A 55,515-nucleotide genomic window follows, 5' to 3' on the forward strand; every position below is an offset into this window, starting at 1 on the left:
CGTGCGGGAGACCGAGGTGTCCGTGAGGCCGCCCTCCACGAAGCTGCGGACCTCGTTCATGCGGAAGTCAGGCTGCACGAAGTCGGGGTGCTCGTCGTAGAGCTTGAGCAGGCGGTCCTGGAAGGCGGAGAGCTTGAAGAAGTAGGACTCCTCCTGGACGCGCTCGAGCGGGCGGCCGCAGTCCGGGCAGAGGTGCTCGCCCTTGGTGCCGCGCTCCTCGTCGGCCTTCTCGACCTGAGTCTCGGTGAAGTAGGTCTCCTCCGGCACGCAGTACCAGCCGTCGTAGGAGCCCTTGTAGAGGTAGCCGCTCTCCAGCATGCGGTCCCACAGGTACTGGACCGCGTGGTGCTGGCGGGGCTCGGTGGTGCGGATGAAGTCGTCGTTGGAGACCTCGAGCTCGCGCCAGAGGTCCTGGAAGAGCGGGGCCTGGGAGTCGCACCACTCCTGCGGGGTCATGCCGTGCTCGGAGGCGGCCTCGGCGACCTTCTCGCCGTGCTCGTCCATGCCGGTCAGGAACTTGACGTCGTAGCCAGCGGCGCGACGGAAACGCGCCTGGACGTCGGCAAGCAGGGTGCAGTAGGCGGTGCCCAGGTGCGGCGCGGCGTTGACGTAGTAGATGGGGGTGGTGACAAAGTAGGACGGCTTCTCTGCCATTGGCTGCTCCTCATGACGGACGGGATGGCATATGCGCGCGGCGCGGGCCGCAAGCCCTCTGATTGTACTCTTTGCGTGCTGATGGGGCAGCTTCTCGTTGGCTGTTCTTACAAGACAGCCGGCACAAGGTCTTGTCTCGTTGTACTTTGCCCAGACACGGGCAGAAAGTCTATTGAACGCAGACTTTCTTGCGCTTTGGGCAACGAGAGTATTCGTCAACAGAACGGAGACTCTCATGCCAAAGAAGCACAAGACGGCGCTCGCCCAGATTCGTCGCACAGCGGGACTCACGCAGGTCCAGGTTGCGGGTCAGCTTGGTGTGAGCAAGGCCACCTATAGCGCATGGGAGACCGGTCGTGCCGAGCTGGGCGCCGAGAGGCTCTACGCGCTCAGCGAGCTTTTCCGCTGCACGCCCAACGACATCCTCGGGTACACCCACTCGGGCAGGCGCTTCGCGGCGATCTCCAAGGAGGACGAGCGGGTGCTCGACCTCTTCAACGCTCAGCCGCCCAGCATCCGGGAGCACTTCATCGGCCTCATGGCATACAACGCCAAGGGCCGCCGCTGGCGCTAATCGCGTCCCGAAAAGTGGTGTAAGGCCGCCCCCTGTTGCCCGCACCCTAGCGTGAGGCAGCCACCACGGCATCGTAAACCTCGGCACGCGGCCGCGAGAAGGACTTGGCCAGCCGCTTGGCGAGCGCGCTCTTGGGCTCTCCCGCCGCAAGCCCCGCGGCGATCTCGTCCTCCAGGGTGCGCTCCGGACCAGACGCGGCAGCCCGACGCTGCGAGAGCTCATCGTCGCTGGGCTCCGCGATCACGATGACGCACTCCCCGCGCACCTCCTCGCGCGCGGCCACGGTCGCCGCGAGCTCCGACGCCTCGCCACGCACGACCTCCTCGTGCAGCTTGGTGAGCTCGCGCGCGAGGGCAACGCGGCGCCCCGGCATCACGGCGGCGACGTTGGCGAGCGTGTCCGCCACGCGGCGCGGGCTCTCGTAGATCACGAGCGTGCCGGGCACAGAGGCGAGCTCCTCCAGACGCGAGCGCTGCGCGCCGGCACGACGCGGCAGGAAGCCCTCAAAGAAGAAGTGCTCGCTCGCAAGCCCGGAGGCGGCAAGCGCACAGGTGACGGCACTCGGCCCGGGAATCACCTCAACGCGCAGACCGGCGTCGAGCGCGGCGTCCACGAGCCTCTGCCCGGGATCGGAGACGCCAGGCATGCCCGCGTCCGAGACGAAGGCAACCCGCTCCCCCAGCGCAATGCGCTCGAGCACGCCCTCGACCTTCTCGGCCATGACGTTCTCGTCGCAGCGCTCGAGGCGGACGTGCAGCCCAAAGGCGGACACGAGCTTGGCGGTGACGCGCGTGTCCTCGCAGAGCACCACATCGGCCGAGGAGAGGGTGTCGATCACGCGCGGGGACGCGTCGCGAAGGTTGCCGATGGGCGTCCCCACGATGGAGAGCGTGCCGGAAGGCCCCATCAGACGATCATCCCGCGCTCAAAGGTCGCCAGAGCCACGCGCGCGTCCCAGCCGCCGAGCATCCCGGAGGTCTTCCAGGTGTTGAAGAACCACGCCGGGCAGCTCTCGTAGGCGGCGATCTGCTCAGAGGTGTAGACGCGCTCGAGCGCGATGCGGCCCTCGGGCGTCATCTGGGCGTCCGCCACCGGCAGCGACGACGACCACTTGCCCACCATGACGGGCATGCCGGAGCGGCGCGCCTCGCGGATCGCGCGGTCGTGAGCGGCCACGAGCTTGCGCACGCCGGAGGGTCCGGCGACGTCCGTGCGCGTGGTGACGCGATCGAGGTGGCAGTCAAGCCAGACGTTGCGGTAGTGGCGCTGCGCCATGAAGCGGCCCCAGCCGCCCGGGATGCCGCCGTCCGGCAGGATGACGACGGGGTCCTCCCCCGCGGCGCTCCGCACGAGCTCGTAGGCCTCGCGATAGTAGTTGCGCAGGCGGTGGATGGGGGTGCCGTCCGTGAGCGCGAGGCCGCGGCGCACCTGGGAGACCACGTCGTCCGCAAGCTCGAGGCCGAAGAACCCCACGCGGGAGGCGTAGCGCTTGGAGAGGGCAAAGACCACGTCGAGCATCTCGTCGCGCGTGACGTGGCAGTCCGCGTTATCCGGCGCGATGCCGTTGTCCGTGTGCGGCGCGCCCAGGTTTATCGCCAGCGCAAAGACGACCTTGAGGTCAATCTCCTCGGCCCAGTTGAGCGCCTCGTCCACGAGCTCGATGCAGCCCAGGTACGGGCCGGGCTCCGGGCCCTGCTCGCCATAGACGTACCAGGGGATGGGCAGGCGCACGGCATTGAAGCCGCGGGCCGCGATCTTGACGAAGTCCTCGCGCGTGATGAAGCTCTCCCGGTGGCGGCGGACGCACTCCGCATAGCGCTTCGGGCCAAGGGCGAGGGCGAGCGCCTCCTCGTCAAGGGCACCTGCCTCGGCAAAGAGCTCGGGCGTGACCCACGACTCGAGCGTCAGCCACCCCGTCAGGTTGACCCCGTGCAGGGAATGTCCGCCCATGACGCACCTCCGTCTCTCCCCGGCCAGCATTCTCCCCCTCCCGCAAGTATAGCGAGACAACGGGCGGCGCGGCGCATGCTTGCAGAACTGGGGGCAGGCGGCGGGCGCTATCTGGCGGGCGGCTCCTCCGCCACGTAGGTGGCGCAGTTGAGCGGCGTCTCGTAGACGTCAACCTGCGAGCAGGGCATGCCGCGCCCCCGCAGGCGCTCGCAGAAGTGGCGGGCGAGGTTCTCTGCCGTGGTGCGGAAGGGCAGCATCGTGAGGGAGAACCCCTCGGAGGTCAGGGCCTCGATCGTGGCCGGCGCGAGGGTGCCCTCCTCCACGAGGAAGGTGTGGTCGAGCTCCTCCGCGAGGGCGCGGACCTCGCGCTTGAAGACGCCGAAGTCACAGACCATGTCGCGCTGCGTGCCCGTGGCGCCCAGCTCGTCCGCGCGCAGATAGGCCACCACGCGCCAGCGGTGGCCGTGAAGGTTCTCGCACTTGCCGTAGTAGTCCGCAAGAAAGTGCGCGGAGTCAAAGCTGGCCTCGGTCTTGAGTCCGTACATGGGGGTCCTTTCGGTTGGGGGCTCCATCGTAGCGCTTGCGCGATGGGGCGAGAAGGGCGGCGATGGGGTACCATGTCCGGGCACGCACCCGTGACCAAGGAGCAGCCATGTCGCTCTCAGCCGAGCTCATCGCCTACGCAGCCGCCCGCCACGACGCCCGACGCCCCCTTCTGGGCGAGAAGGACCGCGAGGTGGAGGCGCTTCTCGCCCCGCTCTCTGCGGACGAGGCCGCGCTCATGCGCTACCTCGTGGCAACGCTGCCGCTCACGGACGTGTTTGACACGCCGCTCGAGGTGCTTCTCGCCCACGTGCGCCACGCGCTCATGCTGCGCGAGGGGCCGGCGGCCGGGCTCCCCGAGGACGTCTTTGTGCACTACGTGGCGTGCCCGCGCGTGAACAACGAGCCGCTCGACCGCTGTCGCGAGGCCCTCTGGGAGGAGCTCGCGCCGCGTGTGGCCGGCCTTGACGCCGAGCACGCCGTGATAGAGGTCAACTACTGGTGCGCCGAGATGGCCACCTACCAGATCACAGACGGTCGCACGCTCGGCGCCCTTGGCGTGGTGGCCGGCGCCGCGGGCCGCTGCGGCGAGGAGTCCACGCTGCTCGTCTCGGCGCTGCGCTCGGTGGGCATCCCCGCCCGCCAGCTCTACGTGCCCTGGTGGGCGCACTGCGACGACAACCACGCCTGGGTTGAGGCATATGCAAACGGTGCCTGGCACTACCTCGGCGCCTGCGAGCCCGAGGAGGCGCTCGACCGCGGCTGGTTCACGGCGGCCTCCGGGCGCGCCCCGATGGTGGCCACGCGGCTCTTCTCGGACTTTGGCTGCAGCGAGAAGGACGTGGTGGGGCGCATTGGCTGCACGGTGCTCGTCAACGTGACGCAGAGCTACGCCGCAACGACGCACCTCTGCGTGCGGGTGACGCTGCCGGACGGCACGCCCGCCGCAGGAGCCGCGGTGGCGTTTGAGGTGCTCAACATGGCGGGGTGGCGCCCGCTCTGCGTCCTTTGCGCCGACGCCAAGGGGCGCTGCGAGGTTGAGCTGGGTCACGGCAGCGTTCGCGCTCACGCCTCGCTGGGCGACCTCGTGGCCGAGATGGACGTGGACGCCGCTGGGGTCGCTGATTCCGAGGTGGAGCTGCGGCTTGCCCCTGCAGCCACGGACGGCGCCTGGCACGACCTTGACGTGCGCGCGCCCGAGGACCACCCCGCCCCCACGCAGGCGCTCTCCCCGGAGCAGGCCGCGCGCGGGCGCGTGCGCAAGGCCGTGGCGGACGAGTCGCGCGCCATGCGCGTGGCCGCCATGCGCTCGCACGCCGCGCAGCTCGCACGCCAGGCGGCGCTCGTTCGCCCGGACGACGACGCCGAGCTCGTGGCGCAGATTCTCGACGCCGCGCGCGGCAACGCCGACGCGATCTACGACTTCCTCACCGCCGGCGCCGAGCCGGAGCGCCTGGCGCTTCTCTCCGGCCTTGCCGAGAAGGACTACCTGGACGCCCGGCCCGAGCTGCTGGAGGGACACCTCCGCGCGGCGCTCGCCGCTCCGCGGCGCCACGACCTTGACGCCAAGACCTGGGAGCGCTTTGCGCTCTGCCCGCGCATCGGCCTCGAGCACCTGAGCGCCTGGCGCCCCGCGCTGCCGGGGGCGCTGCCCGAGGAGCTCTCCGAGCTCGTGCGCACGAGCCCCGCCGCTGCCTGGGCGTGGCTGCGCGAGCACCTGTCCTTCTCGCCTGCCGAGCACCTGGCCAAGCTTGCCGGGACGCCCATCGGCGCGCTCGCGTCCGGGGAGGCCTCCGACGTCACGCTGCGCACGCTCTTCGTGGCCGCCTGCCGCAGCCTGGGCGTGCCGGCGCGCCTGGCGCCCGCGGACGGGCGGGCAGAGGTCCTTCTCGATGGGCGCTGGTCCTGCATGGAGGGAGCGCTTGCCGCCGAGAAGACCTTTGAGCTGCGGCTCGTTGCCCCCGAGGGGCGCGCGCTCGTCTATGGGACGGACTGGGGACTCGCTCGTCTGGGCGCCGAGATGCAGGTGGGGGGCCAGGTGCTCTACGGCTTCCACCAGCTCGAGCTTTGGGGGTGCGATCCGGCGGAGCTTGAGGTTCCGGCCGGGACGTACCGCCTCACCACCACGGTGCGCCTGCCCAACGGAAACCAGCAGGCCTCTGAGCTGGTCTTCTCTGTTAGTGAATCCACAGAGGTGGAGCTGCGCCTGCGCGAGCCGAAGCCCGAGGACATGCTTCAGCGCATCGCCCTGCCGGATGCCGCGCCGCTGGTTGGGGGAGCGGGCGGCCTTGCCCTGGTCGCGTTCCTGGAGCCCGCCGAGGAGCCCACCGAGCACCTGCTCAACGAGCTCGTCGAACGCGCCGATGACGTTGCCGCCGCGGGGCTTAGCGTCACCCTCCTTACACGAAGGGAAGATTCGGACGATAATACCCTCTCGCGCGCCCTTGGTGTAATGATGGCCGCGGGAGCCGACGCCAAGGTTGCCCACGACGACTTCTCCGAGCTACCCGAGCGCCTTGCCCGGCGCATGTTCGCCAACCCGGAGCTGCTGCCGCTCGCGATTCTGCTCGATCTGCGCGGCGAGGGGGCGCCCGTTGGCCTCTTTGCCCGCGGGGGCTACGCCGTGGGCACCGTCGACCTCGTCCTGAGGCTCGCGGCCCTGGCCTAGGGGCAACTTCCGGACGCTCTGCGGCCCCAAACCGTCCGCACCGCGCCCCTACGGGACCTACGCCCCCGCCGGCGCCGCCACGCTCGTGCCCACCACGAGCTCGGGCGCCACGATGCTCAGCCCCGGCTCGCGCGCGCTGCCGTTGATTCTGTCCATGAGCAGCTCAAACGCACGCGCGGCGAGCTGGCCCACGTCCTGGCGCACGGAGGTGATCCCCGGCAGGAAGAGCGCCGAGGCCTCGTTGCGGTCAAAGCTCACCACCGAGACGTCCTCCGGCACGCGCACGCCCAGCTCGGTCAGGCGGCTCATCACGCCCACCGTCATGAGGTCGCTCGTGGAGAAGATCGCCGTCACGCCCGTGGCGAGAAGCCCCTCCACCTCACGGTAGCCGCTCTCGCTGTGGTAGTCGCACTCGCGCACCCACTCGGGCCGCAGCTCAATCCCGTGCTCGGCAAGGGCGTTCTCGTAGCCACGCAGGCGCAGGCGGCCGTCTCGGGATCGGTTGCCACGTTGAACTCGGAGAGCACGCCCTTGTTGCCGCGCGCGGCGGTGCCGCCCATGAGGACGATGCGCTCGATGTGGCTCTTGACCTCGGGATACGCCTTCAGCGTGAGGGCCACGTTGGTGAGCGGCGCCAAGGCGACGATGGTCACGGGCTCCTCGGAGGAGAGCAGGGCGTCGCGCATGGCGTCCACCGCGTTCTTCTCGAGGAGGAGCGAGCGGTCGGGCTCGTCGAACTCCCAGCCCTCCATGCCGCTCGCGCCGTGGACGTTGCTCGCGTCCACGAGCTCTCGGACAAGCGGCTCGGCGGCGCCCGCCGCGACCGGCACGCGCTTGCCGAAGAAGCTCACGAGCTTGAGGGCGTTGTCGGTGGTGTGCTCGATGCCCACGTTGCCGCCGACGGTGGTGATGAGCCGCACGTCGAGCTCCTCGGCGAAGAGGGCGATGGCAATGGCGACGGCGTCGTCGATGCCGGGGTCGGTGTCAATGATCACGGGCTTCTTACTCATGACCCGCCTCCTTGAGATACTCGTCTACCTCCAGTGCCGTTGGAATCGCCTGCTGGGCGCCCACGCGAGACGCGGTGATGCCCGCCGCGCACGACGCCCACCGCATCCCCTCCTCGAGCGGAAGGCCCGAGACCATGGACGCCGCAACGACGCCGATGAACGTGTCGCCCGCTGCCGTGGTGTCAACGGCGCGCACGCGCAGGGCCTCCTGCCGGATGAGCCGGCCGTCGCTCAGCGCAACGGAGCCGCGCCCGCCGAGCGTCACGATCGCGGTGCTCGGGCCCTTGGCGGCAAGGGCCGCGAGGGCGCGCTTGAGCGAGTCCTCGTCGTCGGGGAAGATGCCGCAGACCGCGTCGCACTCCGTCTCGTTGACGCAGACGACGTCGATGTTCGCCCACGCCTCGTCGGGCAGGTCGCGCGGCGGCGCCACGTTCACGATGGTGCGCATGCCACGGGCCTTGGCGCTCGCGAGGGCGGCGACGGTCGTCTCGAAGTCGCACTCGAGCTGGGCGAGAAACACGTCCCCCCTGCGCGCCACGTAGTCGAGCGCGGAATCCACGTCGGCAATCTTGAGCGCGTGGTTTGCGCTGGGACTGAGGACGATGCGGTTGTCCCCCTGAGACCTGAGCACAACGGCCACGCCCGTCTCCACGTCCTTGGTGCGAGCGAGCTCGTCGCAGCGCACGCCGTGGCCCACGAGGCCGGAGACGAGCTGGTCGCCAAAGAGGTCCTGCCCCACCGCGCCAATGAGATAGGTGGGCACGCCGGACTTTGCGGCGGCGACGGCCTGGTTGGCGCCCTTGCCGCCCGGGTTGGTGAAGAACCCCTTGCCGGGAATGGTCTCTCCCTGCAGCGGCATGCGCTCGCTCTCGATGGTGAGGTCCATGTTCAGGCTTCCAAACACAACAACGCTGTTCATTCGATTTCTCCTCCTTTCTGCGGGTAGCTCGATTCCGTTCGTTTGTGCTAAAGCGCTTTAGCGTACGAGCGGGCGAACGGTGCGCTTGGCTCCGCGAGCGGTGGTGAGGCCTTCTCGCCTCGGCGTCCTCCTCGCCGCCTCCCTGCCGAGAAAACCCTGGGACTGCACCCCACCTGGCCACGATGTGCGCACTAAATGCGCCCTCTGTGCCAAGGACAGGCCCCTAGGTGCATTCACGCTGGTACAGAGTCAGGTTTTTCTCGGCGCGTGTTCTGGATTTTGGTACAGAGACAGCATTCTCTCGGCACGAAGGGCATGACGCGCGCCAGACCCCGATTGGTTAAGTCTTTTTGCACCTGTTGGGGTGGTTTTGGGTTTGGCGGCCACGCGCGCTTCCCGGGCACCGTTCCAGAGACCATAACGGGAGGTTTTGGGCAACACCTTTTATGTCCGGAGGCGACTCGGGGCCCCTTGAGGTCCTTCTCAGCAGATTTGAGATGCATTTTCCCAGATAAACGTGCTCCTCGCGACCAAAGAAACCGCGAGGAGCACACGTTGCATCAAACTTGTTGCCCAAAACCGGGGAAACCGGACGGGGGCCGAGAAACGCAGGGGGTATGAAGCGCAAGGGGCCGAGAAGCGCCTCCGCCCGCTACTCGCCGGCGGGCGCTCCGCCCTCGGCAGAGCCGCCCTTGCCGCGACCGCCACGACGACGGCGCCGGCGCTTGGCCGCGCCCTCCGCGCCCGACCGCGGCTTCGTCTCCGAAGACGGCTGGCCTCCCTGGGCCGCGGCCTGCTGCGCGCGCTTCTTGCGCGACGGCTGCATCCCGCGCGGCTGCGTGCCCTTCTCGGCCGCGAGCTGTCCGCCCTTGTCGCCCGGACGGCGCGTGCGGCGCACGCCCTGGGCCGCGGCCTGCTGAGATCCGGCGTCACCCGAGGCGTCCTCGCCTGCCTGGTGGTGCCGGCGACGGCGCGTCGTGGCGGCGCCCGGCTGCGCCGCGGCAACGTCCTCGGCAGCGCCCGCCCCGCCGTCGCCCGGACGGCGCTTGCGACGGCGGCGAGTTGCGCCGGCGCCCTCCTCGCCCATCGCCGCAGCGGCATCGGCACGCTCGCCCGTCGGCGCGCCACTCGAGGCGCGGCGACGCTTGCGCTTGGGCTCCACGAAGATGTCGGACGCGTCCACCTCGGGTTCCGCGAGCACGCCGTTCTTGCGGTCGAGCTCGGCAAGGGCCATCTGCACGTCCGGGGACTCCAGGCGGTCGAGCACCTCGCGCGTCACGGTGTCCGGGCGGCACGGGCAGCCCAGCTCCTCGCTCTTCTTGTGCGCGGCCTCGGAGGCGGTCATGTCCGCAAGCGCCACGCGAATCTGCTTGCCGTTCTCAAGGCGCAGGACGATCTGCTCCTTGGGCGTGTCGTACTCCACGATCTTGCCCTTGCCGAGCGGCGTGTCGATGACGGCGTTGCGCTTGGGCGCGCGCGTCTTGAAGTCGCGGTACGCCTCAAACTCGTAGCGCAGGCAGCACATGAGGCGGCCGCACGCGCCGGAGATCTTGGTCGAGTTGAGGGGGAGGTCCTGTTCCTTGGCCATGCGGATGGAGACCGGGTCAAAGCCGGTGGCAAAGCGGCGGCAGCAGAGCTCCTGGCCGCAGTGACCGTAGCCGCCCACGATGGCGGCCTCCTCGCGCACGCCGATCTGGCGCATGTCGATGCGCACGTGAAACTCGCGGGCAAGGTCGCGCACGAGCTGGCGAAAGTCCACGCGCTCCTCGGCGGCAAAGTAGCACACGGCCTTCTCGCCGTCGAAGAGGTACTCAACGCCCACGGGCTTCATGTCCAGGCCGGACTCCGCCACGTGACGGCGGAAGGCGGGCATGGCGTCCTCGCCGCGGCGGGCGAGCTCCTCGGCGCGCTCGAGGTCGGCATCGGTGGCAATGCGGTCCACGGCGCGCAGCTGGGCGCCGCCAATCGTGGCCTCGAGCTCCTCGGGCGTAACCTCGCGCGCATCCGCGGTGGCAAGGCCAATCTCGCGCCCGCGCTCGGTGGTGCAGATGACGTGGTCGCCCTCCTGGGCGCCCGTGTCCGCCGGATCGAACCAGAGGTCGCGGGCGGCATAGGTGAACTTCACCGGAATGACGGTGGGCATGCGAGTGCCTCCTTGATGCGAAGCAGCATGACCTCGAGGGTCAGCTGGGGCGATACGTTATGCGAGAGGTCGTCTGCCGCGCGCGCCACGGCGTCGAGCGCGCGCAGGGCCCCTGCCGTGGTGCAGCCGGCGGCGATGCGGTCGACCGTTGCCGCGGCGTCCTCGTTGACGATGGCCTCGTCGACGGCCTCACAGCGAACGAGCACGTCGCGCAGCACGGACTCGGCCGCTGCCAGGGCCTCCATCATACCCGAACGCTCCCGCGCGGTGAGGGCGCGCTTGTTGGCGTCCTCGACCTGCTTGAGCGCGGCGGAGGTGAGAAAGTCCTGCGTCTCTCGCAGGGCGTCCTCCTGGGCCTGCTTCACGTCCGCGAGCGGCACGGCCACGGCGGCGACGATCTCGCGCGCGGCGAGAAGGACGTCCCAGGAGTCATCGCGGGCGAGGGCGTCAAGCGTGCCCACCACGAGGCGCCGCACCTGACGGCGGGCCGTGGACTGCAGAAACTCCGTCGCCCGGGCGGGGGCGCCCGCCACCGCGAGCGCGATCCGCGCCTCCCGCTCGTCCGTGGCGCAGGAGCGCATCACGGCGTCGAGGCCGGCGCGCGGCGAGGTGGCGCGGAAGGGCACCTGCTGGCAGCGCGAGACGATGGTGGGCAGCATCGAGGCCGTCGTGCGGGCGCAGAGGATGAACATCACGCCAGAGGGCGGCTCCTCGAGGGTCTTGAGCAGGGCGTTTGCCGCCGTGCCACGGAGAAGCTCGGCACGCTCGAGCACGTAGACCTTGGAGCGGGCGCGTGTGGGCGCAAGGCTCGCGTCCTCGATGAGCTCGCGGATCTGCGCCACGAGGTAGCCCGTCGCGCTGCCGGGCATGAGCCAGCGGACGTCCGGGTGGGTGCGATGCGCCACGCGGCGGCACTCGTCGCAGGTGGCGTCCCCGCCGTTCGGGCACACCACGCACTTGGCGAGCGCCTCGGCGGCCTCGTGCTTGCCCGAGCCCGGCGCGCCCACAAAGAGGTAGGCGTGCGAGAGGCGCTTCTCGGCAACGGCCGTGGCAAGAAAGTCGCACACGCGAGCCTGGTCGGAGAAGGTGTCGAGCGCGGCGGGCGTCATGGGCGGCCCACGTCCACAAGGTCCGCCAGGGCATCGAGCGCGCGGGCGAGAACCGCGCTCTTCTCGCCCGATGCGTCAACGACGCGCACACGTGCGGGCTCCTCCTGGGCAAGGCGCAGGTACGCCGCGCGGACGCGCTCCTGAAACGCGAGGCCCTCCGCCTCCATGCGGTCGGCGCCACCTGCCGTGGCGCGCGCGTAGGCCGTCGCCGGGTCGAGGTCAAAGACGAGCGTGCGGTCCGGCGTGCGGCCGCAGCTGCCGAGCGCGTTGGCGCGGCGCACGAGCTCGTCGGAGAGGCCGCGGCCCCCGGCCTGATAGGCGTAGGTGGAGTCGTAGTAGCGGTCGCACAGCACCACGGCGCCTCGGGCGAGGGCGGGCTCGATGACCTCGCGCGTGAGCTGGGCGCGGCTGGCCTCGTAGAGCATGAGCTCGCACTGGTCGCACATCTCGGCGTTTGCGGGGTCGAGCAGGATGGCGCGGATCTTCTCGGAGATGGGGGTGCCGCCCGGCTCGCGCAGGCGCACGACCTCGCGGCCGGCGACCTCGAGCGCAGGGGCGATGAGCTCCGCCTGCGTGGACTTTCCGCAGCCGTCCGCCCCCTCGAGCGTGATGAAGACACCGTCAGCGCGCATGGACCCTCCCTTGGTTTCGTAACCCTTCCATGGTAGCGCCAAGTGCCTCGCCCCGCGAGAAAACCATCTGTCGGGACCAGCGACGCGCTTCTCGCCGCAACGCCCTTCTCGCCCCGGGCGCGGACGGCGACCCGGCCCCGTCACCGTCCCGAGCCAAACCCCCGCTCCGCCGTAGACCCCGCCCCGAGCCAAACTCCCGGTTTTGGGCAAAAGATTTGATGCGTAGCGGCCCCCAGCATCAATTGTTTTGCCCAAAACCAGGAGAAACAGCGCACGACCGAGAAAACCCGCAGGTCGCAATTACGCACAAGCTCAATCGGGCCCATGCGATATAAAAGGTTTTGCCCAAAACCACCGTAAAACGCCAAAATCAGCGACTTCGCAAGGACCGAGAAAGGTCAAAACCCAAAACTAGTGTGTTTTGGACACAGGGATGACGAGAGAAGGGCGGCGAGAAGAACGATGGGCAGCGAGCGGGCAGGCGACGGCTATCCGGGCAGGGCGTCTCCCAGCTTGCAGACGCGCCGGTCGTAGGTGAGAAGACCGTTGCTCTCGGCCTCAACGTCGCTGAGCTGGGTGTACACAAAGCCCGTGAGGCCCTCCGGCTCCAGCGCGTCCGCGGCGGCCAGCTGCGCGCGGACCTTCTCGGCAAACTCGCCCGCGTCCGCGGCGGCGTCGTAGCCATACGAGCCCGCGATGCAGCCATGGTCCGGGACCACCCAGTTCACGCCGCCAAACTCGGAGATCACAAACGCGCGCGGCGGCCGTGCCGGGTCGCGCCAGACCGCGAGCGGGCGGAAGTAGTTGTGCACGCTGAAGAAGTCCCCGCAGCGGCGGTCGTACCAGCCGCTCGTGGCGTCGATCGGCCGCGTGGGGTCGAGCCTGCGCACGGCGTCGGCCGCCTCGCACGCGTCAAACTGCCCCCAGCCCTCGTTGAAGAGCACCCAGCCCACGACGCACGGGTGCTCACGCAGCAGCTTGACCGTGTCCACGCAGGTCCGCCGCCACTCGTGGCGATACGGCCTGTCATCCGAGGAGAGCCGCCGGTGCGCGCGCTCGCCCTCGTCGGTGCCGCGCGTCCAGCTCGCACGAAGCAGCGTGGGCACGTAGCTCGTGTGCACCGCGCTGTAGGTGCCGCCGCCGGAGACCATGTCCTGCCAGACGAGCATGCCCAGCCGGTCGCAGATCGCGTAGAAGCGTCCCTGCTCCACCTTGATGTGCTTGCGCAGCAGGTTGAAGCCCAGCTCGCGCATGGTGCGGACATCGTGCTCCAGAGCCTCCTCCGAGGGCGCCGTCATGAGCCCGTCCGGCCAATAGCCCTGGTCGAGCACGCCGCGCAGGAAGACGGGCTCGCCGTTGAGAAGAACGCGCGGCGTGCCGTGCGCGTCCGGGCGCACCTCAACGGTGCGGAAGGCGCAGTAGCTCCGCACGCGGTCCGTGCCAAACGAGACCTCAACGTCATAGAGGCGCGGGTCGTCCGGGCTCCAGAGCCGCGGGTTGGAGACGGGCAGCTCAAGGCGGACGTCGCCCTTCTCGGCAACGACCTTGATGACGCGGGCGATCTCTCGGCCCTCGTCCAGCAGGCGCACGTCAAGGGTCCCGCTCCCCTCAACGCGGGCGAGAAGCACCATGCGCCGCTCGTCCGGCTGCGGCTCATAGGAGAGCCCGACCACGTGCGCCGCGGGCACGACCTCGTACCACGCATCCAGCCAGATGCCGCTCTGCGCCGTGTACCAGATGCCGCCGCGCGCCAGGCGCTGCTTGCCGCGCAGCTGGGTGCCCGTCTCGGACGGGTCGTGCACGCAGAGCCCCAGGCGGTTCTCCCCCGGCCGGAGCGCGTCGGTGATGTCAAACGAGAAGGGCAGGTAGCCACCCACGTGCTCGCCCACGCGCTGGTCGTTCACGTAGACGGAGCACGCCCAGTCCACCGCGTCGAGGTGCAGGACGAGCCGCTCCCCCGCCGCGAGCTCGGGCGCCTCAAACGAGCGGCGATACCACAGCAGCTCATCGGGCCTGAGCTGGCGGCGAACCCCCGAGAGCGGCGCCTCGGGCGAGAAGGGCACGAGGATGGGCTGCCACGCCGCACCGTCCGCCGGCGGCTCCGCGCTGCGCCAGGCGTCGGCTGCGTCCGGGGCGTCCACGAAGGCGCACTCCCAGGTACCGTTGAGCGAGGCCCACGTGGCGCGCGCGAGTAGCGGGCGCGGATGGGAGCACGAGGCCACGTCCTTCTCGCCCGCCGCGATCTTCTCGCCCCACGGGGTCCAGAGCTCGGCCAGCTCGGGCTCGTCGGGCTTGCGCAGCCCCTTGACGAGCACCCGTCTCACGTCCAGCATCGCGCCTCCTTTGGTCGTAGGCCCTATTCTCACACAGGGAGCGGGCGCGTGGCGCAGAGGATGACACGCACGGTTTAGGAAGTTTTGCGTTTTAGAGGTCCCGCGCGCTCTGCCGACGGCCGTTTCCGTGTCATATTAGCTGGTATTGGGCCACATTTTTTATATCGGTCCCGCAGCGCGAGGTCCTTCTCGCCTCGTTTTGCCGCATATGGCACGTTAAAACAGGTTTTGGGCAACATCTTTGATGCGAGAGGGGACGTTGCATCAAAGATGTTGCCCAAAACCGGGGCAAAGCGTCAGGGACCAAGAAGGCCGGCGCAGGCACAAGGCGTCAGGCAGCGCCGAGAAGAACCCGCGGCTAGGACTTCTTCCTCGTCCCGCGGCGCGCGCCGCGCCTCGGGGCCGCGGCCTTCTTCTCGCGGCCGGGGCAGTCCATGTTGGGGCAGAGCTTCCACGGACCGCGCGCCGTCGTCACCACGACCATCGGCGCGCCGCAGTCCGGGCAGGTCTCGCCCGTGGCCTCGAGCGCGCCGCGCGCGGGCAGCGGGTAGCTCGTCCCGCACTCGTCGTAGTTGGTGCAGCGGATGAAGCGCTTGCCGCTCTTCTCGGACTTGTGCGCAACCAGGCGCCCGGAGCGCCCGGCCTCGCGGCACGCGGGGCACTCCCCCACGTCCACGTCGGGCTCGCGGTTGGTGGGGCACGCGGGGTTCACGCACACCTCGTACGCGCGGCTGCGGAACGGCTGCACCTTCACGCGCGGCGCGCCGCACTCCGGGCACACGGCCGCCTCGCCCTCCAGGGCAATGATCTTTCCCTGCGGCAGCGGGTAGGTGACGTCGCACTCCGGCCAGCCCATGCACCCCGCAAAGCTGCCGCGCGTCTTGGCCGAGGTCTTGACCACGAGGTCGCGCCCGCACTTGGGGCACACGCCGATCTTGGCGTCGGCCGTCACGGCGTCGGCGATCTGCTCGGAGAGGTCCTCGGTGTGCTCCACGAGCGCGTCCATGAGGCCGGCGAGAAGCGCGCGAGAGTGGTTGACCACCTGCTCCTGCGTCTCGGCTCCCTCGGCAACGTGCGTCATGTCGGCCTCGAGCTCGGCCGTCATCTCGGGCGAGGTGATGCGTGGCGCGTACTGCGTCAGGGCGTCGATGATGGCCATGCCCAGCTGGCTCGGCTCCACCGGGTCGCCGCGGAAGTACTTGCGCTCGTAGAGGGTGTCGATGATGCTCGCGCGCGTGGACTTGGTGCCCAGGCCGAGCTTCTCCATCTCCTGGATGAGCTTGCCCTGGCTGTAGCGCGCCGGGGGCTCGGTCTGCTTGCCGAGAAGCTCCATCTCGCTGACGGCCACCACGTCGCCCTCGGCAAGGGCCGGGAGCTGGTCGTCCTTCTTGAGGCCGTAGGGGTAGGCGGCACGGAAGCCCGCCGAGACGAGCACACTGCCCGTCACCGTGAAGGGCTCGCCGGAAACGTCGAGGGTGACCTTGGTGCCCTCGATGGTGGCGGGACCCATGAGCGTGGCCAGGAAGCGCCGCGCGATGAGGTTGTAGAGCTTCCACTCCGCGGGCTGAAGCTTGTCCGGGGACGCCGGCGCCGTGGGGTAGATCGGCGGGTGGTCGGTGGTCTCCTGCTTTCCGCGGGTTGCGGTGAGCTTGTCCTGCTTGAGCAGCTCGTGGCACACGGAGCCGTAGGCCGGCACCGTGGAGAGCATGCGGACACACTCGCGCAGGTCGAGCGAGGTGGGGTAGACGGTGTTGTCCACGCGCGGATACGAGATGAGGCCGTCCATGTAGAGGCTCTCGGCCAGGCGCATCGTGCGCGCGGGCGAGATGCCCTCGGCAGCGGCGGCCGCCTGGAGGCTCGTGGTGTTGAACGGAGCGGGCGGGCGCTGGGTGCGGCTCTTGCGCTCCACGGCCGTCACGCGACCCTCCGTCGCGCCCTCAACGTGGCCGAAGGCGGTCTGGGCCTCGGCCTGGTCCCAGAAGCGGGCGGTGGCGTGCGTGATGCGGAAGGGGCCCGCGGCATCGCCGTCCTTCTCGGCCTGGCCTTGGATGACCCAGTAGTCCTCGGGCTTGAAGGCAAGGCGCTCGCGCTCGCGCTCAACCACGAGGGCGAGCGTGGGCGTCTGGACGCGGCCGGCCGAGCGCACGTTGCCAAGCCCGCTCCAGCGCGCCGCCGTGAGGTAGCGCGTGAGAACGGCGCCCCAGATGAGGTCGATGTACTGGCGGGACTCGCCGGCGTCGGCGAGGTCCTGGTCGAGCTCCACGAGGTTGGAGAAGGCGTGATCTATCTCGGCGCGCGTGAACGCGGAGTAGCGGGCGCGCGAGACGGGCACGTCGGGCGCCACCTCGCGCACCTGGCGCAGGGCGTCCGAGCCGATGAGCTCGCCCTCGCGGTCAAAGTCCGTGCCAATGATCACGCTGTCGGCCTTCTTGGCGAGGTTCTTGAGCGCGCGGATGATCTCCTTCTCGGCGGGGAGCTTCTCGATGGGCGCCCACACCAGATACGGGAGGCTGGCGATCTTCCAACCCTTGAGATTCACGCCGTTTGCCATGAAGGGCTTGCGCTTGGACTTGTAGGGCGGGCGCGCAAGGCCGTCGGGAACGTCTGCCGGGAGCAGCTCGCCATCGGCCGTGAGGCCCTGCCAGCCGTTCTTGTCGTCAAAGGTCAGCTGGACCGGAAAGTCAACCTTGAGGATGTGGCCGCGCAGGCCGATGGTCACGCAGTCCTCACCGTCCCAGGTGAAGCGATAGACGGGCGTGTTGTAGACCTTGTCGGCCTTGGGCTTGCCAGAGGCCGAGAGCAGCCTCGCGATCTGCTGGGCGGCGTCGTTCTTCTCGGTGATGATGAGCCTCAAAGCGTCACCTGCCTAGAGCTTGTCAAACTCGCGCTGCTCGTAGTCCTCGCGGGACCACTTGAGGGCCTCCCTGCCGTCGCGCGCGACGATGATGAAGCGCGCCACCGCGAGCGCGGCCTCGTAGAGGAAGATCAGCACCGCAAACATGAGGACCATGGTCACGGGGGAGGCATCAGGCGTCACCACGGCGGAGAGCACCATGAAGGCCACGTAGACGATGCGCCACTGCGAGCGGAACGTCCTGTACGGCACCAGGTGGAAGATCGAGAGGTAGAAGATCAGCAGCGGCAGCTGGAAGGCAAGGCCAAAGCCGATCTCGAGCAGCATGAAGATGTTGAGGTAGTCCTCGGCGTTGGCCATGCTCTGCGCAAACTCAAAGGTCTGGTCGAGCAGCCAGCCAAAGGCGGCGGGCTGGATCACAAAGAAGCAGAAGACCATGCCCAGGAAGAACAGGGCCACCATCGCCGCAACCGTGGGGACGACCCACTTGCGCTCGTTGGGCTTGAGCGCCGGCAGGAAGAAGGCCATGACCTCCCAGATGATGATGGGGCAGCACACAATGACCGAGAAGAACAGGGCCACCTTGAAGCGGATGGTAAAGCCGCCGAGCACGGTGAAGATGTAGAGGTCACCGCCGCGCATGGCCTCGCGAATCTGGTCGATCATCATCTCGATGAGCGTGGGCGTGGCCATGTAGACGACAAGGGCGCAGACGATCACAGAGACCACGATGATGGTGACGCGGCGACGGAGCTCGCCGAGGTGATCCATGATGGGCATGCGCGCGGGTCCGATCGGCATGGTTTAGGCCTCCTTCTCGTCGGTCGTGGCTGCAGCGGCGCCGGCAGCGCCGAGGTCTCCCTCGACCGCTCGGCGCTCGGCGCTGTGCGCCTCGCTCGCTTCGCGACTCGCGTCGAGGGAGACCTCGGCGCTGCCGGCGCTCGCGGCGGGGCGAGAAGGACGCTTCATCGTGTAGAGATCGTTCACGGTCGGCTTGCTGGGAGCGGGGGTGGGCTGGGGGTCGTTGGCGGCTTCGCCGGCAGGGGTGTTTTGGTCGGCGCTCGATGCGGAGTCGTCCCTGTCGGCGTCCTCGTCGGCGGGAGCGGCCTCCGCAGCGGACGCGGCCTCCTTCTCGGCGGCCTCGCGGGCGGCCTTCTCCTCGGCCAGGCGCTTCTTGCGCTCGGCAAAGGTCTCCGTGCGCCTGGGGCGCTCCGCCTCCTCGCCCTCGGGGAGCTCGAGGTCGGAGTCCTCGTCATACTCCTCGTGGCGCTTGCGGTTGGGACGCTTGGGCGTGTCGCTCATCGCCTCGGCAGCGGGGTCCACGATGTTGGTCTGCACGACCTCCGTGAAGCCCTCCTGGGCGTTCTTGAACTGCCTAAGCGCGCGCCCGAGGGTGCGGCCCATGCCCGGGAGCTTGTCCGGGCCAAAGATCATGAACGCAAAGAGCACGATGAGAACGAGCTCGGTCTCTCCTATGCCAAACACGTGCCAGGTTCCTTCCTTCTCGCTGCCCGGCAGCTACGCTATGCCTCGCGGACGTTGAGGTCGGCCGAGACGCCCAGAAGCCCGAGCACGCGCTCGACGTTCTTCTGCGGGCGGACGACCTCGAAGCGGACGTTCTTCTCGGCGGCGCGGTGCGCGGCGCCCACGAGGACGCCGATGCCGGTCGAGTCGATGTAGGGAACCTGGGCGAGGTCCACGCTCAGCTCAGCGCTCCCGGACTCAAGCTGGGCGTCGAGCGCCGAGCGCAGCTGGTCGGCATTGGAGACGTCGACCTCGCCCGCCACGGACACGACGCCGCTCTTGGCTGTGATGGAAAGGCTCATGGGCTTCTCCTTAGTTCTCCTTAGTTCTCCGAGTCGTCGGAGCTCGTCTCGTCAGAGGCGCCCTCGCCGGAGGTGCCGTCGTCAGAGGTACCCTCGCCGGAGGTTCCGTCGGAATCCTCGTCAGAGGTCTCCTGCAGGGACTCGATGCGGCTCTCGGCGCTGTCCTTGACGCCCTGCTCGCCCTCCGGGTCAAGCTCCACGGCCTTCTCGTAGGCGGCGATGGCATCCTCGTTCTCGTCCTGGGCCTGGTAGATGACGCCGAGGTTGAGCCACGAGGAGGCGTAGTCGGGGTCAGACTCGGTGAGCGCCTCGAGGTCGTTGATGGCGGTCGAGGTGTCACCCTGGTAGTACTCGCACATCGCGCGGTTGACGCTGACGTCCGAGTTCTCGCCGAGCGCAAGGAGGCTGTCATACGTTGCGATGGCCTTGTCGAAGAGCTCGTTGGCATGCGAGGTCTCCTCATCGGTGGTGGCGAGGACGGTGACGTAGGTGCCCCACGTCATGTACGTGTCGCCGAGCGTGCGCAGGGACTCGCTGTCCTCGGGGTTCTCGCTGACCTTGGCCTCGAGGTCCGCGGCATCGCCCTCGTACTGGGCGTCGATGGACTCAACGTTGAGCTCCACGCTCTCGCCAGACTGCGTGGACTGGAACACCGAGGCAAGGGCACCGGCGAGCGTGGAGAGCGCAAAGACGACCACAAAGAGCACGATGACAATCTTCTGGAAGCGGGAGAGCTCTCCGGGCTTGCGCGCAGACTTTGCCCCCGACTGCGGCTTGTTGGCCGAGGACTTGCTCTTGTTGGACATGAAGCAACACCTTTCGATTGGGTGGCGCCGTGAGCGCCGTGCGCGGCCGATAATAACAGAACTCTGTGAGCCGGGCGTGACAGGCCCCCTCCGCGGGGTCCCGCGCACCCGGCGCACGGCAGCTCACGAGAGTCTGGCCAGGCTAGCGCTCGGCCTTGGCCAGACGTGCGGAGACGAGCTTGACCGCCACGACAAAGACGTCGAGCGCCTGGCCGAGCTCATCGAGGCTCGGGTACGTGGGGGCAATGCGGATGTTGGTGTCGCGCGGGTCGCGCCCGTAGGGCCAGGGGGCACCGGCGGGCGTGAGCGTGACGCCGAGCTCCTTGGCGAGGGCGACGATGGCCTTGGCCGAGCCCTCCGGACCCTCGAAGGAGACGAAGTAGCCGCCCTTGGGGTGCGTCCACGTGGCCACGTCGAGGTCCGCGAGGCCGTCCGTGAGCTTCTTCTCCACGAGCGCGAAGCGCGGGGCCACGAGCGCGGCGTGCTTCTTCATGTGCTCGGCCACGCCAGCTGCGTCCTTCAGGAAGCGCACGTGCGCGAGCTGGGAGATCTTCTCCGGGGAGACGCGCATGGCGGCAAAGGCGCCGCGCAGCTCGGCCATGTCGGCAGGGCTCGCGGTGACCCACGCCATGCCGGAGCTGGGAAAGGTCACCTTGGCCGTGGAGGCGAACTCGTAGACGCGGTTCTCGGCGCCCGCCTCGGCAAGGGCATCAAAGATGTTCATGAGCTCGTCGCCCTCGCCCTCGAAGGTGTGGACGGCGTAGGCGTTGTCCCAGAAGATGCGGAAGTCGGGAGCCGCGGGCTTGAGCGCGGCGAAGGCGCGAACGACCTCGTCGGAGTAGGTCACGCCGGTGGGGTTGGCGTACTTGGGCACGCACCAGATGCCCTTGACCGTGGCGTCCTTCTCCACGTACTCGCGGACCACGTCCATGTCCGGGCCGTCCTCGCGCATGGGCACGGGGACGTTCTGGATGCCAAAGCTCTCCGTCACGGTGAAGTGGCGGTCGTAGCCGGGCGCGGGGCAGAGGAACTTGACCTCGCCCTGCTGGCACCAGGGCTTCTCGCCGGCGATGCCGTGGATGTAGCCGTGGAGCACGCACTCGTACATGAGGTTGAGGCTCGAGGAGCCCATCACGGAGACGTTGGCCGCGTCCACGCCGAGCAGCTCCGCCGCAAGGGCGCGCGCGGAGGGCAGGCCGTCGGGCGCGCCGTAGTTATCGGCGTCAACGCCCTGGTCGGAAAGGTCGGACTCGCTGGTGAGCAGGTCGAGCATGGGCTTGGAGAGCGCGGTCTGCTCGGGGCTCGGCTTGCCGCGGGCCATGTCGAGCTTGAGGTTCAGGGCGCGCAGCTCATCCGCCTGGCGCTCGAGGTCCGCGAGGGCGGCGTCGAGCTCGGCGTCGGTCATCTTCTGGTAGGCAGATGCCATGGGGTCCTCCTTCAGGTTCCCAGCGTTTGTCTCGCATAGTATAGACGCAAGCGAGCCGGGGGCTGCTACCATGTTCCAGACGAAAACGAACGCTTACAGGGTCTACAGGGAGGGCGCCATGTTTGGCACCGACATCCGCTCGGAGGACTACGGCGAGCTGCAGCGCGTGGTCAACGCCGTGTTTGCGCCCGGCATCTCGTCGCTTGCCACGTGCTCCAAGCTCGACGTGGTGGCCCGCGCGGAGATCTTCGACCTCTGTGACGACCTGCGTGAGGTGGTGGAGGCCCTCCCCTCGCGCACCTACACGCGCCAGCGGCTCTGCGACCAGCTCAACTCGATCCTCGTCGGCCATGGCTGGGCAGGTGTCTACGGCACGGTGGAGTAGCGCGGGGCCTCTTTGCCGGCGGTGCCGAGTAAAGCCGGCCTCTGTACCACTTTCTCGTGATCGCGCCGAGAAAAGATGGGGGCTGTACCAGAGCCCGCGCTCCCTTGCCGAAAAAAGCCGGAGGCTGCACCACCCCATGGGCCTCGTGCCGATAAAACCCGGGGGCTGTACCGTCAGCTGCCGATAAAACCCGGTGGGCTGTACCGTCTTGCTGGCACCAGAGCCGTCCCGCCGGGGCCTTAAACCAGCGGCGATGGTACAGAGGGCGATTTTTCTCGGCGCACTTTCCAGAAACTGGTACAGAGGCGGGGTTTTCTCGGCAATGACAGACCGCCCGGTCCTTCTCGCCGAGCGACTTTTGCGCAAAGCGCAATGAGCTGGGAGAAGGACCGGGCGGTCCAGACTGCGTATGGGACGAGCGCTACTCGTCGGCCTCCAGGGCGGCGACGATCTCGTCGGTCATGTCCATGGTGTGGTAGACGTTCTGGACGTCCTCAAGCTCGTCGAGACGGTCAACGAGGCGCTGGACCTTCTTGGCGTCGGCCACGGAGACCTGCGTCGGGGTGGTGGGGACCATGGTGAGCTCGGAGCCCTTGACCTCGATGCCCTGGGCCTCGAGACCCTTCTGGACGTCCTGCATCTTGTCGTAGGCGGTCCAGACGATCCACTCCTCGCCGGCGTCCTCGTAGTCCTCGCCGCCAGCCTCGGCCACGGCCATCATGAACTCGTCCTCGTCCACGGCGTTCTCGCGGTCGGCGACCTTCTTGTCCTCGGACTTGATGATCTTGTCGACGGCGATGGAGCCCTTGCGCTCAAACTGGAACGCAACGGAACCGGAGGTGCCGAGCGAGCCGCCGGAGTGAGAGAAGGCGGAGCGCACGTCGGCGGCGGTGCGGTTCTTGTTGTCGGTCAGGCAGTCAACGTAGACGGCCACGCCGGCGGGACCATAGCCCTCGTAGGTGATCTCGGCGTAGTTGGCGGCGTCGGCGCCGGAGCCAAAGGCCTTGTCGATGGCCGCCTTGATCTTGGCGTTGGGCATGGAGACCATGCGCGCGCGGGCCACAGCGGCGGCAAGCGTCGCGTTGTTGTCCGGGTTGGGGTCGCCGCCGAGCTTGGCCGCAACGGTGATGTTGCGGGAGAGCTTGGAGAAGAGCGACGAGCGCTTGGCGTCGATAGCGGCTTTCTTGTGCTTGGTGGTTGCCCACTTAGAGTGTCCGGACATGCACATCCCCTTCGTTGATTCATGGCATGAAACATGCCTACGATAGCGAAGCGTCGTGCCGTTGTAAAGGGCTGGTGCAACGGTTTCCAAGGGGGCGCGCCGAGAAAAGCCGTCGGGTGTACCGGATTCGGGGAGGCGCGCCGGGAATTGGTACAGCCGGCGGCTTTTCTCGGCATAAGGCCCTGTGAGAAGGCGGCGCCTCTCACAGCTCGTACTTGGCAACCACGCGGCGGATGGACCCGCCCCAGGGCAGCCAGATCGCGGCGAGAAAGGCCACCGTCGCCACCCCGTGCGTCACATCGAGCGGGAGGCTCGCCACGCAGGCGGCGACCACCGCAGGCCACGTGAGCGGGTGCACGTAGCCGAGCACGTGGTAGCCGTTCAGGATGAGGCCGTAGACGAGGGCGGAGAGAAAGCCCCAGCCGTAGAGCGCAACGCCATGCGAGAGCAAGTCCTTCTCGCCGAGCACTCCCCCGACGTAGCCCACGAGGCCCCACGCATACATCTGCCAGGGCGTCCACGGTCCCTGGCCAAAGAAGAAGTTTGAGACGAGCGCCGCCAGGGCGCCCACCACAAAGCCGCTCCTCCGCCCGAGCGCCGCACCCGCCACGATGGCGATGGCCGAGACGGGCTTGACGTCGGGCACCGGCGCAAAGAGGACGCGCCCCGCGGCGGCAACGGCGGCGAGCACCGCGGTGGGCATGAGCTGGCGCAGCGCCGGCCTGGATGCCTCAAAGCTCGCCAGCATGAGCGCGAGGGCAAGAAGCGCCACGAGCAACGTGAGTCCCGCCGACGCGGAAACGTCCGCAGCGGCGAGCGCGACCATCACCACCGGCACGGCAAGAAGCGCCGGCACCTCAGCGGCGGCAAAAGCGCGGGCGAGCGCGCCAGATGTTTGCGAGCGGACAATCATGGGTACCAGTTTGCCATAGCGCAGGCAGCCGGCAAGGAGGACACCATGCTGTACATTGGCAACTTCAGCTACAACGACGACTCGGACAGCAAGGACAACTACTGCCTCATGCCCTGCATCGTGGAGGCCGAGGACGCCGAGCAGGCCATGGAGAAGTTCGCCGAGCACTTCCAGCAGATTCGCAAGAGCTCCGACCTTCTTGACGGCGCGCACGAGATCTACCTCGACTCCCTCACCGAGCTGGAGGCCGCGCCCACCGAGCCCGTCATCTGCCAGTGGCAGAAGATCGTCCCCGCCATGAACGGCCTCTGCAGCATCACGAGCGCGCTGCCCGTAGTGGACGAGGACAGCGACTTTGCCAACGCCTACGCGTGGGGCGAGGACGAGGATGAGGACGACGGGCACGGGCACTACGACGACCTCGAGGAGATCGACGAGGACTCCATGGCGGAGAGCGAGCCGTTCCTGCTGTTCTAGGCGTCGCCGCCGATTCTTCGCGCGGGGTGGCGGGGCTGACGGGAGTGATGACAAAGGTGACAGGGTAGATTGTCACCATGGTTTCATGGTGACAATCTACCCTGTCACCTTTGTCATCACTCCCGTCAGCCCCGCCACCTCTGTCGTCACGGCCTACGAGTAGAGCCAGGAGTTGGAGAAGAACTCGTCGGTGGGCTCGGTCACGGTAATGGCGCCATCAAACATGAGCGACACGTTGTCCGCAACGGCGCGGACAAATTCCAGGTCATGCGTGGCGAGAAGCACCGTTGCGCCGTCGGAGCGCGCCTCGGCAACGCGCCGCGCAACCCGCTCACGAGCCGAGCGGTCGAGCCCCTTGGTGGGCTCGTCGAGCAGGAGCAGCCGCGGCCGCACGAGCAGGAGCTTCTCCAGGGCAAGAAGCTGCTGCTGGCCGCCGGAGAGGTCGTGGGGATGGCGCTCGGCCGCATCGGCAAGGCCCAGACGCTCGAGTGCCGCCGCGACCTCGGCCTCGCCGTATCCGCCAGCGCGCGACCACTCCATGAGCTCCGCGCGCACCGTCTCGTGCGCGAGAAGGGCCTTGGGGCTCTGGGGCAACAGCGCCTGAGAGGCGGCGAGGGCGTTGCGAACCCTGCCACGCTGCGGGCGCAGCACCCCGGCGAGCACGGAGAGCAGCGTGGACTTGCCGCAGCCGTTTGACCCCACGAGCGCGCGCACCTCTCCCCCGGAAAGCTCCAGGCCCAGGCCGCGCAGCACCCAGCGGGCGTCACGGTCGTAGCGCAGCCAGACGTCGCGCATCCCCGCACCTCCCCCGCCGGTGCTGACAAAGGTGACAGGCACCTTTGTCAGCATCTCGGGCGCGCGCGGCGGGTCAACGGGCCGCACCGAGCCGTCTGCCAGCTCAAAGGCGCAGGTGGCGTAGTCCGCCATCGTCTCCGGGGTGTGCGTGGCCACCACAACGGTGATGTTGAGCTCGCGGTTTGCCCGGAAGAGCAGCGCGAGGAAGTTCTTCTCGGCAAGAGGGTCGAGCATGCTCGTGGGCTCGTCGAGCAGGAGCAGGCGCGGGCGCATGACGAGCGCGGACGCTAGTGCAAGAATCTGGCGCTGGCCGCCGGAGAGCTCGGCCGTCCGCGCGCGAAACCACGGCTCAATGCCCAGGAAGTTGCACGTCTCTGCCACGCGCCGGCGCATCTCGGGCTCCGGAACGCCCAGGTTTTCCAGGCCAAACGCCATCTCGTGCCAAACGGTGTCGCACACCACCTGCGCATCCGGGTTCTGGAAGACGTAGCCCACGGCGTGCGCAGATGCCTGCGGGTCAAACGCCCGAACGTCCTCGCCAAAGACACGCACGCCGCCCTCCAGGGCACCCGCGGGAGAGATCTCCGGCTTGGCAAGGCGCAACAGAGTCGACTTTCCCGATCCCGTGGCGCCGGCGAACAGGGCAAACGCACCCTCCGGAACCACAAGGGACACCTCACGCAAAACCGGTGCGTCGGCTCCGGCATACGCAAAGCTCACGCGATCAAGCTCGAGCGCGCTCATCGGCATCCCCCCTCGTGGCAGATGGTGACAAAAGTGCCTGTCACCATTGTCATCACCGGCAGGGCGGCGAGAAGGGCAAAGGGCAGGTAGAGCCACCAGGGGGCAAGGCCCCTCATCGTGGGATAGAAGCGCCAGCTCGAGCAGGCCGCCCACGCGCACGTCGCGCATAGGACGAGCAGCGCGGCGATGCCCGCGAGTGCCGCCGTGTCGCACCCGCGGAGGCGCTCCGGCCGATACTGGGTCCGCGGCACGCCGGACTCCCAGCCACGGGCGCGCATGGCGTCCGCGCGTTCGACGGAGTCCTCGAGCGACCACGTGAGCAGCATCGTTGACGTGCGCACGAGCTCGTCGCGCAGGCGGGGGCGCGGACCCGCCGCCGTACAGGCGGCAAGCGTCGAACGCGCCGTTCGGGCGCGACCGAGCAGCTGCGGCACGAGCTGAAGGGCCATGCTCGTCACCAGCGGCAACGCCCGCGCGCGCCCACCCGCAAGGGCGAGCAGCCGGTCCTGCGCGAGCACCGCCGCGGCACCCTCAAACCACAGCACCACCGCCACCATGAGCGCGCCCATCGTGGCACCATAGGCAAGGCTCTCCAGGTAGACGCTACGCGTCCCCAGCTTAAAGAGGAGCGTGGAACCAGACGCCGAGAAGAGCGGGTTGAGCAGGCACACGAGCGCGAGCAGCGGCAGCTGCCAGACGAGGCCGCGCGCCGTGGCGGCAGCGCCCCGCACCGCGAGGGAGAAGGCCAGCGCGCCCGCGAGCGAGATGCCCACGAAGACCGGGTGCACCGCCAGCATCGAGAGCGCGACCACCCCCGCAAAGAGCGTCGCGGGGACGGCCGCGTGACAGGTGCCAAAGGGTATGAAACGCGCGGGCGCCACGTTCTTCTCGCCGGCTACTCGGTAAACTCGGTCACGTAGATCCAGGTCACAACGTCGCCGTCGGCAAGCTGGTACTCGGAGCAGCCGACCTCGGCCATCTCGTCGTTGACCTCGAACATCCAGCCGCTCATGTCGCCAAAGTCACCGGCGGCAAGGCCGTTGATGCCGGCAACGTACATGCCGTAGTCGGAGTCGGACGCGTTGACGTCATCGGCCGCGGCGACGAGCGCGTCGTAGGCCGTGGCGCCCTCGACGAGCTCCACATTGTGGGTCGTGAGCTCGCCCTCGCCTGCCGTCGCGTCAATCTCAACGGTGACGGCGATCTGGGGCTCGTCCTGCGTCGCGGTGCCCTGATCGGCCGCCGGGGCGCCGCCGCACGCGGCAACCGCCAGCGCCAGCGCGCACGCGGCAAAGCCCCCCGCGATCCGCGCAAGGAGGGTCCTTCTCGACAGGTTCTCATGGGACATATAATGCCTCGCTCTCTCCCAGGGTCCTGGGCGTCGGGAGGGCAAGGCAGGACAGGCAACCCGCTCGGTTGCCACCCTTGACACAGCCGTGTGCTGATCCGGAGTCAAACCGGAATCCTTTTTTCTACTAGGCGTAGCAGCTCTTCGAACCGTGCCCTCTATTCGTATGGAGCCACAGTGTAGCATGCCGCCCAAGATTCGGCGAAGCCTTGCGTCCCCGCTCGGTGCGGCGCGGCCGGCCCGCAAGCCGCACGAGCGAGAGGGCTCGCTAATCCTCCCGGCCAAACGCCTCCCAGAGAAGGGTCACGACGCCGCAGATCATGCCGCCCACCGGCCAGGCAACCCAGAACCACATGGCAGAGGTGCCCTCCGGGGTCCAGGAGTCCATGTCGGGTGCCGAGAGCACGGGCGCAAAGAGCAGCGCAAGGCCCACGATGGTAGCAAAGATCATGATGACGCCGCACACCGCCCCGAGCTTCTTGCCGTGCCTCTTCTGGGCGAGAAGGGCCTCGCGCCGGGCCTCGTCGAGCTCTGCGGACACGATGTCCTCCACCTCGAGGTCCTCGGCAACGGACTTGTTGTACTCCTCGACGTTGACGCGACCGAGCAGCATGCCACCGCGCACGATCCACCACACGCCCAGGGCGATGAACAGCATGAGAAGGAAGAGCGCCCAGTTCTCCGCGGTCTTCTCGAGCATGAGCAGGCAGCCAATGCCCGCGAAGATGAGCGCGAGGCCAGCGATGAGCGCCGCCGAGAACTGCTTGCGCGCTGCGGCGCGGTCCTCGTCGGTGTAGAAGTCCTCCACGTAGGGGTGCGCCTTCTGAAACGCGGTGTGCTCCATGCCCGCGGGAACGAGCAGCGCGAGACCCGCGAGGATGCCCACGAGCACGATGATCACGAAGAGGCCGTCGCGCCCGTTCCAGGATGCCAGCTCGACGGCGCCCTCAAGGAGCAGGCCGAGCGCGATGCCCAGGAGGATGAGGGCCACACCGGTGGGCACCTTGAGCGCCATCATGCGCTGGTGCTCGTCATAGCCACAGACGTCGGTGGGCGGGCCGGCGGGGATGGCGGCGGCCGTCGCGGGCACGGCGCGGCCGGTGAGGTCGCCGCACACGAGCTCGTCGAGCGTGCAGTCGAAGATCTCGCACATCTTGAGAAGCTTGTCCATCTCTGGCTGGCTCTTCATCGCCTCCCACTTCGTGACGCTCTGTCGGGAGACGCCGAGCAGCATGGCCAGCTGCTCCTGGGTCATGTTGCGCTCTGCGCGCAGGTGCTGGAGGTTGTCTCGAAAGCTCATGGTCTGCCCTTCTTCGGGGTGTGCGCTGTCTTCCGGCACCCTTAGTCTACGGGCGCGCACGGCGCAATACTACCAACCGGCGGTGCGCAATTTGGTCGATCTCGCGGCAACCAGAAGGCGCCTACCGGTTGCGCTCCGCAGGTAAAAGAGCCTATCTGCCCCATGACCTTCTCGGCCACGCATGCTTCTCGCTCCCAAATGATACGAGGGGACTGTCCCTTTGTATCATTACATCACGCTAGTCCAACTGAAGCGTCCAGCGCCATGCGTCCTGTACCTGAATACGGGCATCCTCAGGCTCGGGCACGTCTCGCGCAGACATGACCAGCAGTGTTCCCTCGGAAAGCCCCGTCTCGTCAAGAGCGGCGCTCAGAGCCCGGACCTCGCGCGTAAACGTGGTCGTCTCCTCGGCATGCGCGGACACCTGATACAGCTCCGACACCGACCGCTCCTCGACGTCTCCCACGGCAAAGTCGACCTCAAAGCCCTCTTTTGTGCGATAGAACCCGATGCCGGTCCTCCGGTCTCCCAGACAGCGTCTTCTAAGCTCCAGGTAGACGGCGTCTTCAAGCCGCTGCCCCTCGTCAGCAGAGGAGGCCGGGCCAAAGGCAAACTGCAACCCCGGGTCAATCGCGTAGAGCTTCCTCTTTCCTCGGACGGCCTCGGTGAGGTCCGCGCCAAATCGGGATACGAGAAAGAACAGATAGGCATCTTCGCAGTGCTCAGGCAGCGAGAAGGCATCGGCCTTTGACAGCGGAATCTGAGCACTGTGGAGGTCGTTATAGGTTTTGCGAACGGAGAACTCTCGCCCTGAGAGGCGAAGAGCCCTCTGGACGAACTTTCTTGTTCCCAGCATGGGAAGCCCGTGCCGCTCGGCAAGGTCGCGAGCCGCGATGGCCCAGACGATGTCCTGAAGGGCCGTTATGCGTGTAGCGGCGTCCGCATCCTGAACCTCGGGAAAGCCACCAATTCGCAGATACTGTTCGAAGAGGAGCGAAAGCTCGCGCGCCTCGTCGGGCGAGACAATTCCCTTGGGCTCGCGCGCCCGAAAGCGCAAGAACTCCCTAAGCGAGAAGGGCTGCAACTCGGCGGAGATTCCCCTCCCCCTGAACTCGGTCGCCACGTCCTCCGAAAGCATCTTTGCCGATGAGCCACTCACGCATATCTCAAAGCGTGGGTCCTGCGTGAGGCGCCTCAGGGGCCTGCCCCACCCCTCGACGTTTTGCACCTCGTCAAAGAACAGATAGAGCTTTTCTGGCAGTGCAGTCCCAAGCACGCGAAGGAACTCCTCGACCACGTCACCTATCACGTTGTCGGAAACGCCGTCGAGACGGTCGTCCTCGAAGTCAACGAAGAGCATGTGATCGCGAGGAACACCCTCCAGGACGAGTTCCCCCATGCGCTGGAACATCCTAAATGTCTTCCCGCTGCGACGAACGCCCTTGATGACCGAGGCGCGCTCGGCAAGGTGCGGGATGGCAACGTCACGCGGGACCACGGGGGGAATCGGCCTCGTTAGACCCTCGGCTACTGCTTCACGTATGACTTCACGCCGCGCCATGGCATCCCCTACCCTTGCCAGCCCTTTGATGCTAGTATAGCAATCTATCCCGATTTCAGGACAGATTTATTAAATAGTGACCTGAGTTTAGGACACATATCACTCTTGGTAAAGAAGCTCCTACTTCGGTGCCGGCACGATCTCACACCTTGCGGCGCACGGGCACCCAGATCTCGCTGTAGGCGGTGCCGTCGTCGCGAACGTCGCTGAACGAGAACATGCGGAAGCCGTCAAGCTCGTAGGGCGCCTCGGCGAGCCACTCGGCATAGATGCGGGCAGTCGTCTGCTGCATGGTCTCCGGATGGGGTCCGTCATTGGGAAAGACCGCCCAGGTGAGCGCCGGCACCTCAACGAGCGCGAGGCCCTCCCCCGCCGAGCGCGCTATGGTGGGCACGCCGATGAGGTGTGTAAGCTCGCCCGCTTCCTCCTGGAAGTTGGTGTCCGAGTTCCAAGAGGCGTTCACCACGCGACGCGGCTCCGTGTCCATCAGGCGGTGCATCTCGGCGCGCTGCGCCTCCGTGATGCTGCGCGCAAGCTCCGCGATCGCAGGGTTCTCACCCTCGAACTGCATCGGCACGCGCGCCGCGACACCAGCAAGGCGAAACTCTCCCTTCTCGACGATTCGATACTCCATGAGATGGCCTTTCCTTGAATGAAAAGGGACAGTCCCTATTCATCATCAGAGAGGAGATTACTTTTTTTTCTCCTGGGTAGACTAATAGCATCAACGCGACCCAGGAGGTGCCCCATGGAGAAGAGACGCCTCATCAAGCCCGCCATCATCTACGGTGTGGTCTGGCTTGCCTGCCTTGTCCTGTACTGGGGGTCCCTCGCAACGGGCGAGCTCGGGGGCGGCGGCATCATGGGCTACGTGATTCTGGCGCTCTACATTGCCCTGCCCATCGCCGGAATCGTCTCGGCGTTTCTCATTGGCCGCGTAGCCGACCTCGGATGGTGGCGCCTTGCCGCGCTGATTGCGATCGCCGTCCTCTACGTGCTCCACACCGTGGCGACGTTCAGCCTCTCCAACGTCCTTGGCCTCACCAACATCGCGGCAGCCGACCTGGCCGTCTTCATGTACGGCCTCATCCCCGCCGCGATCGGCCTCGCCGTCGGCTGCGCCACCGCAAAATGATCCAAAGGGGGCGGGCTGCTGACAAAGGTGACAGGGTAGATTGTCACCATGAACCATGGTGACAATCTACCCTGTCACCTTTGTCAGCAGCCCGGCCCCATTGCAGCTAGAACGTGACGTTGCCAAACTCGGAGAGATGCAGGTCGGGGTTGTGCTCCTCGGCCCAGTTGAGGTTCCACGGGCTCGTAAAGAGGAGCAGCTTGCCGCCGCGCATGTCCTCCACGCGCAGGGTCTCGCGCGTGAGGTTGAGGCTGCGCATGTCGACCTCGCCGTCCTTCTCGTCAATCCAGCGGATGAGGTTGTACGGCAGCGGCGAGCGGTACACCTCAACGTGGTACTCGCTCTTGAGGCGCTGCTCGAGCACCTCAAACTGCAGCGTGCCCACCACACCCACGATGACGCGCTCCATGCCGGCGCCGTACTCGCGGAAGATCTGGATGGCGCCCTCCTGGGCGAGCTCCTCCATGCCCTTCACGAACTGCTTGCGCTTGAGGGTGTCCACCTGCTCGATGCGCGCGAAGTGCTCCGGCGCAAAGGTGGGGATGCCCGCAAACTGCACGCGACGGCCCACCTTGCAGAGCGTGTCGCCGATCGAGAAGATCCCGGGATCGAAGAGGCCCACGATGTCGCCGGCGCACGCCTCGTCCACCGTGGCGCGGTCGTCCGCCATCATCGCCGTGCCCGTGGCCAGCTTGATCTTGCGGTCACCCTGCACGTGGAAGGCGTCCATGCCACGCACGAACTTGCCCGAGCAGATGCGCAGGAAGGCAATGCGGTCGCGGTGGTTCTTGTCCATGTTGGCCTGGATCTTGAAGACAAAGCCCGAGAAGTCCGGGTCCGTTGCCTCCACGGGGTCGCCCGTGAGGGAGTCCGTGTGCGGGCCGGGCGCCGGCGAAAGACGCAGAAAGTCGCGCAGGAACGGCTCCACGCCGAAGTTGGTGAGCGCCGAGCCAAAGAAGACCGGCGTGAGCTTGCCCGTGCGCACGGCCTCGAGGTCAAACTCGTGGTCCGCACCGTCAAGGAGCTCGATGTCGTCCATGAGGGTGCGGTGGTTCTCCTCGCCAATGAGCTCGTCGAGCGCGGCGTCGCCGAGCTCCGCCTCCACCTCGGCCACGCGCTTGGTGGCGTTGGCACGACCGTCGCCCTCAAAGGCGAGCACGTGGCGGCTCGCGCGGTCAAAGACGCCGCGGAACGTACGCCCGTTGCCGATGGGCCAGTTCATCGGGTACGTCCCGATGCCCAGGACGTTCTCGATCTCCTCCATGAGCTCAAAGGGGTCGCGCGTCTCGTGGTCGAGCTTGTTCACAAAGGTGAAGATGGGGATGCCGCGCAGCGCGCACACCTTGAAGAGCTTGACGGTCTGGGCCTCCACGCCCTTGGCGCCGTCAATCACCATGACGGCGGAGTCGGCGGCCATGAGCGTGCGGTAGGTGTCCTCGGAGAAGTCCTGGTGGCCGGGGGTGTCCAGGATGTTCACACAGTGGCCCTCGTAGGTGAACTGCAGCACGGAGGACGTGACGGAGATGCCGCGCGCCTTCTCGATGTCCATCCAGTCGGAGACCGCGTGCTTGGCACTGGCCTTGCCCTTGACCGAGCCCGCGCTCTGGATGGTGCCGGTGTAGAGCAGCAGCTTCTCCGTGAGCGTGGTCTTGCCCGCGTCCGGGTGCGAGATGATGGCAAAGGTGCGGCGAGAAGAGATCTCCTCCTCAAGGCTTGGCATGCGTTTCCTCCGTTGCAGACGTTTGAGCCCAGCTATTGTAGCGGATGCGCACGTGGTAGCTAGCCCACTGCCTTGCCCAAAAGCGCGCAGTCAACGAAGTTCGACGCAGTAACTAGAGGGACTTCTGCCTTCTAGACCGACTTCTGAATAGTTTTCTACGCGGCATATCCCAAAGGGGCTCCATGAGACGAATCTCAACTGGGGCTTCTTTCGCCAACGAGCCACGCAGAGCTTTCTCGCTCCAGAAATCTATTCAGAAGTCGGTTTTGAAGGCAGGTCATTCCAAAATCAGTCGCAAACCCAGCTCACGGCACGACGCTGAGCCAATTCGGCGTTCAATGCGTTGCAGTGCATATACGCAGATCAGCAACCATGTAAGGGACATTTGACAGCACGACATGGCTCTGTGGGGCCCGGTGTCGCCCACCGCGGCGTCATCTACGTCGCCTACACCGAGGGCTACTACCAGCGTCAGTGCGCCCTTGCCGACGAGGCGCCCGCCGACGAGGCGTCCCTCGCCAAGTACATGGAGCGCGACGTCTTCATGCTGCCTGCAAACGCGACCGTCCGCGAGGCCCTCGCGTACTTCGCAGAGAGGAAGATCAGCGGAGCGCCCATCGTCTCCCCCGAGGGCGCCGTCGTGGGCTACCTGAGCGACGGGGACGTCATGCGCTACCTGAGGGCCGTGGGGCACAACGTGCCGGCGGTCGGGGCGCCCGCACTCCTGTTGGACTGCCTCCGCGAGAGCGGCTCGAAGTTCGAGGCGAGGCTGACGTCAATCATGGACCAGCTGGCCCTCGACGTGGGGTCCGACCACCCCGTCACCATCCCGGTCAGCACCTCGTTCGAGGACATCTGCCGGCTCCTTAGCGAGTCGGGCGTGAAGAAGATCCCCGTGGTCTCCGACGGCCAGGTGGTGGGAATCGCCTCCCGCTCGGCGATCACGACCTACCTCGTGCGGCGCTTCCTCGACCAAGCCGGAATGTGATGCCGAACCCGTAGGACGGGGGCGTGTGACAGAGGGGACGGAGGCTTTTGTCACACGCCTCCGGTGTGACAAAAGCCTCCGTCCCCTCTGTCACACGCCTGCCGCTCGCGAGTCAGAACGAGCGGAGGGTGGGGTCGCCCTTCTCGGTGGTGGCAACAAAGCGCAGGTAGAGTATGGCGTCAAGCATGGGCGGCAGCAACAGGAGCAGCTCGGTGAGCACCGCCTCGATGAGGAGGTAGCTCATGTCGTACGCGACGCACGCGAGGAGGTTGGGAAGCAGGCCCTCGGCCTCGGGCGGGTAGAAGAGCAGCGCCGAGACGACGTAGCACACCCCCATCGCGAGCACGCCGACGAGGTAGCCCACACGAAGGACGAGCACGTCGCCCCTAACGTCATCGTCTTCCTCGCCCTCGTCACGGGCGCCGCTTCCACGCCCCGCCCCGCGCCCGCAACCGCACTCGCGGCCGCGCCTCGGCCCGAACCCGCGCAGGAGCAGGCCTCCCACCGCCACGGCCCCGCACGCGACCGGGTACTCGAGCACGATGGCGCCCGGCGAGAAGTTCACCCACTCGCCCACGCCGAAGATGACCGCAAGTCGGGTGAACCCGAAGACCGCGCCGGCCACGCAGCCATGGCGCGGGCCGTAGAAGTACGTGACGAGCCACAGCGGCAGCAGGCTCAGGAACGTGACCGAGCCGCCCTGCGGAAGCGTCACGAACCGAAACGCCGAGAGCAGCGCGGACAGGGCGAGAAGCGCGACGGTCCAGAACGCGCGGTTCGCCCAGAGCCAGTCGCCCGGCTCACGCCGATAGACGCGGCGGCCGTCGCCCCGCGCGCCCCCTTTGGACCCTCGCCCTCCCATGCGCACCCCCTAGATCCGGCTTCTCTGCTGGTGCCGGCGACGCCGCTGGTTGATGACAACCACGAGCACGTAAATGGCAACCCCGCCGAACAGGCCGCAGTACGTGGTGGTCTCCGCGTATGTGGCCTCGATCCCGAGCCCCTCGTACACGTCCCGGAGGAGGTCGGCGAAGAAGGGCTGCAGCTGGATGATCGCGAGGATGACGGCGGCCACGTTGATGACCATGCCCGTGCGCCCCTCGACGATGGCGCTCTTCACCGAGACGAGGTGCTCGAGGTACTCCTGGTGCTCGGTGTAGACGTCATGCAGCTCCTGGTTGAGAAACGCCTCGCGCAGGCAGGTGGCCTCGATCTGGGACGAGAGGTACTTGAAGTTCTGCGTCTCCCAGAAGCGCACCGTCCTGCCGTACTCCCGGTCGATCGCGAGCTTGGCCTTCGGCGAGATGTCGTGGTTCGCCTCGAGGACCCTCGTCACGCGCGTGTTGACCTTCTCGAGCGCGGTGTTCTGAAAAAGGACGAGCACCACGATGAAGAGGTAGTTCGCGAAGTCGCTCACGCGGTCCATGGGGAGGTCGCGGAAGCTTTTCGCCACGTAGACGACGGCCCTGCTCGAGAGGTAGAGCTCGTAGTCGTCGAACTGCGCGCGGTTGTCGAGGCTCATCGCGCGGACCTCGGTGCTGTCGATGCGGTACTCGCGCCCGTAGTTGTCGTACGTCTCGGCGGCGAGCATGTCCTGCAGCTCGCGGTCGTTGTCCGGGCGCTCCGAGAGGAACAGCGCGCACTTCGCGCGCCCGCAGCGGTGCAGTCCGAACGTCTCGAGCAGGTAGTCGTAGAGGGAGACGAAGCGGTCGGGGCCCTCCGGGCTGCGTATCTTGAGGTAGTCGTAGGAGACCTGGTCCTCCATCTGCGTGATGGAGAAGGGATACGCCGAAAGGAGCACGGCGAGCACGAACATGTGCGTCCGGCGGTGGCAGACGAGGACGGCGTGCCCGCGCGCGGTGCCCATGACGATCTCCTCGCCGGCATCGCGCGCCGGGTAGTCGTCGGTGGTGTGGAGGAAGTCGAAGCTCCCGAGGTGGGCGAGCTCGAGGTCGCGCACCACCTCGTTGCTGCACTCGTAGGAGAGGTACTCGACGAGCTCCGAGATGACGTGCTCGGCGAGCGCGCGGTCGTCGGCGGTGGCGGGCTCGGCGGGGACGCCTCTGGCACGGTCCTCGAGCAGGTTGTCGACGCGCAGGTTCGCCTCGTGCTCGGCGAGCGGGAGCAGCAGCCAGAGGTCGCTGCGGTAGGTCGCGAAGTGGGCCCTTCCCGCGAGCAGGCGGTCGAGCCGCGGGCCGTCGCAGACGAAGACCGTGTTGCCGTCCTCCAGGTGACGGAGCTCGTGGAACAGGAGGCTGCGCAGGACCTTCGTGCCGTCGCCCGAGACGGCGGTGGCGACGACGCTCGTGACGGGCAGGCCCTCGTCGCGCAGGCGCCGCAGGTAGCCGACGAAGCCGTCGGTGAGCAGCCGGATGACCTCCCCGTCCTGATAGACGGGGTGGACGGCGATGGAGAGCACGAAGAGGTGGTTCTCGTCGGTACGGTACTGCGCGACCTCGTCGGGGGCGATGTCGTCGTCACGGATGACGGGGCTGCGCGAGACGTTGTCCTGGTGGAGGCCCAGCTCGCAGGGGAAGAAGTTGACGTAGCCGGCGAGACGCCCGCTCTCGTCGTCGACGACGAACACGAACGAGCGGCGGTTCCGCTCGTAGCGGGCGACCGTGTTGGCGGGGTCGCCCCAGTAGGCGGGCTCGTAGCAGGCGTGGTCCACGGCCACGAGGCGGTCGAGGAAGGGGACGTCGACGTCCTCCCCATAGAGCACGGTATACGTCATGGCACCCCCCCGGTCGGCCGCGCGGCAACGAGGACATTATAGGTGCCCGGCGGCGCGCCAGCCTCGCTCGCCGCAAGCGCCCTGCCTAAAGGGCCCCTTTGCCTTGCCCAGTGGTCAGCCGAACGGGCCCCTGGGACGCGAGGCGTCAGACAGAGCCGCGTGTGTCAGATAACGGCTCCATTGTGTGGCAGGAGGGATTTAGCGCCCCTTTCACGCAACTAAAGCCGCAGGATTCGGTCACGCGTACGGGGTCCCTCCCCAATTCACCCTCCCAGACGCACACAACGGAGGCCTCATCTGCCACAGAGGGCTCTCGAATCTGCCCCACGGGAGACTCGGCTCGATTGCCTCCCGAGCGGAAGCCTATGGCGCCCTCGGGCAATCCCGAGAAGGGCCGAGGAGGCCTCGGAGTCGTCCTCCGAGACGTCGGTCGTCGCCCCGTCGCACGCGTACCCCCTCATAGGCACGGGCAGGCCCCGATGTGACACAGGGACACAGGTGGGACAAACTCCTCCGTCCCTGTGTCCCAGGGTCAGAGCTTCTTGCGGGTGACGGTCTCCCAGTGCATCGGGGCGCCCCGGCGCACGAGGCTCGCGCGCATGCGGGTCACGTCGAGGACGAAGCGCAGCACGGTGATCTCGAAGACCGAGAGGAGCACGGCCCGGGCCACGTCGGCCGCGGAGAGCGTGAGGTCGCGCGTCTGGGCACGGGAGATGAACGCGGTGAGCGACATGGTCGCGCCGAACAGGGCGTAGATGAGGAAGAACATGACCATGAACGGCACGTTGATGAAGCCGAACGCCAGGGCGAGCGCCATCGTGGCGAGCCCGAAGAGCTCGATGAAGGGCGAGAGAAGCTCGTAGACGAGGAAGTACGTGTAGGAGACTGTTGTGTGCCAATAGGTTGTTTACGCCGACGATGCGCGTCAGGGGCGGCAGGCCCCCCGCACGCGCTGTGCGGACGGCTCCAATTGTAGTGCTCGAGGTAGGCCGGGAGGGCGTCCGCCCTCTCGGCCTCGCCGTCCCACGCCCGCCCGTACTGCCACTCCTGCGCGAGCGCCTGGTTCATGCGCTCGACCTTGCCGTTCTGCCACGGGCTGTACGGCCTGGTGTATATGTGGCGTACGCCCTCGGCGGCGAGCAGGGCGTTGAGCTCGCGGCTGCGGTACCCCGGCCCGTTGTCCGTCATGACCCGCTCGACCGCGACCCCGAGGCCGGCGAAGAAGGCAAGGCACCGTGCCATGAACGCCGAGCAGGTGCCCCTGCGCTCGTCGGGGAGGAGCTCGGCGTAGGCCACACGGGAGAAGTCGTCGACCGCGACGTGCAGGCAGGCCACGCGCCGCCCGCCGGAGCCCCTGCCGTGGTCGAGCTCCGAGGCGCCGCGCGCCCTCCACCCGCCGCCGTCGGGGATGCGGGCGACCTTCTTCACGTCCACGTGGAGGAGCTCGCCGGGCCTCTCGCGCTCGTAGCGCACGGGCGTGACGGGCCCGCGGCGACGGGCCTCGCCCGTGACGCGGTCGACGTCGGCGAGCCTCGGAAGCCCCCTCCTCGCGACGATCCGCGCGCACGTCCCCGCCGGCACGCCCGTCACGGCGGCGAGCGCGAGCGGGGGGAGGAGCATGGACGAGCGCGCCTCGCAGACCGCCTCCTCGACCTCGGGAGGGGTGGACCTGGCGAGCCTGCGCGGCCTGCTCGGCCGGTCGGACAGCGGCTCGCCGCGCCGCGCGCGGGAGAGCCACTTGCTCGCGGTCTGCCTGCTCACGCCCATCTGGCGGGCGACGGCGGACACGCGCTCGCCCCCGGCGACCCGGGAGGCGAGCAGCTCCCGCCCCCTGGGCGTGAGCCTTGCGTTAGGATGCTGTGACATGGGAGGGCTCCCCTCGGCTGCAGATCTAGGCAATCCACAGCATGCGGGAGCCCTCCCTGTTTGTCACCCTCGGGGCGTAAACAACGTCTTGGCACTGAACAGCTAGTCCCCCACCTTACCCAGCAGCGAGACGAGCCTCTTGTCAAACGTCACGACGTCGCGGCCCAGCTCCTAGCGCTCCGCGGCCAGCACGCAATCGACGAAGTCGAACGAGCCGCCGCTGTAGAGCCCGAGCGCCGACGCGGCCACATTCTTGCGTCGGCACGTGACCTTGTCAAGCAGGATGCCGAGGCTCTCCGCAATGCGTGACCTCGGCACGTGGTAGACGCCCGCGAGCACGTATGCACACTCCGCGAGCACCTCCACGGTGACCTCAGCACCCCGTGCTATCGCCTCGGCGGCAACCTCTGCCTGCTCCTGGTTGTCCTCTAGCAGGTAGCGCAGCACGGCGTTGGCATCAAGCAGGGCTTCCATATTTCGCCTCCATCGCCCGGGCAAAGGCGCCCTCCTCGAAGCCAATTAGCCCCTCGTCCGCGTACTCGGCGAGAAGACCGCGCGCCCGACGCCCCACGCCCTCCGCGCGCGGCAGGGGCACGACGAGCGCCGCCGGCCGGCCGTAGCGCTCGAGAATCGCAGCCTCACCGTTCTTCTCGGCACGCTCGACGATGCTACTGAGATGGGCCTTTGCCTCCGCGATGCCCATGCGTGCAGCGCCCTCAAGGTCGATGGTCAACGTTGTCATTGGGCTCGCCTCCTTCGTTGCGACAAGTATAACCAACATGTTGGTCACAACCAAACGCGGCGATGATACGAAGGGACTGTCCCTTCGTATCATCGTTTCGCATATCGCCAGCTCACGGGCCATGTAAGGAACATTTGACAGCACCGGGAGGCCTTGCGATGCGCCGTGTCTGCCACCTTTGATGGTACGCTCTCCCCCACGGTGGCACGTTCTTCTCGACAAGGGTCGAGCCAAGACGCGGAAGGGAGGCGGCATGGAGCTGGGAAGCCACATCAAGACGCGGCGCGCGGAACTCGGCATCTCCCAGGACGAGCTGGCGGGACGCATCTACGTGAGTCGCCAGACGATCTCTTCCTGGGAGAACGACAAGACCTACCCCGACGTCCAGAGCCTGCTGCTCCTCTCGCAGGTCTTTGGCACGACCATCGACGAGCTCGTGAGAGGAGACGTGGACGCCATGAAGGAGACGGTCGAGAAGGACGTGCGGCTGGTCAAGCGCCTGAGCTGCGTGATGCTGGGGTTCGTTGTGCTGATGATCCTGGCCATGGTCTGGTGGACGTATCAGGCGAGCGTTGCGGACCTTCCGCTTGAGCAGACGCTGCCCACAGTTGTGCTGGCAGTCGTGCTCTGGGGAATCGCGGCGTTTGCCTCGGTGTGGGTCGACCGCATCAAGCGTGAACATGACCTCGTCACCTACCAGGAGGTTCTCGCCTTCTGGAGCGGCAAGCCCGTGGACCGCGACACCGAGCGCAGCCGGCGCGAACGCCTCATTCCCCGCTGGATGAAGGTCGTGCGCGTAACAGGCCTCGCGCTCATCGGCGCGGCGGTGGGCTACTTCTTTGGCTGCGGCGTGACCTGGCTCATGGAGACGCTACTCGGGTAAGTGATTCAAAAGGGGTCTGTCCCCTTTTGAATCATCCATGCGCGTGGGGACAGGCCCGTGAAGTCGGAAAAGGCGTGACAGAAGGCCGAGGGGCTTGGATAGCCGAGAAGGACGGCAATCTCGGAGACGGTACAACCCCCGTCCTCGAGGAGACGGCACGCGCGCTCCATCCTCAGCCGGCGCGCATATGCGCCCACGCTCTGCCCCGTCTCGCGCCTGAACGCGTCGCAGAGCCGTGACCGGCTCACGTAGAGCCTGCGTGCGAGCGCGTCGACGGAAGGTGGCGCTCCGCCCTCCTCGACGGCAGCCGACAGGAGTCTCCTCGCATGGCTCACCAGCGCGCCCTCATCTTGTTCGGCACCTCTCCCGTCCTCCGCCAGAGACGCCATGAGGGAGGTGACGGTCGAGAGAAGCCCGAGCGAGCCGCCGGGGCCGAGCGGCGGGCTCGCGGGTATGTTGCCGAGCGCATAACGAATCGCCCCCTTGGCCTCGGGACCCCAGGAGCCGTCAAACGCCGAGAAGAGCCCGCTGAACTCCCCCGGATAGCTACGGTCCAGCTCGTCGAAGAAGTCGGGCAGACAGATGACTGAGCGAGAGCGGTAGACGTGGCCGGCGAGCAGGCGACTTGAGAGCGAGCGGGGGCCGCGCTCGACGAACGTGGCCACTTCGTCATGCGGACGGCGCGCGCCGCCCCCAGCGCCGACGAACCTGATCGGAAGTCCGCAGTCCCGCGAGCACGAAACCGCATCGTCCCCCATCGTGCAGGCGCAGGCATACGGCCCGAGCGACCCCTCGAAGAGCGGCATGTCCTCAAGCGAAGTGACGTCGTGACAGAGCACGAGGCAGTACGGCATAGGCGCACAAAGCCACATCGAGCCTGTCGCCACGGAGCCGCGCGTCTCGCCCACCCAGATGCCGCCCCGACGCTCGAGGCGCACGCCAAGCTGCTCGACCTGCGGCTCGAAGAGCGCAACGAGCTCGCGGGGAATGTCTCCCATGCCCGTCATCTTGAGGGTTCGTCCATCTCCCTTGAGGAATCGTCCAAGGTTAGTTAACCGTAGCTAACAAGTAACGAATCCCATGATACGGTGCGGCGGAATGCCAATCAAGACACGAGGGCAAGGAGGCTTCGATGTCTGACTCTCAAGCAACCAAGGCGAGCGACGCCCGCGGCAAGGGCGCCGTGAGCCGTCTGCTCGCCTTTGCCGGTCCGCGCAAGACGCTCACGTACCTGGGCTGCGCGCTCTCGGCCGTCTCTATGCTCGTAAGCTTTGGCCCGTACGTCTGCATCTGGCTCGTGGCGCGCGACCTCATCGCCGTGGCCCCCGACTGGGGTGCGGCAACCGGAATCGCCGCGTACGGCTGGTGGGCGTTCGGCCTTGCGGCCGCGAGCATCCTCATCTACTTCGCCGGCCTCATGTGCACGCACCTCGCGGCCTTCCGCTGTGCGTCCATCATGCGCAAGCGCACCACGGACCACCTCATGCACGCGAGCCTCGGCTATTTCGACACGCACGCGAGCGGCGCGCTTCGCCGCGTCGTGGACGGCTGCGCCGCCGAGACCGAGGGGCTTCTCGCCCATAAGCTCCCTGACACCGCAGGCAGCATTGCCATGATCGTCGGCATGCTCGTGCTGTTCTTCGTCTTTGACTGGCGACTCGGCCTCGCGTGCCTTGTCGCGGTGATCATCTCGCTCGGCTGCATGTTCTACATGATGGGCGGGCGCGGCATGGACTTCATGACGCGCTACATGGAGTCGCTCGTCAAGATGAACAAGACCGGCACCGAGTACGTGCGCGGCATCCCTGTGGTCAAGGTGTTCCAGCAGACGGTCTACAGCTTCCGCGCGTTCCATGACGCCATCGAGGAGTTCACACGGCTCGCGCAGGACTACGCCGTCAAGTGGTGCCAGACGCCGCAGTCGCTCTCGCTCACCATCATCAACGGAGTCGCGATCTTCCTCGTGCCGGCAGCGATCCTCGTCGCGCCCGGAGAGGGGGACTTCGCGCGCTTCCTCGCCAACTTCGCGTTCTACGCGATCTTCTCGGCCGTGATCCCCACCGCCATGACGCGCGTGATGTTCATGTCCGAGGCGTTCCAGTCCGCTGCGGACGCGGTCTCGCGCGTCGAGGAGGTGCTCGCCGCCCCCGTGATCTCCGCTCCCGCCACGCCGCGCGCGCCCGCGGGCAACGCCATCCGCTTCGAGGACGTGACCTTTACCTACGAGGGCGCGGACGCGCCGGCGCTCGACCACGTGAGCTTTGAGGTGCCAGCCGGTGCGACGGTGGCGCTCGTTGGCCCCTCCGGCGGAGGCAAGACCACGGCGGCGAGCCTCGTGCCGCGCTTCTGGGACGTGGACGCCGGACGCGTGACGCTCGGCGGCGTGGACGTGCGCGCGATGGACCCGCACGACCTCATGGACCGCGTTGCCTTTGTCTTCCAGGCCAATCGGCCCTTCCGCCAGACGATCCTGGAGAATGTGCGCGCCGCGCGCCCCGAGGCCACCCGCGAGGAGGCGCTCGCCGCGCTCGAGGCCGCGCAGTGCGCGGACATCCTGGAGAAGCTCCCCCAGGGTGCCGACACGCTCGTGGGTACGGGCGGGACCCACCTCTCCGGCGGCGAGGTGCAGCGCCTCATGATCGCCCGCGCCATCTTGAAGGATGCCCCGGTGGTGGTGCTCGACGAGGCGACGGCCTTTGCCGACCCCGAGAACGAGGTCAAGATCCAGGCGGCCTTCAAGCGCCTCGCCCGCGGGCGCGACGGAGAGCCGCGCACCGTCCTCATGATCGCGCACCGCCTCTCCACGGTGAGAAACGCCGACAAGATCGTGGTGCTTGACTCTGGTCGCGTAGTCGAGCAGGGCACGCACGACGAGCTGCTGGCAGCGGGCGGCCTCTACGCCCGCATGTGGGCCGACTACGAGAAGTCCGTGAGCTGGCGCATCACGAGCGCCCAGGAGGTGGAGTAGATGAGCATTCAGGAGAAGTACGCCCTCACCGACGAGGGCATGCGCAACGTCAAGCTCGGCGCCGTGTGGACGGCCGCCTCGAACCTTGTGGTCTTTGGCGGCGTGGGCGCTCTCTACCTGGTCATGAGCGAGCTCGTGGCGCATCTCACCGAGGGCGCGCCGCTGCCGAACCTCCTCCCGTACGCAGCGGGCCTCGCCGCCTTTGCCGTCGCGCTCTTCGTGGCGGAGTACTGGGCCTACTACTACCAGTACGGCGTCATCTACAAGGAGAGCGGCAGGCAGCGCATTGGCCTCGCCGAGCGCCTGCGCAAGCTGCCCCTGGGCTTCTTCGGCCGCCGCGACCTCGCCGACCTCACCGAGACCCTCATGACCGACGTCAAGACCACCGAGCACGCCTACAGCCATGTGCTGCCCGAGCTCTACGGCGCCTACATCACGCTCGCCGTGGCGACAATCTGCCTGTTCTCCTTTGACTGGCGACTCGCGCTCGCGTCGCTCTGGAGCTGCCCGGTGGGACTTGCCATCCTCTTCGGCGCGCGGCGCGCCCTCCAGCCCATGATGGAGGCCACGCGCATGCGCGGCCTTGCTACCTCGGAGGACATCCAGGAGGCGCTCGAGTGCGTGCGCGAGGTGCGCGCGACAAACCAAGAGGAACGCTATCTCGAGCACATCCACGATGACGTCGACGCCGCGGAGCGCCAGGCCGCCCGCTCGGAGATCGCCTGCGGCATCGCCGTCAACAGCGCCCAGATCGTGCTGCGCCTGGGCCTTGCCACCACGGTGCTCGTGGGCGCGGCGCTCATCTTGGAGGGATCGTGCACGTTCATGACGCTCTTCGCCTTCCTTGTGGTGGTGAGCCGCATCTACGCGCCCTTCGACCAGTGCCTCATGCTCATCGCCGAGCTCTTCTCGGCCAAGACCGCCGCGGCACGCATGAAGAGCTTCTACGAGGAGCCCCTCGCGCAGGGAGGCGAGAAGTACGAGCCGGCAGGCCACGACGTTGCCTTCGAGGACGTGTCCTTCTCCTACGATCGTGGCGAGAAGGTCCTGGACGGCGTGACGTTCACGGCGCGCGAGGGTGAGGTCACGGCGCTCGTGGGGCCGTCCGGCTCCGGTAAGTCCACCTGCGCCCGTCTGGCTGCGCGCCTCTGGGACGCCGACGCGGGACGCGTCACCGTGGGTGGGGTGGACGTGGCGACCGTGGACCCCGAGGTCCTTCTCGCCGACTTCTCCGTCGTATTCCAGGACGTGCTGCTCTTCGACGACACGGTGATGGGCAACATCCGCCTAGGCAGGCGCGGCGCCACCGACGAGGAGGTGCTCGCCGCGGCGCGCGCGGCCAACTGCGACGAGTTTGTGAGCCGCCTGCCTGAGGGCTACGACACGATGATCGGCGAGAACGGCGCGCGCCTCTCCGGCGGCGAGCGCCAGCGCATCTCCATCGCCCGCGCCCTGCTCAAGGACGCGCCAGTCGTACTCCTGGACGAGGCAACGGCGAGCCTGGACGTGGAGAACGAGACGCAGGTCCAGGAGGCGCTCTCGCGCCTGCTCGCCGGCAAGACCGTCATCGTGATCGCCCACCGCATGCGCACCGTCATGAGCGCGGACAAGATCGTGGTGCTCGAGGACGGCCGCGTGGCCGAGCAGGGCTCTCCGGAAGAGCTGCTCGCCGCGGGCGGCCTCTTCGCCCGCATGGTCCGCCTGCAGACCCAGAGCGCAGACTGGACTATGTGATCCAAAAAGGCGCTGTCCCGTTTTGGATCATAGACAACATGTTAGCTATGGTTTACTCTATGCTCAACAGAGTTAGGTTAAGCTAACTATTGGAGGCGTATGGGCCAGGGGATGGACATCTGCCTTGCCGTTGACGCCGGCAGCGCCTCGCCTCAGGAGCATCTTGAGGCGAGGTTCGTGCGCTGCCTCGTCTGCCAGGCAGGCATCGTGCTCGCAGGACGCAAGCCGGCCGCAGTCTTTGGCTTCCGGATGCCGCCCGACGATGCCGCTCACCCTACGTCCATACGCCGCCTCCGCGTAAAGACCCTCATAGGGACCTACGCGTGGCACCTTCGGCGCTTCGGCGTGCGCGTTTCCCTGCTGGGGTGGCGAGAAGGGCGAGCAATGCTGCTCGTCTGGCGTCCGCGCCACATCCGACGTCTTCTCTCCGACGCGGGGGCGCACGAGTTTCTCGCCAAGAACCACCTCCCCTCTCGAAGCGGGGCGCTCATGGGAGAGCTCAGGCGTCGCCTGCGCGCCTACTACAACGACAGGACCCCCTTTCCCCATGAGATCGGCTTTGTCCTCGGCTACCCCATCGAGGACGTCGACGGCTTCATGTCGGACAGGGGCCAGGGAGCACGGGCGTGCGGGCGCTGGAAGGTCTACGGGAACGTGGGCGAGGCGCTGCGGCGCTTCAAGGAGCTCGAGCGCGAGGAGCTCAGGATCAAGAGGCTCTACTCCGAGGGAACGCCCCTACGGGGGCTTCTTCGGATGGCAACGGCATAAAGGGGCGGCAGGGTCCGCACGAAGAAGGGAGAACCCATGAGCAAGAGCGTCGCGATCGTGTACTGGACGGGGACGGGCAACACCGAGGAGATGGCCCACGCGCTCGAGTCGGGCGTCGTCGCGGCGGGGGCCGAGGCCCGCGTCGTGCCCGTCGCGGACTTCTCGGCAGAGGATGTGTCCATCTATGACGCGCTTGCCTTTGGCTGCCCCGCCATGGGCGCCGAGGAGCTGGAGTCTGACGAGTTCGAGCCCGTCTGGGAGGCATGCCGCGACGCGCTGGGCGACAAGCCCGTGGCGCTGTTCGGCAGCTACGGCTGGGGCACCGGCGAGTGGATGGAAACCTGGCAGGCAGACGCGGAAGGGACTGGCGTGAACGTAGTCAGCACCGTGATCGCCAACGAGGCCCCCGACGACGATGCCGTCGCCGAGCTCGAGGCGGCCGCAAGGAGCCTCGTCGAGGCGTAATGGCTCAAGCCGAGGCCCCGGAGCCGAGCGGACTCCGGGGTCATCTGACGCCCGCGATGGATGGGAGGCGCCATGCCGTTGACGCCCGTACTTCTCGCCCTGGGACTCCTGGGCTCGATTCTCATGTTTGCCGGGGACATGCTACTCTACTTCACGCCCGGCGCCTACGACATGGACGGCACGCTCAGGCCGTATATGCGCATCATGCGCGACGTGCCCGCCGGTCGCGTGCGGCTTGGAGGTGCGCTCGGGCCGGTCTCCGCGTTCTTCTATGTGCTCGGATTTGCGGGGCTTACGCTCACGGCGCGCGGCGAGATGGACTGGCTCGTCTGGCTGGCCGCGGCGCTGCTCGCCCTTGCCCTCATCTGCGGCGGCGCCTATCACGCCCAGTACGTCTATCTCTCCGTCATCGCCAAGGCAGGGCAAGAAGAACTGTACGACGAGGTCGCGGACAACATCATGTTTGTCATGCGGTTTGCCACCGTACCCATGTACCTGGGCTTTGTTGTGCTCGGCGTTGCCATAGTGCTGGGGCAGACGGTCTTTCCCGCGTGGTTTGTCGTCCTCACGCCGCTGGTCACGAGCTTTCTCGGCCTTGCGTGGATGCGCGTGCCGCAGCCGGCGCGCTGCGTCCTCTTTGGCGGGTGGAGCAACCTCGTCTTCACGATCATGTTCGCCGCGATGCTCGCGTTCGTGGTCGTCTGATGACAAGTGGACGACGTCATCCATGCTACGAAAGCAGCCGCTCCATCTCCGTCCACGAAACGAGCTCCCCCATCCGCGTGGAGAGACACTCCGCACCACCATATACCACGGCCTGCCGCTTGGCATCGAGCTCCAGGCGCTCGCCGGCAATGCGGTTGAGCGTCTCGAAGTAGCGGCTGCGATATGTCGCGGAGGACTTGCACTCCACCGCTCGAGCGACATCTCTCCCCCGCTCAATGAGAAGGTCTATCTCCTGCTTGTGGTCGTCTCGCCAGAACGAGAGGCGCGGCGTCCTTTTGCGCGCATACAGGCGCTTCGATACTTCGGCAACGACCGCGCACTCGAAGAGCCGACCCGTTGCCTCATCCTCATACAGGTCGTCGGCGGATTCGAGCCCTATGAGATGCGCTGCCAGCCCAGTATCATGGAAATAGAGCTTAGGTGACTTCACGAGTCGCTTCGTGCGGTTTGAATAATACGGGCGCAGCAGAAACACGATGTGGCTCGCCTGGAGAATGGAGAGCCATTCGCGGGCCGTGGTGGGTGAGATGCCGCAGTCGGCAGCCAGCGAACTCACGTTAAGCAGCTCCCCGCACCGCAGCGCGCAGAGCTGCAGGAAGCTTTGGAAGCCGGCAAGGTTTCTCACGCCCAGCTCGGCACGGACATCGCGCTCGAGATACGTCTGCACGTAATCGGGAAAGAAGTCTCGCGGGTCGCGGACGGCATCGTACAGGCGCGGGTACCCGCCCCTGAACAACCACTCTTGTAGTGTCGACGGCAATTTGCCCGATGCGGCAAGCTCGAACTGAGAAAGCGGGAGGAGGGTGAACAGCGCGACCCTGCCCGCAAGCGACTGGCTGACAGATTTCATGAGCAGGAAGTTCTGAGAGCCCGTGATGACAAACTGCCCGAGCTGTTCCGACTCGTCGACGACTCCCTGCAGATACGAGAAGAGCTCCGGAACACGCTGCGCCTCGTCAAAGATGACGTGCGACCCATGACGTCTGAGAAAGGTCACCGGATCATCCTCGAACGAACTCCGGACATCAGGATTCTCGAAGGATAGGTACTCATAATCGGGGAAGGAGCTCTTGGCAAGGGTGCTCTTACCGCTCTGCCTGGGACCGGTAATCGACACGATGGGATACTGCTCGGCGAGCTCGAGCAGCTTTGCCGTCATCTCACGCTCGATCATGTTGACCGCTTTCCTGGGGCGTTTACTTTATACTGGTCGATTATCGCATATTCTACTAGTCAATCACCGCAAGTTCCAGTAGCCCATTGGCGCAATTCGATGAATCTGCCCTAGCTGCCGCAACACGAATGGTGGAGATTCAGGGCGAGAAGTCGGTGGGCGTCTATGCGCGAGCGGTCCATGGCGGCTTCCTTCTTCACGAGCAGCTACAGGACGACGCGGGTGAAGTCAGAAGCCATATGGCGCACGCGGTATAACAGCACTGTCTTGCGCTTCCCGTCCGCCCGATTGGCCCGCTAGTGTCCCCGACGCTTCCGCTTCGCCTTCTCCTGCCTCTGCTCGAAGCGTCGGCTCCTCTCCTCTTCTCTGCGCTCCTTGTCGCGGGCAGCCGACTCCTGCGCCAGGGCCTCGCGCCGCTCGGCGAGCGCGACCTGGGCCTTCGTCGAGGGTCCGCGATTCTTCAGCTCGCGGTCGGCCTGGCGTGCACGGCGCTTCGGGTTTCTCGCCATCGCCCGCTCCTCGCAGGCGACGGCGGGGCCGAGGGGTAGCCTCGCCCACTCCCTGAGCACGAAGTCGAGGACCTCCTCGTTCGAGGGCTCGGCGCCGAACACGACGCGGCACGAGCTCAGGGCACCGTCCTCGACGCGCTCCACGATCCCCACCCAGAACTGGCCGTCGAAGCACACGGTAAGGGTGGAGGACACGGTTGTCTTCCGCATGGCGAATTCCTCCTTTATGTGAGAGCCACGCGGAGAAGGGACAACCAAGGAGGAAGGTTACTGACGGGCGGCGCCCGCACCCCGACTACCCGACGGGGTCGTGTTTTCATCTCCGATGCGCCGATCATATCGCTCCTCAGGCACCCTTGCGCACGACGGCGACGCAGGCGGTCTGGCCCACGCGGCACCAGGACACGTCGCTGAACCAGGTACCGAGGATGCGGCGCATCTCGGCCTCGGAGTAGATGCGGACGTCGCCCTCCTTCGAGTGGGGCATCCACGCGTTCATGACCGCGCGGGCGGGCGCCGGCTGCCACGCGTCGCCGATGATAAAGGTGCCGCCGGGCGCGAGCACGCGCCACGCCTGGAATGCCGCGCGCTCAGGGTCCGGGTAGTGGTGGAAGGAGTCGTTGCACCACGCGGCGTCGAACGAGCCGTCGCGGAAGGGCAGGCGCTCGGCGTCGCAGAGCAGGACGTCGGCCCGCTCTCCCAGGCGCGCGCGGGCCGCCTCGGCCATCCTCGGCGACAGGTCCACGCAGCTGAGGCGCGCGCCCGGGACCCCCTCGAGCACCAGCGCGGCGAGGGCGCCCGTGCCGCAGCCCAGGTCGAGCAGGCGCGGGGCGGGCCTCCCGGCCGCGGCGCGCCTCACCTCCGCGAGCACGTGCGGGTAGAGCCGGCGCGCGTGATCGCCTTGCATGCTCTCGTCGTAGGTCGGCGCCTGAGCGTCGAAGGCCGCGCGGGAGCGCGAGCGCAGCAGCTCGGCGTTCTTCTCGTCCATCTTGCATCCTTTCTGTTGAGCATTGTTCAATACGGTCGGCCGAAAAGTGCCCCGGCCACGGCCGGGGCAGGATCCCTAGTCTGCGGCGCCCCCCGAGCGGAACTCGACGAGCAGGGCGCGGAGGTAGCGGCGGGCAGCGGCGGTCGCGGCGCCGTCAGGCATGCCCGGGCCCGAGACGAGGCCGACCGCGCCGTAGGTCATGATCGCGGCGAGCTCGTCGGCGTCGGTCGCCAGCTCGCCGCGCGCGGCGGCATCCGCCTCGAGTGCGGCGCGCAGGTGGGGCCGCACCGCCTCGCACATGGCGAGCGAGAGCCTGTCGTGCAGGGCGCCGTGGCCCTCGGCGTGGAAGTACGCCTCGTGCGGGAAGGACACGTGGCCCGCCGCGAGGGAGACGGCGCGGTCGAGCCTCTCGTCCAGCGAGGGGCCCTCCTCGTCCAGGATGGCGTTAATCCCCTCGGCGCAGCGGCGGGCGTAGTCCCCGATGGCCTCGGCGAACATCCTCTCCTTGGAGTCGAAGTAGTGGTAGGCGAGCCCCGGCGCCACGCCCGCGGCGCGCGCGACGGCGCGCACGGACACGTTGTCGTAGCCCTCCTCGGCGAAGAGCCTCATGGCGCAGGCAAGAAGCTCGCGCCGGCGCTCCCCGGGGTCCATCACGGTTCTGGTCACGGCGGCCACCTCCTCGTGACGGATGGTACACCTCGGTTGAACATTGGTCAACACTGAGGCGCGCGGCGGGCGCCCGTGGGGGCTGTCTTTTGGGCGGCCCGCCCGGGGAGGAGCCGCGCGGGCGTTCTTCTCGTCCTACTTTGATGCGCAACGCCTTGCATCTGCCGTGGCAGTGCTCGGGCGCTTGCTTATGGGCGACCCTCGAGCGCCTCGAGGTAGACCTCGGGATGCCACAAGCTCGCCTCGCCGTGCCGCCAGCCAGGGCGCTCGACAAGCGTGCTGCCCGGCAAGGCCTTAGCCAAGGCGCGCGCCGAGCGCACCATGACGCGGGGCTCCCTCCCGCCGACGAGGATGGTGGCCCGCGCCCCGCAGCCCGCGAGCTCGGGCTTCAGCCGGTAGGAGCTGTTCGCCCGCATGAAGGCGATCATGTCCCGCTTTGATATGGCGCAGCTGTCGCGGTAGTAGGGCTCGTAGAGCTCCTCGGGGAGGTGGAGGCTCGCGAACTGCGCCCGCGAGAACCAGGGGCGCCGCACGAGCGGGTAGCTCAGGGCGACGGCGGGCGCGGCGAGGGCGCGGGCGGCGCGCATGGGGAGCACGAGCGAGCTCTCGATGACGGCGCGCTCCGCGATCCGCGGCCGCTGCGCGAGGGCCTCGAGGGCGACCTGCGCCCCGAGGGAGACGCCGCCGAGCGCGTCGACGTGCCCGCCGAGCTCGCGGTCGATGAGTGCGACGAGCTCGGAGGCGTTTTCCTCGATCGAGGTGAACGGGCGGTCCGAGCCGGCGTGCCCGTCGAGCACGGGGAGCACGACGCGGTACCCGTTGGCGGCGAGCAGGTCGGCGACTGCCCGGTAGTTCCACCACGAGAGGCCGCCCCCGTGCAGGAGCACCGCCGTCCGCGCGCCCGTGCCGAGCGTGTGAGTGACCATCTGAATCCTTTCGACGGTGACGTGGCCCGGGCGGCGCCGTTGGAGGCGGGCGCGTGCTTAGGCCGGCGCATGGTCGCGCGGTTCTTCTCGTCCCGTGCGCCCCATTATACGGGCGGCATGCGGGAGTTTTCCACGTCGGGGCCTCCGGGCGTTCTTCTCGGCATGAGACGCTTTGGAACACGGGGCAATGCTTCGCGCGGAGCGCCGGTAGGTTATCGACAAGTTCTCGTTGGAATGTGCAAAACCGCTGGTGGCGGTGCGTGCGCGGTCGTTCTTCTCGTCCGCCGCGAAGGAGGCGCCGCGACCGTCGGCCAGGCCACGTGCGCCTCGGAAATCCGCAGGTAGAGGCCACGTAAAGAACTCTTGACGCGCTTTTCTCGTCCCACAAGGCCCGGCGTACCCGGCCGCCGGCATGGACGAGGCGGCCCTCGCGGCGGCGCTCGCCAAGCTCGCCACCGAGTTCAAGGCAAGCGGCGGCACCCGGCACGCATTTCTTGCGGCCGCAGAGCGCGCCGCACAGAACCTGGACTAGGGAGCGCACATGTCGCCTGACCTCATAGCACTCATCACCAACGCGTCGATGGCGCTCATCACCTTCCTCTCCGGCTACCTCATCGCCGCGACGCCCTGGCTCACCCGCGGGCGCGAGGCCTTCGCGGTGAGCGTGCCGGAAACGGCGCAGGCAGACCCCCGCATCCGGCGCATGCGGCGGATCTTCCTCGCCAGCGTCCTCGCCATCTCGGCCGCATCCGCCGTCGCCACCCTGGCGCTCTCCTCCACGTGCCCGTGATCCTGGCGACGCTCGCCCTCGCGCTCGCGCTCTACCCGCGGATGCCCGACCCCGTTCCCGTGCACTTCGACGCCGCGGGCTCGGTCGACAACTGGATGGACAAGGGCTGGCAGGTCGTCGCCATGCCGCTCGCCGTCCAGGCGTTCATGGCGCTGTGCCTCACCACGTCGCACTGGCAAATCCTGAGGAGCCGCCGGCCGGCCTCGCCCGAGCACCCCGTCGCCTCCGCCATCGCCTACGGCGCGTTCGCCCGCGCCCAGAGCGCGGCGCTGCTCGTCACGGGCCTGGTGATCACCATGTCGATTGCGATCATGCCACTCGCCTTCGCCGGCGTGGTCAGCTCGGACCAGTCCCTCGTGGCGCTCATCGTGATCATCATCGGCGCGATCCTGCCCAACCTCGCCGTCTCGCTCGTCTACGGACAGGCAGGGTCGCGCCTCCTGCGGCGCATGACGGCGTCGAGCGCGCTCGACTACGATGACGACGAGCGGTGGCACCTCGGCGTCTTCTACGTGAACCGCGAGGACCCCTCCGTCGTGGTGCCCCGCCGCTTCGGCGTGGGCTGGGCGATGAACTGGGGCAACCCCAGGTCGTGGGGGCTCGTCGCGCTGCTCGTCGCGGCGGTCGCGGCCTTCGTCGCGGTGGTCGAGGTCCTGCTCAGGTAGGGCCGGCGGCCAGCTCGTCCGCGCAGGAGACCTGACCCCCAGGCGCCCGCCGCCCCAGCGCCCCAGCCCATCGGAAAGCGTAGCGCCCCGTGGATTTGTTCCTCGCGGGGCGCCGCCATTTTGGTAGGCCGGACAGACGATGTCTGATTCCGCTCAAGGCAGTTCATCGCTTGGCCCGGGAGAGGGTGGCGGCGGGGGGATCCGCCCGTGGGACTGTTCGTTTGGGCGGCCCACCCGCCATTCGGCCCGCCGGCCTCAGCGGCCTCCCGTGCTGCCGACGCTCCAGCCAAGGCTCTCGGCCTGGATGCGAACGAGGCGGGCGTAAAGGCCGCCCGCGGCCACGAGCTCGTCGTGGCGCCCGCGCTCCACCACGCGACCGTCGTCGAGCACAAAGATCTTGTCGGCGTCCACCACGTTGGCGAGGCGGTGCGAGATGAGAAGTATCGTCGCGCGACCGGAAAGCCCGCGCACGGCGGCCATGATGGCGTCCTCACTCTCCGCGTCCACGTTGGAGGTCGCCTCGTCAAAGACGTAGACCGGCGTGGCGTGCAGCAGCGCGCGGGCGATGGCGAGGCGCTGCCGCTGGCCGCCGGAGAGGTTGGAGCCGCGCTCGGCGAGCATGGTGTCCAGCCCGGCCTCGCCGCGCAGGAAGGCGGCCAGGCGCGTGGCCTCGAGCGCGGCCCAGAGCTCGTCGTCGCCCGCGCCCGACGCCGCGACCAGCAGGTTCTCCCGCACCGTACCCTTGAAGAGGTAGCTCTCGTGGCCCACGTATGTCACGTGGGCGAGCAGGTCGGCCGCGTCGAGCACGCCCACCTCCACGCCGCCCACCGTAAGCGAACCTTGATACCCGCGCAGCCGCCCCAGTAGGAGCGCCGCGAGCGTGGACTTACCGCAGCCGGACTCGCCCACCACGGCCACGAAGCCACCGGCCGTCACGTCGAGGCTCACGCCGGAGAGCACCTCGCGCTCACCATCGTAGGAGAAACGCAGGTCATGCGCACATACGTCACGACGCCCCGGAAACGCAACGCCGCCCGCCGGCGGCTCCGGCAGGCCCAGCAGCCGGAAGATCTTCTCGCTCGCCGCCATGCCATTCATGGCCACGTGGAAGAACGACCCCAGCTGGCGCATGGGGATGAAGTAGTCCGCCGCCAGCAGGATGATGGCGAGGCATCCTCCCAGGTCAACGGCACCGGCGGCCATCTGCGTGAGCGCCACCGCCACACCGGCGGCCGCCCCGCCGTACGCCACGAGGTCCATGATCGTGATGGAGTTGAGCTGCATCGTGAGCACGCGCATCGTGATGCGCCGGAACTTCTCGGCCTGCTCGTTCATCTCGGCCTGCTTGAACTCGTCGGACTGGTAGACCTTGAGGGTGGTGAGGCCCTGGAGGTTCTCCAGGAACGTGTCGCCGAGCTCGGTGTACTGGCCCCAGTAGCGGCCGAGCAGCCGCTTTGCCCAGGTCTGGACCGCGGCGATGGCCACCGGGATGAGCGGCACGCACACCAGCAGCACCACGGCCGCCGGCACGTTCACGGTTGCGAGCACCCCAAAGAGCGTGAGTGGGGCGAGAAGCGCGTAGAAGAACTGCGGCAGGTACGCGCCGAAGTAGGTCTCCAGCTGGTCGCACCCCTCCACGGCCACCTGCACGACCTCTGAGGTACGCACGCCCTCGCGATAGCTCGGGCCCAGGCGCAGGAGCTTCCCGTAGATGCGGTGGCGCAGCGTGCTTTTTACCTCACGGCTGGCAAGAAACCCCATGCGCGCGGAGCCCATGGCGGCGACGGAGCGCACGGCGGCGGTCACTGCCACGACGATGGCAAGGGACACGAGGTCCTTCTCGCCCGCCGCGCCGGCCCAGAGCAGGCCAAGCGTCCTGGAGACAACGAGGGTCATGCCGATGCTTGCCACAAGCGAGACCCACTGACACGCCACGCTCGCACCCACGTACCTCATGCTTTGCGGCACCGTTCCAATGAGCCGCCTGTCGATCATCATCCGCTTCCCTCTCGATTGCCGGAAATCTGTTAACCAGAGTAAACTATCGTACCGCAATTGTTAACCTGTCATAACTTTTCGCATCCCTTTGCGCCGGCGAGAGGAACGGGCGACTTGCGGACGGTTCTTCTCGGCAAACCGCCCGCGTGACAGTCAGCTCTGACGCCAGTATCATGTATGGCGGGCGCACCGTGAGGGTATGATGGACGTATTGCAGCCGCCTCCCATAAAGGAGTCCACATGAACGAGGGTACCGTCCCCGCCGAGAGCAAAAGGATTTCAATAATCCTCAAGGTGTACGGCGTCTACTGTCTCATCACGGCTGCGGCGGTGCTTGCGCTGGTGGCGCTCGTCGCGATTCCGCTCGCGCAGTATGGCGTGGCGCTCTTCCGCGAGAGCCACGACGTCACGCTCACAATGACGCTCACCATCATCCAGATCGTGACGTCAGTCATAGCCGCCGTCGGCTACGTCGCCTTTGGCGTGCTTGTGCTCAAGAACCGCCGCCGACACGTGGCGCAGATTGCGTACGCCCTGCTCGGCGTAGGTGTCGTCAACCTCATCCTTGAGATCATGCTCAACGGCTTTGGCGACAACCTCATCTACGACGGCGTGCGGCTCGTGGTCCTTCTCATTATCTCCGCCACCATCGACCCCACGCTCATCACGGAGCGCCAGCTCCAGCGCAAGCTGCGCGACATGGAGACCGAGGAGGCCGCCGAGGCCGGCACGCTCGGGCGCGCCAAGGGCGATCGCGGCTTCATTGAGCTCGACTTCTTCAACCTGTTCTGGGTCTTTGTGGTCTGTTGCGTACTTGGTCTTATCATCGAGACCGTCTATCACATGGTCGTCGTTGACCCGGGCGTCTACCAGGACCG

51 protein-coding genes and 3 pseudogenes (2 of these 54 only partly in view) are annotated in these 55,515 nt (G+C 67.5%); 15 read left to right on the forward strand and 39 right to left on the reverse strand.

Annotated elements, in window-relative coordinates:
* Positions 1 to 654: the 5' portion of a methionine--tRNA ligase gene (gene metG / locus QUW25_RS01060; protein ID WP_289510384.1), read on the reverse strand. It extends 954 nt beyond the left edge of the window; only the first 654 of its 1,608 coding nucleotides appear in the window; it begins with the start codon at positions 652 to 654; its stop codon lies beyond the left edge, outside the window.
* Positions 655 to 889: 235 nt separating this feature from the next.
* Between metG and QUW25_RS01065 the strand changes: the two genes are divergently transcribed.
* Positions 890 to 1,228 (forward strand): helix-turn-helix transcriptional regulator, encoded by a 339-nt coding sequence (locus tag QUW25_RS01065; RefSeq protein ID WP_289510385.1) that lies wholly within the window; start codon positions 890 to 892, stop codon positions 1,226 to 1,228.
* 46 nt (positions 1,229 to 1,274) lie between these two features.
* Here the strand turns inward: QUW25_RS01065 and rsmI are convergent, their stop codons facing one another.
* The 3 genes from rsmI to QUW25_RS01080 all read right to left on the reverse strand — a co-directional run bounded on the left by rsmI (position 1,275) and on the right by QUW25_RS01080 (position 3,723).
* The gene (gene rsmI, locus QUW25_RS01070; protein ID WP_289510386.1) at positions 1,275 to 2,135 is read right to left on the reverse strand and encodes a 16S rRNA (cytidine(1402)-2'-O)-methyltransferase; all 861 of its coding nucleotides are present in this window, start codon (positions 2,133 to 2,135) and stop codon (positions 1,275 to 1,277) included.
* Positions 2,135 to 3,178, reverse strand: coding sequence for a glycoside hydrolase family 5 protein (locus QUW25_RS01075; RefSeq protein WP_289510387.1), 1,044 nt, complete (start codon positions 3,176 to 3,178; stop codon positions 2,135 to 2,137). Before QUW25_RS01075 ends, rsmI begins: the two co-directional genes overlap by 1 nt.
* A 107-nt stretch (positions 3,179 to 3,285) precedes the next feature.
* Positions 3,286 to 3,723, reverse strand: a complete 438-nt coding sequence (locus QUW25_RS01080; RefSeq protein ID WP_289510388.1) for a 6-pyruvoyl trahydropterin synthase family protein — start codon at positions 3,721 to 3,723, stop codon at positions 3,286 to 3,288.
* A 107-nt stretch (positions 3,724 to 3,830) separates the two neighbouring features.
* Between QUW25_RS01080 and QUW25_RS01085 the strand changes: the two genes are divergently transcribed.
* On the forward strand, positions 3,831 to 6,389 hold the full coding sequence (locus QUW25_RS01085; protein WP_289510389.1) for a transglutaminase domain-containing protein: 2,559 nt from the start codon (positions 3,831 to 3,833) through the stop codon (positions 6,387 to 6,389).
* A 57-nt stretch (positions 6,390 to 6,446) separates the two neighbouring features.
* Here the strand turns inward: QUW25_RS01085 and QUW25_RS01090 are convergent.
* From QUW25_RS01090 to QUW25_RS01150, 13 genes and pseudogenes are all read right to left on the reverse strand, one after another.
* A pseudogene (locus QUW25_RS01090) lies at positions 6,447 to 6,878 on the reverse strand (substrate-binding domain-containing protein); the annotation flags it as partial.
* Positions 6,872 to 7,399, reverse strand: a pseudogene (locus QUW25_RS01095) (nucleoside hydrolase); the annotation flags it as partial. The pseudogenes QUW25_RS01090 and QUW25_RS01095, both read right to left, overlap by 7 nt.
* Positions 7,392 to 8,318 carry a ribokinase gene (locus tag QUW25_RS01100; RefSeq protein ID WP_289510390.1) on the reverse strand — a complete coding sequence of 309 codons (927 nt, stop codon included), beginning with the start codon at positions 8,316 to 8,318 and terminating at the stop codon, positions 7,392 to 7,394. The pseudogene QUW25_RS01095 and the gene QUW25_RS01100, both read right to left, overlap by 8 nt.
* A 652-nt stretch (positions 8,319 to 8,970) precedes the next feature.
* Positions 8,971 to 10,461: a PSP1 domain-containing protein gene (locus tag QUW25_RS01105; RefSeq protein WP_289510391.1), complete on the reverse strand. Its 1,491-nt coding sequence runs from the start codon at positions 10,459 to 10,461 to the stop codon at positions 8,971 to 8,973.
* Positions 10,440 to 11,570 carry an ATP-binding protein gene (locus tag QUW25_RS01110; RefSeq protein WP_289510392.1) on the reverse strand — a complete coding sequence of 377 codons (1,131 nt, stop codon included), beginning with the start codon at positions 11,568 to 11,570 and terminating at the stop codon, positions 10,440 to 10,442. The genes QUW25_RS01105 and QUW25_RS01110 overlap by 22 nt, the downstream gene beginning before the upstream one ends.
* Entirely contained in the window at positions 11,567 to 12,202 is a 636-nt protein-coding gene (gene tmk, locus QUW25_RS01115) for a dTMP kinase (RefSeq protein ID WP_289510393.1), read from the reverse strand. Before tmk ends, QUW25_RS01110 begins: the two co-directional genes overlap by 4 nt.
* Before the next feature lie 488 nt (positions 12,203 to 12,690).
* Positions 12,691 to 14,535 carry a glycoside hydrolase family 2 protein gene (locus QUW25_RS01120; protein ID WP_289510394.1) on the reverse strand — a complete coding sequence of 615 codons (1,845 nt, stop codon included), beginning with the start codon at positions 14,533 to 14,535 and terminating at the stop codon, positions 12,691 to 12,693.
* A gap of 358 nt (positions 14,536 to 14,893) precedes the next feature.
* Positions 14,894 to 17,389 carry a DNA topoisomerase I gene (locus QUW25_RS01125; RefSeq protein WP_289510395.1) on the reverse strand — a complete coding sequence of 832 codons (2,496 nt, stop codon included), beginning with the start codon at positions 17,387 to 17,389 and terminating at the stop codon, positions 14,894 to 14,896.
* A gap of 12 nt (positions 17,390 to 17,401) precedes the next feature.
* Positions 17,402 to 18,190: a twin-arginine translocase subunit TatC gene (gene tatC, locus QUW25_RS01130; protein WP_289510396.1), complete on the reverse strand. Its 789-nt coding sequence runs from the start codon at positions 18,188 to 18,190 to the stop codon at positions 17,402 to 17,404.
* 3 nt (positions 18,191 to 18,193) lie between these two features.
* Entirely contained in the window at positions 18,194 to 18,874 is a 681-nt protein-coding gene (locus QUW25_RS01135) for a Sec-independent protein translocase subunit TatA/TatB (protein WP_289510397.1), read from the reverse strand.
* Positions 18,875 to 18,912: 38 nt separating this feature from the next.
* Positions 18,913 to 19,215 (reverse strand): STAS domain-containing protein, encoded by a 303-nt coding sequence (locus tag QUW25_RS01140; protein WP_289510398.1) that lies wholly within the window; start codon positions 19,213 to 19,215, stop codon positions 18,913 to 18,915.
* A gap of 20 nt (positions 19,216 to 19,235) precedes the next feature.
* Positions 19,236 to 20,021, reverse strand: a complete 786-nt coding sequence (locus QUW25_RS01145) for a tetratricopeptide repeat protein (RefSeq protein WP_289510399.1) — start codon at positions 20,019 to 20,021, stop codon at positions 19,236 to 19,238.
* 142 nt (positions 20,022 to 20,163) lie between these two features.
* Positions 20,164 to 21,447, reverse strand: a complete 1,284-nt coding sequence (locus tag QUW25_RS01150) for an aminotransferase class I/II-fold pyridoxal phosphate-dependent enzyme (RefSeq protein WP_289510400.1) — start codon at positions 21,445 to 21,447, stop codon at positions 20,164 to 20,166.
* A gap of 118 nt (positions 21,448 to 21,565) precedes the next feature.
* Here QUW25_RS01150 and QUW25_RS01155 point away from each other — a divergent pair, with 118 nt between their 5' ends.
* Entirely contained in the window at positions 21,566 to 21,832 is a 267-nt protein-coding gene (locus tag QUW25_RS01155) for a hypothetical protein (RefSeq protein ID WP_289510401.1), read from the forward strand.
* A gap of 421 nt (positions 21,833 to 22,253) precedes the next feature.
* Here the strand turns inward: QUW25_RS01155 and QUW25_RS01160 are convergent, their stop codons facing one another.
* Together QUW25_RS01160 and QUW25_RS01165 are read right to left on the reverse strand one after the other, a co-directional pair.
* On the reverse strand, positions 22,254 to 23,054 hold the full coding sequence (locus QUW25_RS01160; protein WP_289510402.1) for a YebC/PmpR family DNA-binding transcriptional regulator: 801 nt from the start codon (positions 23,052 to 23,054) through the stop codon (positions 22,254 to 22,256).
* A 202-nt stretch (positions 23,055 to 23,256) separates the two neighbouring features.
* Positions 23,257 to 23,967 (reverse strand): ECF transporter S component, encoded by a 711-nt coding sequence (locus QUW25_RS01165; protein WP_289510403.1) that lies wholly within the window; start codon positions 23,965 to 23,967, stop codon positions 23,257 to 23,259.
* Between the two features lie 45 nt (positions 23,968 to 24,012).
* Here QUW25_RS01165 and QUW25_RS01170 point away from each other — a divergent pair, with 45 nt between their 5' ends.
* Positions 24,013 to 24,444 (forward strand): hypothetical protein, encoded by a 432-nt coding sequence (locus QUW25_RS01170; protein ID WP_289510404.1) that lies wholly within the window; start codon positions 24,013 to 24,015, stop codon positions 24,442 to 24,444.
* 153 nt (positions 24,445 to 24,597) lie between these two features.
* Here QUW25_RS01170 and QUW25_RS01175 read toward each other — a convergent pair whose 3' ends face one another.
* The 6 genes from QUW25_RS01175 to QUW25_RS01200 form a co-directional block, all read right to left on the reverse strand.
* The gene (locus tag QUW25_RS01175) at positions 24,598 to 25,983 is read right to left on the reverse strand and encodes an ABC transporter ATP-binding protein (RefSeq protein ID WP_289510405.1); all 1,386 of its coding nucleotides are present in this window, start codon (positions 25,981 to 25,983) and stop codon (positions 24,598 to 24,600) included.
* Positions 25,980 to 26,864, reverse strand: a complete 885-nt coding sequence (locus tag QUW25_RS01180; RefSeq protein WP_289510406.1) for an energy-coupling factor transporter transmembrane component T — start codon at positions 26,862 to 26,864, stop codon at positions 25,980 to 25,982. The genes QUW25_RS01175 and QUW25_RS01180 overlap by 4 nt, the downstream gene beginning before the upstream one ends.
* A 14-nt stretch (positions 26,865 to 26,878) precedes the next feature.
* On the reverse strand, positions 26,879 to 27,331 hold the full coding sequence (locus QUW25_RS01185; RefSeq protein ID WP_289510407.1) for a DUF4430 domain-containing protein: 453 nt from the start codon (positions 27,329 to 27,331) through the stop codon (positions 26,879 to 26,881).
* Positions 27,332 to 27,599: 268 nt separating this feature from the next.
* Positions 27,600 to 28,631: a helix-turn-helix transcriptional regulator gene (locus QUW25_RS01190; RefSeq protein ID WP_289510408.1), complete on the reverse strand. Its 1,032-nt coding sequence runs from the start codon at positions 28,629 to 28,631 to the stop codon at positions 27,600 to 27,602.
* 238 nt (positions 28,632 to 28,869) lie between these two features.
* Positions 28,870 to 30,192: an ATP-binding protein gene (locus tag QUW25_RS01195; RefSeq protein WP_289510409.1), complete on the reverse strand. Its 1,323-nt coding sequence runs from the start codon at positions 30,190 to 30,192 to the stop codon at positions 28,870 to 28,872.
* A 142-nt stretch (positions 30,193 to 30,334) separates the two neighbouring features.
* On the reverse strand, positions 30,335 to 30,826 hold the full coding sequence (locus QUW25_RS01200; RefSeq protein WP_289510410.1) for a GyrI-like domain-containing protein: 492 nt from the start codon (positions 30,824 to 30,826) through the stop codon (positions 30,335 to 30,337).
* A 114-nt stretch (positions 30,827 to 30,940) separates the two neighbouring features.
* On the opposite strand from QUW25_RS01200, the gene QUW25_RS01205 reads away from it, so the two are divergent.
* A complete protein-coding gene (locus QUW25_RS01205) occupies positions 30,941 to 31,327 on the forward strand; it encodes a hypothetical protein (RefSeq protein ID WP_289510411.1) in 387 nt (128 codons plus the stop codon).
* 106 nt (positions 31,328 to 31,433) lie between these two features.
* Here the strand turns inward: QUW25_RS01205 and QUW25_RS01210 are convergent, their stop codons facing one another.
* Positions 31,434 to 33,047 carry a peptide chain release factor 3 gene (locus QUW25_RS01210; RefSeq protein WP_289510412.1) on the reverse strand — a complete coding sequence of 538 codons (1,614 nt, stop codon included), beginning with the start codon at positions 33,045 to 33,047 and terminating at the stop codon, positions 31,434 to 31,436.
* A 385-nt stretch (positions 33,048 to 33,432) separates the two neighbouring features.
* Here QUW25_RS01210 and QUW25_RS01215 point away from each other — a divergent pair, with 385 nt between their 5' ends.
* Positions 33,433 to 34,035, forward strand: coding sequence for a CBS domain-containing protein (locus tag QUW25_RS01215; RefSeq protein ID WP_289510413.1), 603 nt, complete (start codon positions 33,433 to 33,435; stop codon positions 34,033 to 34,035).
* 112 nt (positions 34,036 to 34,147) lie between these two features.
* Here the strand turns inward: QUW25_RS01215 and QUW25_RS01220 are convergent, their stop codons facing one another.
* From QUW25_RS01220 to QUW25_RS01245, 6 genes and pseudogenes are all read right to left on the reverse strand, one after another.
* Positions 34,148 to 34,897 carry an energy-coupled thiamine transporter ThiT gene (locus QUW25_RS01220; protein WP_289510414.1) on the reverse strand — a complete coding sequence of 250 codons (750 nt, stop codon included), beginning with the start codon at positions 34,895 to 34,897 and terminating at the stop codon, positions 34,148 to 34,150.
* 9 nt (positions 34,898 to 34,906) lie between these two features.
* Positions 34,907 to 36,769 (reverse strand): hypothetical protein, encoded by a 1,863-nt coding sequence (locus QUW25_RS01225; RefSeq protein ID WP_289510415.1) that lies wholly within the window; start codon positions 36,767 to 36,769, stop codon positions 34,907 to 34,909.
* A gap of 532 nt (positions 36,770 to 37,301) precedes the next feature.
* Entirely contained in the window at positions 37,302 to 37,586 is a 285-nt protein-coding gene (locus QUW25_RS01230; protein ID WP_289510485.1) for a hypothetical protein, read from the reverse strand.
* Between the two features lie 113 nt (positions 37,587 to 37,699).
* Positions 37,700 to 38,635 (reverse strand): annotated as a pseudogene (locus QUW25_RS01235) (IS481 family transposase); the annotation flags it as partial.
* Between the two features lie 171 nt (positions 38,636 to 38,806).
* Entirely contained in the window at positions 38,807 to 39,109 is a 303-nt protein-coding gene (locus QUW25_RS01240; protein WP_289510416.1) for a hypothetical protein, read from the reverse strand.
* Entirely contained in the window at positions 39,093 to 39,377 is a 285-nt protein-coding gene (locus tag QUW25_RS01245) for a type II toxin-antitoxin system Phd/YefM family antitoxin (RefSeq protein ID WP_289510417.1), read from the reverse strand. Before QUW25_RS01245 ends, QUW25_RS01240 begins: the two co-directional genes overlap by 17 nt.
* Before the next feature lie 253 nt (positions 39,378 to 39,630).
* On the opposite strand from QUW25_RS01245, the gene QUW25_RS01250 reads away from it, so the two are divergent.
* The gene (locus QUW25_RS01250) at positions 39,631 to 40,260 is read left to right on the forward strand and encodes a helix-turn-helix transcriptional regulator (RefSeq protein ID WP_289510418.1); all 630 of its coding nucleotides are present in this window, start codon (positions 39,631 to 39,633) and stop codon (positions 40,258 to 40,260) included.
* Positions 40,261 to 40,265: 5 nt separating this feature from the next.
* Here the strand turns inward: QUW25_RS01250 and QUW25_RS01255 are convergent, their stop codons facing one another.
* A complete protein-coding gene (locus QUW25_RS01255) occupies positions 40,266 to 41,258 on the reverse strand; it encodes a helix-turn-helix domain-containing protein (RefSeq protein ID WP_289510419.1) in 993 nt (330 codons plus the stop codon).
* Positions 41,259 to 41,392: 134 nt separating this feature from the next.
* Between QUW25_RS01255 and QUW25_RS01260 the strand changes: the two genes are divergently transcribed.
* The 5 genes from QUW25_RS01260 (at position 41,393) to QUW25_RS01280 (ending at position 46,900) form a co-directional block, all read left to right on the forward strand.
* Positions 41,393 to 43,228, forward strand: a complete 1,836-nt coding sequence (locus QUW25_RS01260) for an ABC transporter ATP-binding protein (protein ID WP_289510420.1) — start codon at positions 41,393 to 41,395, stop codon at positions 43,226 to 43,228.
* A complete protein-coding gene (locus QUW25_RS01265; protein WP_289510421.1) occupies positions 43,229 to 44,962 on the forward strand; it encodes an ABC transporter ATP-binding protein in 1,734 nt (577 codons plus the stop codon).
* 99 nt (positions 44,963 to 45,061) lie between these two features.
* Positions 45,062 to 45,730, forward strand: a complete 669-nt coding sequence (locus QUW25_RS01270; protein WP_289510422.1) for a DUF3793 family protein — start codon at positions 45,062 to 45,064, stop codon at positions 45,728 to 45,730.
* 36 nt (positions 45,731 to 45,766) lie between these two features.
* Positions 45,767 to 46,195, forward strand: a complete 429-nt coding sequence (locus tag QUW25_RS01275) for a flavodoxin (protein WP_289510423.1) — start codon at positions 45,767 to 45,769, stop codon at positions 46,193 to 46,195.
* 72 nt (positions 46,196 to 46,267) lie between these two features.
* On the forward strand, positions 46,268 to 46,900 hold the full coding sequence (locus QUW25_RS01280; protein WP_289510424.1) for a DUF6796 family protein: 633 nt from the start codon (positions 46,268 to 46,270) through the stop codon (positions 46,898 to 46,900).
* A gap of 25 nt (positions 46,901 to 46,925) precedes the next feature.
* Here QUW25_RS01280 and QUW25_RS01285 read toward each other — a convergent pair whose 3' ends face one another.
* From QUW25_RS01285 to QUW25_RS01305, 5 genes are all read right to left on the reverse strand, one after another.
* The gene (locus tag QUW25_RS01285) at positions 46,926 to 48,095 is read right to left on the reverse strand and encodes an ATP-binding protein (RefSeq protein ID WP_289510425.1); all 1,170 of its coding nucleotides are present in this window, start codon (positions 48,093 to 48,095) and stop codon (positions 46,926 to 46,928) included.
* A gap of 296 nt (positions 48,096 to 48,391) precedes the next feature.
* Entirely contained in the window at positions 48,392 to 48,814 is a 423-nt protein-coding gene (locus tag QUW25_RS01290; RefSeq protein WP_289510426.1) for a YjdF family protein, read from the reverse strand.
* 136 nt (positions 48,815 to 48,950) lie between these two features.
* Entirely contained in the window at positions 48,951 to 49,592 is a 642-nt protein-coding gene (locus QUW25_RS01295) for a class I SAM-dependent methyltransferase (RefSeq protein ID WP_289510427.1), read from the reverse strand.
* A 75-nt stretch (positions 49,593 to 49,667) separates the two neighbouring features.
* Positions 49,668 to 50,258: a TetR/AcrR family transcriptional regulator gene (locus QUW25_RS01300; protein WP_289510428.1), complete on the reverse strand. Its 591-nt coding sequence runs from the start codon at positions 50,256 to 50,258 to the stop codon at positions 49,668 to 49,670.
* Between the two features lie 188 nt (positions 50,259 to 50,446).
* Positions 50,447 to 51,184 carry an alpha/beta fold hydrolase gene (locus tag QUW25_RS01305; protein ID WP_289510429.1) on the reverse strand — a complete coding sequence of 246 codons (738 nt, stop codon included), beginning with the start codon at positions 51,182 to 51,184 and terminating at the stop codon, positions 50,447 to 50,449.
* 541 nt (positions 51,185 to 51,725) lie between these two features.
* On the opposite strand from QUW25_RS01305, the gene QUW25_RS01310 reads away from it, so the two are divergent.
* The gene (locus QUW25_RS01310) at positions 51,726 to 51,974 is read left to right on the forward strand and encodes a hypothetical protein (protein ID WP_289510430.1); all 249 of its coding nucleotides are present in this window, start codon (positions 51,726 to 51,728) and stop codon (positions 51,972 to 51,974) included.
* Positions 51,965 to 52,639, forward strand: coding sequence for a DUF1648 domain-containing protein (locus tag QUW25_RS01315; protein WP_289510431.1), 675 nt, complete (start codon positions 51,965 to 51,967; stop codon positions 52,637 to 52,639). The genes QUW25_RS01310 and QUW25_RS01315 overlap by 10 nt, the downstream gene beginning before the upstream one ends.
* 255 nt (positions 52,640 to 52,894) lie before the next feature.
* On the opposite strand, the gene QUW25_RS01320 is transcribed toward QUW25_RS01315, so the two are convergent.
* The gene (locus tag QUW25_RS01320) at positions 52,895 to 54,595 is read right to left on the reverse strand and encodes an ABC transporter ATP-binding protein/permease (RefSeq protein ID WP_289510432.1); all 1,701 of its coding nucleotides are present in this window, start codon (positions 54,593 to 54,595) and stop codon (positions 52,895 to 52,897) included.
* Positions 54,596 to 54,877: 282 nt separating this feature from the next.
* Here QUW25_RS01320 and QUW25_RS01325 point away from each other — a divergent pair, with 282 nt between their 5' ends.
* A protein-coding gene (locus tag QUW25_RS01325; protein ID WP_289510433.1) for a putative ABC transporter permease crosses the window boundary here: on the forward strand, positions 54,878 to 55,515 show its 5' portion. 571 nt of this gene lie beyond the right edge of the window; 638 of the gene's 1,209 nt are visible here — the first part of the coding sequence; its start codon is at positions 54,878 to 54,880; its stop codon lies off the right edge, out of view.

Source organism: Thermophilibacter provencensis (genome assembly GCF_030372065.1).
In the GTDB taxonomy this organism is placed as follows: Bacteria; Actinomycetota; Coriobacteriia; order Coriobacteriales; family Atopobiaceae; genus Thermophilibacter; species Thermophilibacter provencensis_A.

Excerpts from the sequence above, each read along its gene's own strand:
- QUW25_RS01305 (WP_289510429.1), bottom strand. The coding sequence starts at position 51,184 with ATGGTCACTCACACGCTCGGCACGGGCGCGCGGACGGCGGTGCTCCTG.
- QUW25_RS01185 (WP_289510407.1), bottom strand. The coding sequence starts at position 27,331 with ATGTCCCATGAGAACCTGTCGAGAAGGACCCTCCTTGCGCGGATCGCG.
- QUW25_RS01205 (WP_289510411.1), top strand. The coding sequence starts at position 30,941 with ATGGAGAAGAGACGCCTCATCAAGCCCGCCATCATCTACGGTGTGGTC.
- QUW25_RS01320 (WP_289510432.1), bottom strand. The coding sequence starts at position 54,595 with ATGAGGTACGTGGGTGCGAGCGTGGCGTGTCAGTGGGTCTCGCTTGTG.
- QUW25_RS01110 (WP_289510392.1), bottom strand. The coding sequence starts at position 11,570 with ATGACGCCCGCCGCGCTCGACACCTTCTCCGACCAGGCTCGCGTGTGC.
- QUW25_RS01250 (WP_289510418.1), top strand. The coding sequence starts at position 39,631 with ATGGAGCTGGGAAGCCACATCAAGACGCGGCGCGCGGAACTCGGCATC.
- QUW25_RS01245 (WP_289510417.1), bottom strand. The coding sequence starts at position 39,377 with ATGACAACGTTGACCATCGACCTTGAGGGCGCTGCACGCATGGGCATC.
- tatC (WP_289510396.1), bottom strand. The coding sequence starts at position 18,190 with ATGCCGATCGGACCCGCGCGCATGCCCATCATGGATCACCTCGGCGAG.
- QUW25_RS01170 (WP_289510404.1), top strand. The coding sequence starts at position 24,013 with ATGCTGTACATTGGCAACTTCAGCTACAACGACGACTCGGACAGCAAG.
- QUW25_RS01145 (WP_289510399.1), bottom strand. The coding sequence starts at position 20,021 with ATGTCCAACAAGAGCAAGTCCTCGGCCAACAAGCCGCAGTCGGGGGCA.
- QUW25_RS01190 (WP_289510408.1), bottom strand. The coding sequence starts at position 28,631 with ATGAGCTTTCGAGACAACCTCCAGCACCTGCGCGCAGAGCGCAACATG.
- QUW25_RS01285 (WP_289510425.1), bottom strand. The coding sequence starts at position 48,095 with ATGATCGAGCGTGAGATGACGGCAAAGCTGCTCGAGCTCGCCGAGCAG.
- QUW25_RS01255 (WP_289510419.1), bottom strand. The coding sequence starts at position 41,258 with ATGGGAGACATTCCCCGCGAGCTCGTTGCGCTCTTCGAGCCGCAGGTC.
- QUW25_RS01200 (WP_289510410.1), bottom strand. The coding sequence starts at position 30,826 with ATGGAGTATCGAATCGTCGAGAAGGGAGAGTTTCGCCTTGCTGGTGTC.
- QUW25_RS01275 (WP_289510423.1), top strand. The coding sequence starts at position 45,767 with ATGAGCAAGAGCGTCGCGATCGTGTACTGGACGGGGACGGGCAACACC.
- QUW25_RS01210 (WP_289510412.1), bottom strand. The coding sequence starts at position 33,047 with ATGCCAAGCCTTGAGGAGGAGATCTCTTCTCGCCGCACCTTTGCCATC.
- QUW25_RS01270 (WP_289510422.1), top strand. The coding sequence starts at position 45,062 with ATGGGCCAGGGGATGGACATCTGCCTTGCCGTTGACGCCGGCAGCGCC.
- QUW25_RS01105 (WP_289510391.1), bottom strand. The coding sequence starts at position 10,461 with ATGCCCACCGTCATTCCGGTGAAGTTCACCTATGCCGCCCGCGACCTC.
- QUW25_RS01120 (WP_289510394.1), bottom strand. The coding sequence starts at position 14,535 with ATGCTGGACGTGAGACGGGTGCTCGTCAAGGGGCTGCGCAAGCCCGAC.
- QUW25_RS01280 (WP_289510424.1), top strand. The coding sequence starts at position 46,268 with ATGCCGTTGACGCCCGTACTTCTCGCCCTGGGACTCCTGGGCTCGATT.
- QUW25_RS01065 (WP_289510385.1), top strand. The coding sequence starts at position 890 with ATGCCAAAGAAGCACAAGACGGCGCTCGCCCAGATTCGTCGCACAGCG.
- QUW25_RS01165 (WP_289510403.1), bottom strand. The coding sequence starts at position 23,967 with ATGATTGTCCGCTCGCAAACATCTGGCGCGCTCGCCCGCGCTTTTGCC.
- tmk (WP_289510393.1), bottom strand. The coding sequence starts at position 12,202 with ATGCGCGCTGACGGTGTCTTCATCACGCTCGAGGGGGCGGACGGCTGC.
- QUW25_RS01220 (WP_289510414.1), bottom strand. The coding sequence starts at position 34,897 with ATGGGAGGGCGAGGGTCCAAAGGGGGCGCGCGGGGCGACGGCCGCCGC.
- QUW25_RS01160 (WP_289510402.1), bottom strand. The coding sequence starts at position 23,054 with ATGTCCGGACACTCTAAGTGGGCAACCACCAAGCACAAGAAAGCCGCT.
- QUW25_RS01265 (WP_289510421.1), top strand. The coding sequence starts at position 43,229 with ATGAGCATTCAGGAGAAGTACGCCCTCACCGACGAGGGCATGCGCAAC.
- QUW25_RS01080 (WP_289510388.1), bottom strand. The coding sequence starts at position 3,723 with ATGTACGGACTCAAGACCGAGGCCAGCTTTGACTCCGCGCACTTTCTT.
- QUW25_RS01225 (WP_289510415.1), bottom strand. The coding sequence starts at position 36,769 with ATGACGTATACCGTGCTCTATGGGGAGGACGTCGACGTCCCCTTCCTC.
- rsmI (WP_289510386.1), bottom strand. The coding sequence starts at position 2,135 with ATGGGGCCTTCCGGCACGCTCTCCATCGTGGGGACGCCCATCGGCAAC.
- QUW25_RS01100 (WP_289510390.1), bottom strand. The coding sequence starts at position 8,318 with ATGAACAGCGTTGTTGTGTTTGGAAGCCTGAACATGGACCTCACCATC.
- QUW25_RS01295 (WP_289510427.1), bottom strand. The coding sequence starts at position 49,592 with ATGGACGAGAAGAACGCCGAGCTGCTGCGCTCGCGCTCCCGCGCGGCC.
- QUW25_RS01260 (WP_289510420.1), top strand. The coding sequence starts at position 41,393 with ATGTCTGACTCTCAAGCAACCAAGGCGAGCGACGCCCGCGGCAAGGGC.
- QUW25_RS01310 (WP_289510430.1), top strand. The coding sequence starts at position 51,726 with ATGTCGCCTGACCTCATAGCACTCATCACCAACGCGTCGATGGCGCTC.
- QUW25_RS01085 (WP_289510389.1), top strand. The coding sequence starts at position 3,831 with ATGTCGCTCTCAGCCGAGCTCATCGCCTACGCAGCCGCCCGCCACGAC.
- QUW25_RS01155 (WP_289510401.1), top strand. The coding sequence starts at position 21,566 with ATGTTTGGCACCGACATCCGCTCGGAGGACTACGGCGAGCTGCAGCGC.
- QUW25_RS01175 (WP_289510405.1), bottom strand. The coding sequence starts at position 25,983 with ATGAGCGCGCTCGAGCTTGATCGCGTGAGCTTTGCGTATGCCGGAGCC.
- QUW25_RS01195 (WP_289510409.1), bottom strand. The coding sequence starts at position 30,192 with ATGGCGCGGCGTGAAGTCATACGTGAAGCAGTAGCCGAGGGTCTAACG.
- QUW25_RS01230 (WP_289510485.1), bottom strand. The coding sequence starts at position 37,586 with ATGGCGCTCGCCCTGGCGTTCGGCTTCATCAACGTGCCGTTCATGGTC.
- QUW25_RS01075 (WP_289510387.1), bottom strand. The coding sequence starts at position 3,178 with ATGGGCGGACATTCCCTGCACGGGGTCAACCTGACGGGGTGGCTGACG.
- QUW25_RS01140 (WP_289510398.1), bottom strand. The coding sequence starts at position 19,215 with ATGAGCCTTTCCATCACAGCCAAGAGCGGCGTCGTGTCCGTGGCGGGC.
- QUW25_RS01290 (WP_289510426.1), bottom strand. The coding sequence starts at position 48,814 with ATGCGGAAGACAACCGTGTCCTCCACCCTTACCGTGTGCTTCGACGGC.
- QUW25_RS01240 (WP_289510416.1), bottom strand. The coding sequence starts at position 39,109 with ATGGAAGCCCTGCTTGATGCCAACGCCGTGCTGCGCTACCTGCTAGAG.
- QUW25_RS01150 (WP_289510400.1), bottom strand. The coding sequence starts at position 21,447 with ATGGCATCTGCCTACCAGAAGATGACCGACGCCGAGCTCGACGCCGCC.